The organism is Clostridium felsineum DSM 794, from assembly GCF_002006355.2.
Taxonomy (GTDB): domain Bacteria; phylum Bacillota; class Clostridia; order Clostridiales; family Clostridiaceae; genus Clostridium_S; species Clostridium_S felsineum.
On sequence record NZ_CP096980.1, the window covers coordinates 3806317 to 3863987 of the forward strand.

Consider the following 57671-nt stretch of genomic DNA (forward strand, 5'->3'; position numbering starts at 1 on the left):
CATTAGTAGCTATAACTTCTTTATACCAGTAGAAACTCTTTTTCTTATATCTTTCTAAGCTTCCACTTCCATCATCATGTCTATCAACATATATAAAGCCATATCTCTTTTTAAGTTCAGCAGTAGACGCGCTTACTAAGTCTATACATCCCCAAGTAGTGTATCCCATAAGTTCAACACCATCTTGTATTGCCTCTCCTACCTGAACTAAATGATCATTTAAATAATTAATTCTATAATCATCATTTACAGTTTTATTACCATTTTCATCTATTATTAACGCATCTACAGCACCCAAACCATTTTCAACTATAAATAAAGGTTTTTGATATCTATCATATAATAGGTTTAATATGTATCTTAAACCCTCTGGATCTATTTGCCATCCCCATTCTGAAGCCTTTAAATATGGATTTGGTACTCCAGAAATAATATTTCCTGCACCTTCTTTATTCTTTTCTGGATCAGACGTAGCACAAGAACTCATGTAATAGCTAAAAGAAATAAAGTCTACTGTATTTTTCAATATTTCCTCATCGCCTGGTTCCATTTTTATTTTCACATTATTTTCTTTAAATAATCTATCCATATACTTTGGATATTTTCCTCTTGCATGAACATCTGCAAAGAAAAGATTTTCTCTATCTTGATTCATTGCTTTAAGCACATCGCTTGGTTTTGAGGTTAAAGGATAGTTTGGTACTCCAAGAATCATACATCCTATTTTAAATTCCGGATTTATTTCATGACCTATCTTAACTGCAAGAGCACTAGCAACTAACTCGTGATGCATAGCTTGATATAAATCTTGTTTGCTTAACTTTTCTTTTGGTGTCCATATACCAGCACTCATATAAGGAGCGTGAAGTGCTGAATTTATTTCATTAAAAGTAAGCCAATATTTCACTTTGCCTTTGTATCTAGTGAATATTGTTCTAACATAATTTTCAAAAAAACCTATTAATCTTCTATCAGTCCATCCATCATAATTTTTAGCAAGTGCAAGCGGTGTTTCATAATGTGAAATTGTAACTAAAGGTTCAATACCATATTTAGCTAGTTCATCAAACACGTTATCATAAAATTGTAAGCCTTTTTCATTAGGTTCTTTATCATCACCATTTGGAAATATTCTAGACCACGCAATAGAAAGTCTAAAAGTCTTAAAACCCATTTCTGCAAATAATTTTATATCTTCTTTATATCTATGATAAAAATCTATACCTACAAGCTTCATATTATCTGATGTTGGCTCATCAGTTATAGGTCCTCTTATACCTTTGGGCATTATATCTTGAATAGATAAGCCTTTACCATCCTCATTATATGCTCCTTCAAATTGGTTAGCAGCTGTAGCTCCTCCCCACAAAAATCCTTCTGGAAATTTAACTCCCATGATTACTCCTCCTCTTTTTCGCATAATTTTATTATATCTAAAATTTTACATAGTATCCTCTGAATCTATGAAATTTTAAATCACCTTAATCAATTCATCTTTCACTTTTACATCTCTATCTACTAATGATAACACTTCTACATTTGAATCTGCGTTAGTAACAATAACTGGTGTTATTACGTCATATCCTTCTTTTTTAATTGCATCTATATCAAATTCAACTAGTAAATCTCCTACTCTTATTTTGTTACCTTTTTTTACGTGAGCTGAGAAATACTTGCCTCCCAAATTTACTGTATCCAAGCCTACATGTATTAATATCTCCAGTCCATCCTCTGATGTAATACCTATAGCATGTTTTGTTTCAAATAAAGCGGATACTACTCCATTAACTGGTGCTACTACTTTACCAACACTTGGTATTATAGCTACACCTTTTCCCATTATTTCCTCGGAAAAGGTTACATCATCCACTTGTGATAAAGCTACTGCTTTTCCCTCTATTGGTGCTACCACTAAAGCTTCTTTATTTTTTTTATCTAATTTATTTTCTATTTCCTGTATTTCTTCTTTATCTTCTTCATTTACTGGATCATCAAAGCCAATTATCCAAGTTAACACAAACGCTAAAACCATAGCAATAACTCCTGTTATTATGGCATTAATAAAATTAGAACCACCCTTTGGATTAACAAATTGGACTATTGCTGCAATTGATGGTGTAGCATAAACATAAACCTTTAATGATACAATTCCTGCATAAATACCAGCTATACCGCTAGCTATCATGCTTGCTATTAACGGTTTCTTATATTTTAAAGTAACTCCGTACATCGCTGGTTCTGTTACACCTGCTAGAAGCGCTGAAAAACTTGATGCACTCGCTACCTGTTTTAAGTCTCTATTTTTAGATTTAAGTGCCACTGCTAAAGTTGAAGCTCCTTGAGCTAAATTAGAAGGAAGCATTGCAACTAAAACTAAAGTTTCATATCCTGGATTTTGTAGGCTTACTAATACTATAGGTATAAATGCCCAATGCATTCCTGTCATAACTATAAGCGGCATAAATGCAGCCATTAGTGGGAGAGCAATCCAGCCTGCTTTAGCTTGAATTGCATACATAATTCCTGCTAAACCTTTACCCAATAAGTATCCTATTGGTCCAACAGCCAATATAGCGATTGGCATAGCTATAAGTACTATTAACATTGGTTTTAAAAAGTTCTTTGTGACAGATGGTGTAATTTTATCCACGAAACTTTCTATGTACTTCATTATCCACGCCATAATAATAACTGGAATAACCGAATAGGAATACGTTGCTGCTGTAACTGGTATACCTAAGAAGGCTACATGAGAACTAGACAGCAATTTTGTAAAATCCGGATATACCATAACAGCTACTACTGCACCTAAAGTATATGGATTAACATTAAACTTCTTAGATGTTGAAATCACAAGTAACATTGGTAAAAAGTAAAAAGCAGCGTCCCCTAATGCATATAATATTTTATATGTTTGACTTTGCGTTGATAAAATTCCCATAGTAGTAAGAAGAACAATTAAAACTTTTACCATACCTGCACCCATAAGAGCTGGTAGTGTTGCTGACATACTTCCCGAGATAACATCTAGTATACTTGAAAATATGTTTTTCTTTTCTTTAGGTATTTCTTCTTTAGAATCTTCATCAAATTTACCTAGTTTTAATAATTCTTTATAGCATTTTGAAACATCATTTCCTATAATTACTTGATATTGACCGCCTTTTCTCATAACGCCCATAACACCTTTTATTTTCTTAACTTCATCATCACTTATGTTATTTTCATTTTTTAATACAAATCTAAGTCTTGTCATACAGTGAGTAACGCTTATAACGTTATCTTCACCGCCTATTTTTTCTAATATTTCTTTTGATACTATCGAATAATCCATAATGCTAATCCTCCATTTAAAATTAATTTTAATGAAGTAAAGCCCATAGACACTTTGCCTACAGTAACAACCTTGCATTTTTTATCCCTTTACAAAAAATACCTAAGGGTATGTAAAATGATCTTTACACCTCTTAGGTATAGCCTGCATTACCAGTAACAATCCAAATTTTTATTCAGTTTGTTTTGTAATTCTGTTTATATGTACCGCTAAATACATCATTTCTTCATTAGTAAGCTCTGTTTTGAACTCTTTTTTTATATATTTTTTAATTTTTTCTGCACACAAATATGCCTCACGACATCTCTCTCTCATAATTTCATAGAGTTTCTTATCCTCATCTTGAATTTCACTTCCATTAAATATCCTCTGAGCAAAAAACTTTAAATGAGTAATAAATCTCTCATAATGAAGCGAATACTCGTCCAATTCTAAGTTATAATGAAATTTAACTATATTTAAAATACGTTGAATCATTTTAGTTATATCCATAGTTTCACTTACATTATTAAAATTCAATTGAGCATTCACTATGTGTAGTGCAATACTTGCCGCTTCATCCTCTGGCAAATCAATTTTAAGCTTCTTCTTTATTATTTGAAGAGCCTCTTTTCCTATCAAGAATTCATGATTATAAAATCTTTTAATTTCCCACAATAAGGCATTTTTGTATTGAAAGCCTTTGTTTACTCTCTCTATGGCAAAATTTATATGATCAGTTAAAAGTATGTATATGTTGTCGTTAAGTTTTTTACCAAGTGAATACTTAGCATATGAAACTATTTCATTAGTTGTTTGTATAACTTCTAACGGAATATCTGATAGCAACGCTATTAGCTTATTAGAATAATTTTTATCTTCAAGAGCGTAAACCTTTTCTATTTTGTCCTTATTAATTTCATCCCCAATTCTTCTTTTGAAACCAAGTCCACATCCCATTACAAGAACTTCTTTGCCCGTATTATCAAAAGATTGGATCAAATTATTATTTATTATCTTTACTATCTTCATGAGTATTCCCCTTTTTAGCGAACATCACTAATATAAAAATTAAATAATATCTAAAAAATATTTATGAAATAAAAAAAGACCATACCATAAATAATATTCTTAAATATCATCTATAAATCGGTAAAGCCTGCATTACCAGTAACAACCCTTTTTTCTTATGATAATGTTATCATACAATTTTTAATATGTCAATTTATTATATTAATAAAAAAACTACAGACAAAGCTGTAGTTTTATATAATTATCCCCTTTATTAAAACCCACTATATACAATTATTTATTTTCATTAAAATGTAATACAATTTCATTATTTTCATAAGCAACCTTTACTGAATATCCACTCTTAAGTCCCGTTGTTACTACAGATGTAAACTTATCAGTATATCCATTACAAGTTATAATAGTTTGTTCTTTTACTGGTACATATCCTTTCGAAAAATTAAGTTTTAAAGTTCCGTTAAATACTGCTCTTCCTTTTACTTTAATCATATCATTTTTATCTTTAAGATTTGCCTCAAGTATACCTTTATCACCTTGGGTATATGAACCATTAATTGATAATTTGTCTACTTCCTTGGTAACTGTACCACCATTATTGACAACATCTCCATGACCAAAAGCCTTCTTTGAATCTGCTTCTAAATCTCCTCCATCAATTTCCGTTCCACCCTTGTACTTATTATTTCCTTCTAATTTTAGTTTTCCCGTTCCTAATTTAATAAGTTTACCATTACCTGAAATATCATTACGCCAACTGTCTTCAGCATTAAAGCCACCTTTAGAAGCCTCCATATTAACTGTAACATTATTTACCAAGGCTCCATATCCGTCTGCAGCCTCATAAAGATTTAAGCGTCCCCAACCCTCAGCATCATCTAGCACTGGATAACCAGATGGAAGCCCTGTTGTATAAAGTACCCATCTACGATCATCTGAACTTAAATAAGGAAAACGTGTTTCTAGTAAAACTTCTGCCCCTTTTGGAACCACCATAGGCTTATTTTTATCTCCAATGCGAGGGAATCCATAAGTTAATCTTTCAATATAGTTTTTCTTATTCTCAGAGTAATTACTAAACCTATCCTTTGAAACAGCATTTTCTTTAACTATAAGTTTAGTTTGTGCCTCATTATAAGCAGCATTCTTAACCACTTCATTATTTTTATTATTAAGGGAAGAGGCTGCAATAGCTGTTGCCATAACTCGTCCACCCATTACATCTAATGGAGAATGCATTCCAGCAATTATCCTATCATTTCCAAGCTCAGAAGCTCGTGTTAACATTTCTTGATAGCGTTCTGGTGCTGCATATGCTAATGCCAATGCTGATATAGTTGCAGCATTGGTATGCCCACTTGGAAACCCTCCATCAGAACTTGGGTTAGAACTTTTCTCTGGGACAAGCGTTGGCAATACTTTTACCTCTGAACTCCAGCGCCATGGGCGCGGATATTGATAATAATTTTTTGCAGGAGTAGTTGATGCTGCACTATTGCGCATAGTATTCACTAGCTTAACCATGTTCCCTAAATTAGAAGTTGTTTCCGCCCAATTTCCATTTTCATCACCATTATCCGTATATTGAACACTCACAGCATCTAAAGGAATATTATTAGGTATTGTAGTTGCAGCCTTTGCCTCTCTTATAAAAGCATCTGTATATTCTCCAAGTCCATCTATAACACTATAATTTTGATTTCTTCTATCATCAAGATATGCCTGATTATTTTCCGCATCAGTTCTATCTGAAGTTATTTTTATTACTTTTTCAATATTTAAATTTAAAATATCCGAATTTAACTTTGTGCCATTATCCCAAGAAGAACCTGGCTTCCAAAGCTTTAAATATCCAGAAAGTATACCTATGGCTGGATTTGTATTGGTATTCATATTATTAGTATTGTTATTTTGCCATGTGTCTACAAAATATCCGTATTCATTAGGATGGGGTGAAATTTCACTATTACTTAAACTGCTAGCGAAAATTACACTTGAAGAACCTTGAGATATTAAAATAGTAAGAGCTATTGACAAAAAAGTCTTCTTAAACTTCAAGTAAATCATTCCCTTCAAAGAAAGTTTAATTTATAACCTCTTGTTTTTTACATTATAACTTTAAATTGCTTCATTATTGTTATTCTATAGTTAAAGTCTTGTTAATTATAAAAGCCTTAAGATTCCAATAAAATCTCAAGGCTTATTATCATATGTTTTTAGATTGACTTACAAGTGTTTCTGATGATTTAGTTATTTCATCTATTGTTGCATTTATTTCCTCTGTAGCAGAAGCATGATTTTCAGCAACTACGTTTACTTCATTAATCTGATTTATAATTGACTGAATAGAATTTCGCATTTCAATAAGCATTTCAGAAACTTTTTTTGCGGATTCACTACTATTTTGAGATAATTTTCTCATCTCTTGTGCTACTACTGAAAATCCTTTTCCCGATTCACCTGCTCTTGCTGCTTCTATAGCTGCATTTAATGCTAAAAGATTAGATTGAGAAGCTATATTCTTAATACTTCCTATTGTAGAATCTGTTTCATTAATTTTATTATTTGTATCATTTGCCTCTGATAAAACGTCTTCAATTACACTAGAAAGCTTTTGAGATCCTTGCGTTATTTCATCAATAGCTCCACTAGTTTGGCTTAAAGAGGAAAATAAGTTTTCTGCAATGTTCTCAATTTGAAATTGCGTTTCTATACTTTTCCCTACACCAATAGCTCCAATTACTTTTCCACTTTCGTTTTTTACAGGATACGCAATAGCTTTAAATGCAACTCCATATGCTTCCTTCGGAACTACTGCAGAAATTACCCTTCCTTTTTCCATTGCGATAACCAATGGATTATCATTAGGAACTAAATCTCCAACATTGAAGTTTATAGGCACTTTTTCATTTTTATATACTTCGATGGCAATTTTATCTTTATTAACTATACATGTAGCTATCTCTTCTTGTATCAAATCATTTAATAATGGCAATACATATTTAAAGGCTTGAAGAATGTCTTTCTCCATAATTTACCTCCTGAATTTTATCTTTAGTTATACTATTATTAAGTATTATTACTTATCGAATGAATTAAAGAGTTACTTTATAATAATACGAATCTTCTATTTACACATAATAAAAAAACTAGTGCATCCGGAACACTAGTTTTTTTTATTATATATTAATTTGCTTGTTTTGCATTATATGCTAAAGCTAATCTATTTGTATTTTTAAGTATAACATTAAATCCAACAAAGAATCCTATTCCACATATTAAACTTCCAAATATCATCCACATAAGTACTGTTGTACCATTTTCAGCAAAAGTTAAATTGTAACGTGGCGCATTCTCTTGTAGTCTATTACCAACTCCATAGTACCAAAACCATGCATAAATTCCACATGTAACTATTGATAATAAAATAAATTGTATAAGTCCGGCAGTATTTCTTCCATCACCATCACATATTACATTAACATCTTGAGATACCTTATATATAGTGTAATAACTGTATATTCCACATGTTATAATTCCTAACAATGCATATTTCCATATCGATTTGTTTGTATCAAGCATTATAAATTTCCTCCATCTTTTGTAAATCAAATTAGTTTAAAAATTTTATAAATGAAACCATTTTTAATATTTATACTAATAACAGTACCATCCGGATTTAAAACTCTAAATATGTATACCGTTATAAATAAAACAACTGCAATACCTATTAAAATTTTATATATTTTATTAGGAATTTTCTCTTTAAACAAAAATATAAAAATGTAAATTGCAGGCACAAAAAATAAAGGGTGATAATAAAATGCACCTTTAATATCCAAATGTAGTAACCGAATCCAAGCTCTAGTCATACCGCATCCCGGACATGAAATACCTGTTAAAAATTTAATAGGACATCCTATTCCAACTAAACTAAAAAATGCGTATAATACAACCATAGCAAGTCCAAATTTAATATATTCAATAACTTTTATATTTTTCATATCGTAATACCCATCTAAAATATATTTATGTATTTTTTCCCCTTTAATTATATCATAGTTTTAATCATTTTACAATATTTTATGTTTTTCTTTAATATCGTCATGTTCTAAGTTTATTTTATAGGATGTTTTTAAATATAACAATAAAAATCCCGCAATAATTAACAGGTAATTACTGTCAGTTGCTATATTAGCTACTTAACAATATCATCCTTTTCAATATCTATTATTTCTGCATCTGTATTTCTCTCTATAAAATCTATAATACTTTCCATGGTAGAATCTACTTTACCTATATCACCACATACTGCTGAAATACCTATAATTATGCTTTGATGAATATCCCTATTATCTACTTCCGCTACGGATATATTGAATTTGTTTTTTAATTTTTGAACTATACTTCTAACTACCATTCTTTTTTCCTTAAGTGAATGGGACCAGGATGCCCTTAAAGTAACTCGCATAATTAAAATCCTCATTTAAATCTCCTTTAACATAATATTTTTGTTCACTAAATTAGTATTATATTTATATTATTTTCTATCCAGCAAAAATTAACTTTATTAATAAAAGCCGTGAATTTTATTAATAATCACGGCTTTTATTATTTTATTTCTTATTTTAATTACTAGTATTTGTACTTCCGCTTGTAGCTGGTGAGGTTGATGATGAGTTTGTACTACTTGTACCCGATTCATTTTTCGTATCTTTACTTGTATCTGATGAACCACTACTAGATGTATTACCAGTATTAGATGTATTATTTTCACTCTTTTGTGTATTTGAAGAACCATCACTAGAAGTTGTTCCACTCTTTTGATTATTCGTATCTGAATTTGTATTGGTATTAGTAGTTGTACTTGGTGTTGATGTACCAGTATCTGAATTCTTTGTTGTACCTGAACCAGAACTTGTATTTGTGTTACTTTTTTCAGGATTCGTATTTGTATTACTTTTTGTATTGCTTTTTTGTGTAGTTGAACCTGTGCTTGTATTACTTTTATCTGTTGTTTTTGCCTTATCTGTTGGAGTTTTGTTAACATTAGTTTGTGCACTATTATCTTTAACATTATCAGTCGGTGCTTTAAATGATAATTTCACCAATATCACAGCAAGAACCACAAAAACAATAACCGAACCCAATATAATTGTTCTTTTAGCTTTGCTAAGTCTACCACCACTACCATTACTACCTAGTTCTGCATCCTTAGGCGTTGTATTTAGTACATATTCCTTAATACCTTTAGGTATACTTAATAAATAAGCTAGTACACCATTTTTGCTTTCAGAATCTATTTCCTTAAAATTTTCAGGTGATCTAAGTGCAATAAGTGGTGCACTAGGATTTTCCACATATATCGTGACTGAAAATTTATCTCCTTTACTTATAAAAGGCATAGAAATATCTACATTATTTTCTTTAATAGTTGAATTAAATTTCAAACCATTAGTTATTCTGGCATCAGCAATCTTTAAACCACTTCGTTTACTCTGTATGTTTAGTGTCAAATCATGAACCGTTTTCTTTGACATGTTACTTACATTAACTTTGTATGCATATACTTTTTTCCCATTCATTTGAAGTGGCACACATTTTTCTTTCTTTAAAAGTATCCTCGGCGCTACATTTTTAACGTAATCTAACAATAAACCAGATATAATTGATATCATTATAGTAACAATTGCAGTTTTAATAACATTTATCATATTATTTTCGCTTCCTCACTTTTTTCTGATTTTACTTAATAAATTATAAGATAGATATATATTTGTGTCAAACTAAAAAATTATGAACAATTAAATACAATATTTGTAACAATTTACTTTACCCACCATAGTTTATCTTATATATCTTCGTAAAAATTAAAAATATACCTATACTCCTAATATATTTACTAATATTCTGCTTTAAACATGATATAATTATTTTATAATATATAATTATTTTGAAAAATTACGCAATACTTACAATGGTATTGTTATAGGAGGTGATTTTTTGAGAAAAATAAATGCTATTTTAATTTCAGCACTAATTTTTCTTCTAATAGTACACAGTGGTATAGCTGTATTAAGTATGCTAAAAATAATACATTGTAAAGGAATCATTTATACACTAGGTAGTATTGCGGCTCTACTTCTAATTTTCCACATAATAATAAGTCTAATACTTATGATTAATAATATGAGAAAAAAACCATCTATTAAGTTTTATTCAAATATAAATAAAGATACTGTTCTCCAAAACTTAACAGGAATATTGATTATTATATTAATTCCAGTGCATATATTTTTTAGTGAATTACAGCAGTTTTCTATTACACCACCATTAAATTTACTTACTGCTATTCACGGAACTATAGAAATTATATTCATAACATTAATATGTATACATTTATGCATTGGTATACCTAAATTACTTATTACATATGGTAATCTTGCTGACTTGAAGAGTTATAGCCTATGTAAAAAATTTGTTTCAATAATTTCAATAGTAATATGGCTAATTTTTATATTCGGAATAATTATGTACTTTTTTATTCCACTATTATAAAACTTGGAGGTAATTATGAATAAAATATTGGTTATCGGCTCTGGACTTGCGGGCTTATCAGCTGCTGTAAAAAGTGCAGAACTAGAGCAAGAGGTTATACTTGCAGCTCCCTCTCCATCTGAACGTTCACAATCTGTTATGGCCATGGGAGGAATAAATGCTGCTTTAAATACAAAAGGGCAAAATGATTCAATAGAAGAACATTATAAGGACACAATTGCTGGAGGAAATGGATTAAATGATCCTAGTGCAGTAAAAAAACTTACTCTTGATGCTCCAAAAATTTTAAAATGGCTTGATTCTCTTGGCACTAGCTTTACAAGAGATGAGAATGGCAGTATTGATTTAAGATATTTTGGTGGACAAAAAAAAATGAGGACTGCATATGCCGGTGCCCGTACTGGAAAACAATTAGTAACTGCTTTAGTAACAGAATGTAGAAAATACGAGGCACAAAATAAAATAACTAGGATGAATGGCTGGAGAATGCTTTCATTAATTTTAACTGAAGCAAAAGAATGTGCCGGTGCAATTCTTTTAAATGAAATTACAAATGAAATTAAAGCTATTAACTCAGATGTTGTTATTATGGCGACAGGTGGTCCTAATAAAGTATTTGGTAAGACAACTGGTTCTTGTCAGTGCGATGGTAGCGCTACTGGTTCAGCATTCCTTCAAGGAGTTGAATTAGGCAACCCTGAAATGGTTCAATATCATCCCACAACAATTAGCACACCTATAAAGAGAATGCTCATCACTGAAGCAGCAAGAGGACAGGGAGGTAGACTTTTTACTTTTAAAAATGGCAAACCCTGGTACTTTATGGAAGAATGGTATCCTGAAATGGGTGCATTAATGCCACGTGATGTTGTTTCAAGAAGTATTTATAAAGTATGTAACGAAATGAAACTTGGAATAAATAATAAAAATGAAGTTTATCTTGATATAACACATCTTCCTAAAGATTTAATACTCACAAAATTAGATGAAGTAGTTGATGTTTGCATGAAATATTTAGAGCTTAATCCAACAAAAAAACCTATACCAGTATATCCTGGTGTACACTACTTTATGGGTGGAATAAGGACAAATGCAAACCACAATACGAATATACCGCGCCTATTTGCAGCTGGTGAATGTTCTTGTCAATATCACGGTGCAAACAGATTAGGCGGAAACTCAACCTTAGGTGCTATTCACGGTGGCATAATATCTGCTATAGAAGCTTCAAAACTCAATAAAATCTCCACCTCTGAACAAAATACAGCATCAAAAAAATGTCTTTTAAGTGAACTTGAAATTTATTCAAAATGGAAAAATGAAAAATATAATGATAAATTATCTCTAAAAAAAATACAAAACTCAATTCAAGAAATAATGGTAAAGAGTATGGGAATATATCGCAAGAAAGAAGATTTAGAAAAAGCTGATACTGAACTCTTGAAGCTTTATAAAGAATCCTTATCTGTAGGAAAACAAGGCACTTACTATGAATGTAGGAGTATTCCAAATACCATATTAGTCGCGCGCGCTATGATTAAAGGTGCCTTATCACGAAAAGAAAGTAGAGGTGCACATCAAAGATTAGATTATACATCAAAAGATGATAAAAACTTCAAAAAAACCACCTGTGTCACCTACGAAAATAAAAATATAATGGTCAAGTTCAAAAACTTAATATAGTAGAAAGGAGTATTATATGAAAAGCTTAAAAATAATTATACTAAGGCAAAAAACAAAAGTTAGTGAACCATATCTCCAAAGTTTTTATTATCAAGGAAATCTACATATACCTGTAACAACTTTGTTAGAAAAATTAAATAGTAACGAGCCACTAATCGATGCTGAAGGAAATGAAGCTGACTATATACATTTTGAATGTAGTTGTGAACAAGGTTTATGCGGAAGCTGTTCTATGGTTATTAATGGAACTCCTTCTCTAGCCTGTCAAGTATTTTGTGATAACATTATTGATGAAAATAATACTATTAAAATAGAACCTTTAAGTAAATTCCCCGTTATTTGTGACTTAATAGTTGATAGGCAGGAAATGTTTAACACAATGAAAGAAATGGAGCTTTGGTTGACTTCTTTAGCTAAAGTTAACCCTGATAAAGTCCCCTTTCAGTATGATGTATCACAATGCCTAATGTGTGGATTATGTTTAGAAGCATGTCCGAATTATGCCAAAGGTGATTTTTTTGCAGGCGCACCTGCTGCTGTAGCTTCAATAAAAATGATTGAACAAGAGCAAGATCTTAATCACAAAACTTTCATAAAAAAAATCTATAAGAAAAAAGTTTTCAATGGTTGTTCTAAAGCTCTTGCTTGCCAGAACATTTGTCCCATGAAGATACCAACTCAAATTGCTATGTCTAAAATGAATAAATTATCTGTATGGAAAATGTGGCAATTATTTAGTAAAGACAAATAACAGAGGGCTATTCCTCTGCTATTTGTTATCTTCAGGAAATACAATACCACTTTTATTTCTAGCAATTGTTTGAACTTCACTAACTGTAAGACTATGCTCTAACATTTTGTAGCAACTTTTAAAATCATTATTTTTAACCATATCTACAAATTCAATAAATTCATTAACCATACGATGGTCATAATTATTTTCATTTATTAAAGACTCCGTTCCATCATTCATCATTAACTGAAAGCCCTCACAGACATTTGCTGGAGTATCTTGATATATGCATCCCTTGTCTCCTTGAATATTATTTGCAATAGGTGCCCTGCAGTCCTTAGCTCCAATACACACACACTTAAAAGTTTCATATTCTAATATCAATACTCCTGATGTATCTATTCCTTTTTCAATATTTGGGTAATATTCAACATTTTTAGGTTTTCCAAATAGTCCAACTACATAGTGAATGTTGTAAATATTCAAATCCATCAGTGCACCACCAGAAAATTTAGGATCGAAGGCTGGCAATACCTTACCTTCTTTAAAACCATTGTACCTACTAGAATATTGAGAATAATTGCATTGAACAATCTTTATATTCCCTAGTTTTTTAACAAGCTCTTTAATTTTTCTATAGTTTGGAAGATATTGATTAGTAATTGCCTCAAATATAAACAATTTTTTTTCTTTAGCTAAATTAGCCAATTCTACGGCTTCTTTATAATTTGTAGTAATAGGCTTTTCTATAATAATATTTTTATTTGCATAAAGTGCTTTCCTTGCAAATTCGAAGTGCAAATTATTAGGAAGCGCAATATATAGGGTATCCGCTTCACTACTTAATACCTCTTGATAATCGTAATAGATATTTTTTATTCCATATTCTCTTTTTAACTCCTCCATGTTTTCCCTATTGCTTTCTCTACCGAAAATAGAATCCAAATCTAAATCTTTTATATGTGATTTAATACTTAAAAAATCCTTTACAATCATTCCAGCACCTATTATAGCTAATTTCACTTTACATCACCTCTACTTATAACTTTTACTCCATCATAAGCTGCCAAAATCAACTTAGTAACCTCTGTTGTAAATATAGATGTTTCGATAACTCCTGTAATATTTTTCAAATCAAAATTTAACTTTTTAAAATCATCTATATTTTCAAATTTTACGTCTAACAATAGGTTTCCATCCTCAGTAATTAAATATCCATCCTTATTATTACTAGTTCTAACTGAAAATTCACCACCTAATTCACTTACACTCCTACATACATATTTCAGTGAATCTTTTACTATTTCCAATGCTACAGGGAATTTAAAGGTCAATTTCTTTTTTAATTTGCTTTTATCTATAAGAAGTATATATTCCTTAGCCATAGCACCAACTATTTTTTCTTTTGTAAAAACACCACCGGCACCTTTTGATGCATAAAAATCCTCATCTACTTCACAGCAGCCATCAAAAGCAACATCTACTTTATCTACTAAACATGCTTCAACCACTTCTATTCCATATTTAAAACAAAGCTTTCTTGTGTTATCAGATGGTGTTACCACTTTAATTTTTAAATTTTCCTTACTTATAAGTTCAATTAAACAAGCAATATTTCTTCCTGCCCCTAACCCAACTATAAAATTGTTTTTAATATATTCCACAGCCTTTTTAGCACATAACTTTCTTAAAATTTCTTCATCCACCGTCATTCCCTCACATTTTCTATTTTAAATCCTTTATCCCTGTTTCTAATATTTCCATCTGTAGTAATATCTCATCATCAGTTATAGTTTTATTTTTACCATTTATAATAGCTTCATATAAATCATCATATACTCTTCCGTAGTCACCATTTACAGACTTAACTTTTTCTTCATGCATATCTCCAGCATCATCTATATATGTGAGAACTCCATAATGCTCAAAGTTATCAACACCAAAGTCTTTATTATTGGGCATATAAAATAACTTTAAATGCTCTTCTTGCCTATCCTTTTTCTCTTTAATAAATGAACCCTTTTTACCATAAACAACAAAACTAGGTCTTTCTTTAATTCTAAAATAGCTTGATTTAACAGATATTTTTAATACTCCATAATATAAATCTAAATCAAAGTAATCATTCATTCTTCCAGTCCCTAAAAGCTGTCTTACATCATAATGTATATTATCTGGCTTTCCAAAATAACTAATAACCTGATCTAAAGTATGACACGCGTGACCATATAAATACGATGAATGTGGATTAAAATTATTAATAGACTCTGGAACTTCTGGTCTGTAATAATCAAAATGCATTTCTATTTCTAATAATTCTCCTAATTTTCCAGACTCAATAACCTTTTGAACCGTTAAAAAATCACTATCAAAACGTCTATTTTGATAAGGCTGTACAATCAAGCCTTTTTCCTTTGCTAATTTAAATACTTCTTTTGCCTGACTTAAATTTTCCATAAAAGGTTTTTCTACTAAACAATGTTTGCCATGTTCTAATACTTTTTTTGCATACTCATAATGACTGTTATGCAGCGTGCATACAACTATTAATTGTATTTCATCATCGTTTAGTAATTCATCTATATTTGATGTATACTTTACACCTTCTATTCTCTTCCATTTTTCATGGTCTGGATTTCTCTGATAAATAGTTTTAACCTTAATATTATTTCTTTGAAGCACAAATGGTAGATGATATCTATTAGTACTCTTTCCATTTCCTATATAACCAATTGTAAGCATAATTCTCCTCCATATTTAAATTATTTATTATTTCTTATTCTATCTATAATTTCCATTATATCTATGGAATCCTTAAAGCTCATAATTTCGCTTTGAAGCTTTCCTTCTTCTATACACTTTACTACCTCTTTAATCTGATATTCAAATCCATTTATTTCAAATGGCAGTTCTAATTTTTCTTCTTTTCCATCAATACAAATATAAGCTTCAGTTGCATTTGAAAATCTAACTACACGAATTCTACCCTTTGTTCCAATAATGTCAGCTTCACGAGTAGTATCAAGGTTTATAGCTGCATAAAGTTGTGCTTGTATTCCATTTTTATATCCTAAATTTATTGAAACACATTCATCTACTCCTGTTTTTCCTATATAAAAGTTACTTTTAATACTTTCAGGATAATTACCCAAAATAAATGCACTATAGGATACTGTATAAATCCCTACATCAAGGAGTGCACCTCCACCTAAGTCCTTATCAAACAATCTACTTTCTCTGTCAAAAGGAGCCGTAAATCCGAAGTCTGCTTTAAGTAAACGTACTTCTCCTATTCTACCTTCTGAAATAATTTCTTTAACTTTTTTATTAATTGGTAAAAATCTAGTTTTCATAGCCTCCATAAAAAACACTTTTTCTTCTTTAGCCACATCTATTATTTCACTAATTTCATTTTTATTTATGGTAACAGGTTTTTCACACAATACTGCTTTACCACTTCTAAGACATAATATAGATACCTTTTTATGTAATGTATTTGGTAGAGCAATATATACTGCATCAACTTTTTTATCTTCAATAAGCTTTTCATAGCTTTCATAACATTTTTCTGGTGGTACCCCATAGACTTTTCCAAATGCTTCAGATTTTTCTTTACTTCTTGCTGCAACCGCTTCAATTTCTACTGAATCCATAGCCCTAATTGTCTTTGCAAACTTGCCTGCAATATTTCCTAGTCCTATTATTCCCCACTTTATCTTTCCCATATTACCCCTCCTTGACTATATTATAATAACTTTACTTCTATAATCTCAAATCAAAATATTTCACCATAAAAAGTGAAAACAATTAATCCTATATTAAAAAGCTATAGAATTAATTGTTTATGTTCCTTAAAATATTCTGCTATAGTGTTTATATCATTATCATAGAATTCAGGATTTATTCTAATAAAGGGGATATCTGTTAAATCTGCTATAGTTGAAGTTGTAATTATAAGTTCCACATTTTTAAGTTTTTCTTTATCTTCATACATAAATTCTTGATAATCATAACATCTAGCTATGTTTATTTTTTCTCCAAAATTATTTTTAATTTTATACTTTATGAAATCCACTATACTTTCATCATAATCACATACTATTATTGTTTTTAAACTATGACTTTTAAATCCACACATAACTACTAACTGAATAGTTATATATGCTAGATCAATTGATTTCACCTCTAGATTAAATTTCCTTTTGATTATAGCTTTAATTTCAGCTGCCATTTTAAATTCTGCTTTATAATTTTTAGCTATATTTTTATCTATCTTATTTGATATACAATGCCTATATTTTAACCTGTTTATCATTGGAGCTATATATAATAGAAGCTTACACTTATTATCCTTGTTATTTCTTAAATCCATTCTAAATTTATCATATAAAACCTTTAAAAATTCATTTACTACATATATAGCTTCTTTGGTCTCTATATTTTTAATATCTGTTCCTGATATAAATTGCTTAGATTTAAAACAATTTTGCAAGTTAATCCATTCTGATTTAGATAGCTTATATCCAAATTTTTTCTCAATTTTATTTCTTATGCTAGCTATAACTCCAGTAAGCTCTCCCTCTATTTCCTTTAGCTCAACCCCCTGCTTTTGCCTATTAATTGCAACTAATAGCTCGTAACAAAATAGCTGATAACTGTGACCTGATAAATAATATCCCCACTTTTTTGTCTCATAATTTACTATATGATAAAGCTTTCTCGACTCTTCAATTACATTCTTACCATCAAATATGTAACTCCAGTACTTTGAAACAGTACTTATTTTAATTCTTATAGCTAAAATCCAACTAATAATATTTCTTTTTTCTATTTCATTAGCTTTAAGTGTTATCTCACCATTTAAAGGATAACTTATTGATAACCTAAAATTTTCTTTCATCCATTTATTGATAGCTGTAATATCATTGTTTAAGGTAGCCTCAGATATATGAAGCCCTTCTAATAACTCTTCTTTTAAAATGTACTTTTTATCAATAAGATTGAACAATATATACACCTTACGTTCTATTGGATCACTAGGGTTTTCACGTATATACTCGTAATCTATTACCGACCTAATAACATTATTTTTCTTTAAAGTATCCTTATCCACCTTATTCAAAAAGTATCCTTTTTTTATACTAGACTCTACCTTGACATTATATTTTTCTAATAAATTATTAATGTTTTTAATATCACTTCTTATTGTCCTTACTGTTACATTACAAATTCTAGCTAATTCCCCTCCTACAATTCCTTCTTCAGCATTAAAAATTAAGTTCAAAATGTCCCTATGCCTTCGATTCAAATTTATACACCTACTTTACTCTAAATTTAAATCCTCATATAATATCCAAAAATTCTTCTTCATTCAAAAATTTTATACTCTGTCCCTTTTCTTTTAAAATTACAGCTTTTCTAAACTTATTACTCATTTCTTCTAATCTTAAACCCTTTATATTTTTCATATTAGAAACTAACATTGTAGTTTTTCTTGTAACTGAACTTCCTGTACTTCCACTGCATTTTCTAACTAATATCATAGCTTCATCTCTAGACATGGATTGTAATCTTCCAGTAAATACTACTACCTCTTTTTCTAATGCATTATATCTTAAATTTTCAAAAATGCTTTTTTTCTTATGAGAATATATTCTATTAGAGGTTTTCTTCACAATACCTTTTGTCTGTGATGGTGTGTATCCTTCTTTATCCACACTTCCAAGTGTTACTCCGACTAAACTAGCTAGTTTGTTTATATCATCACACTTTAACTCTTCTTCTATATTAATTAGTATATTGCTACAAGCAAGAGCATCATATAAAGCATCATGGTGCTTAAACTCATACCCTAGAAAATTATTTACTGTATTTAATTTTACATTTTCTATGCCTTTATAAAAGTTCTTAGCAAGTTTCATAGTACAAATGTAACTAAACTTAGGTAACTCTATATTATAAAGCTCAGCACTCCTTCTTAAAACTGATATATCAAATGCTGCATTGTGTGCTACTATTAAACTCTCATTAAAATAGTGCTTAATCTTATTCCACACCTCATCAAACTCTGGTTCATTTTCAACCATTGCAGGTCTTATTCCATGAATTCCAATATTAATGGGCATAAATCTCATTTCCTTAGGTCTTATCAAATAATGAATTTTTTCTACTACTTTATTATCCTTAACAACAACAATACCAATAGAACATGGACTATTTCTCTTTTCATTTGCAGTTTCAAAATCTATAGCTATAAAATTCATTTTATCCTCCATACATATAAATTTCATATGAAAATATAATAATATTTTACCATACAACTTATTTCAAGACTTTATCAATATTTTATTTATGATAAAATATCTTTAGAGTATTAAAATATTATCATCTTTCTTAACAATTATACATAATGTATTCATTCTACTAGGGGGAACCTAATGAAGAAAAAAATTATTATTGCCCTGATACTTTTCTTAACAATTATTTTAATCCCACTAACAAATTTAAAGAGGTCGGAGGAAAATCGAAATACTATGTCATATGGAGTTTTTACTGGTTTACCATCAAAGGATATAAATAAATTACTTTCTTATAAAGAAGTTGTAATTGATGCTTCCTTTTATAGTAAGTCACAAATTGATTTTTTACACAAACATGGAATAAAGGTTTATAGTTACTTAAATATTGGTTCACTTGAAACCTTTAGATCCTACTACAGCAATTTTAAGAACTTGACATTAGACAACTATGAACATTGGTCAGACGAAAAATGGTTAGACGTGAGTAATCCTCTCTGGATTGATTATGCAGTTAATACCTTAGGTAGTGAATTAAAACATAAAGATATTGACGGTTTCTTCTTAGATAACTTAGATGTATATTCAAAATACAGAAATGATAACACTTTTAATGGTTTAATATCCATAATAAAGGGATTAAACGCTAAATATAGTCTCCCTGTTATAGCTAATGGTGGATTTGATTTCTTTAAAGCCGCCGAAAATAAAGGTATATCCATAAAAAGTCTAGTATGTGGTATTACTATGGAAAGTGTCTACACTTCAATCGACTTCAATAATAACAACAAATTCACTATTAATTCTATAAGTAACAGAGACGCTTATATTAACTATCTAAAATCCTTAAAAGCTAAAGGTATTGACATTTATATAATAGAATATTCTAAAGATAATTCTTTAAATAAAACTATTGAAAGCTACTACAGTAATTTAGGTTTTAAAGTATATATTTCAAGTAGTATCAATTTAAACTAATACTTTAATATAATTTATTAACTATTGCAGTAAAAATCCCTGTTTTCTCTTTATAGATTATAGGTTGAGAACAGAAGGTTATATAGTCTATATCATTTAAAAAACCATTCAAATTAATTAAGGCAACTATTAATGATATAAAAGCTGCTAAAAAATATCCTACTCCATAATAATTTTGACCTAACTTCAAACTTACTAAAGTAAAAATTGTATTTAAAATTAAAAATGTACTAGTAGATATAACTGCACCTTTTCTATTTTCAAAATATAAATCTATTAATATAACTGTAAACATGCTTATAGAGCAATATGCCCCTAGCGTTAAGATTTTAAATATATCTATTGAGATTTGTGATAATCCAATAAAAGGAAGTAAATAATGTCCTAATGCCAGAAAAACAATACTAAAAAAGAGCTGTATTTCCATTAGTCTAAATATTTCTTGATATAGTACTAAAATCATATCCTCTCTAGCATTTTTTATATCTTTTAAACTTCCTCCCAATATAATTTGTGAATAATATTCTTTATACTCTCCATAGAACGAAGTCTCAAGTGATATTGAGAATATTATAGAAGCAGGAAAGGTAGTAAGTAATGCATAAAAGGTGGGCACATCATATACAGTTGCAAAGGTATAAGTATGAAGTACTACTTCTTTTAAATCTCCGCCCCAAAAAATAAAATTATGGATATAAAGAGCTAAAGTATAAAAAACACATATTATAAATAATGAATAGTATCTATCGATATATTTTAAAAAATCAAAATATTCACCCTCATTGCTTTTAAAGAATATCCTTATATAAAACATTAACAAGGTTACTATTATAAATATTCCAATATCAAAAGAAAAAAGCGATATCTGTATAGGATTTATTTTACTTGCTTTCAAAATTACAGTTCCTATAATAGCAGCTGTTACAAGACCTATTAAAAAGCTTTTTACTATTTTTGTATAATCCTTAAGTGCACTTAAATACGAGGTTTCCAACCACATTATTACTAATTCTATAAAAAGAATATATGTAAAAAATTTAGTATAAGCATTAATAGGTGACCTTAAAAAAAATAGTGCACCTATAATACCACTTATAAACACACAAATAGTTATAACGCCATATAACGAAGGCAGGATTTTACCATATTCCTTAGCAAAAAGTTTGTCTGATATATATCTTGTAACTATCATAGAAAATCCACTTGTTATGATTTGCGAAAATATAAAACAATATAAGGTAGAAGCTAAAAATAGTCGTCTATCAGCAAAAGAAACCTTTGACAAAAGCATAATGGTTTGAAAAAAGGCAATTGCTGCTATGCAAAGTACCTGTGGTCCAACTATTATTACAGATGAATACATTAAAGTTCTAAAATCAAGAAAAATACTTTTATGATTGTATAATTTTTTTAATTGAAATCCTATTCCAGCCATTATAATCTCCTTTCATAGCCTTTATATATAGCTTTATATTCATTTATAAACTTTTCACGTGTATATCTTTTAGAAATTCTCTTAAATCCATTTTCCCCCATTTTTAACCTTAATTCTTCATCTTTACACAACTTTATAAGCGCATTTCCCATTTTCATGTAATTCATAACAGGAACCACAATTCCAGCACTTCCAAAACCATCATCTGATCCATAAATGAGTTCACTGCAACTACCTACATTTGTTGTTACAAAAGGCTTTTTACATGCCATTCCTTCAAGTATTGCAAGTGGCTGACCCTCACTTATGCTGCTTAGAACCATTATATCCATTTTACCTATATAGTCCTTTACATTTACTCTTCCTGTAAAAAACACATTATCTAATTTTAATTCATGTGTAAGTTCTACACACTCTCTGTAGTAATCCTCGTCTTCATCTATAGGACCTATCAAATAGAAATTACAATTTTTTATTTCATAAGCTACAATTGCAAAACTTTCAATCATTGTTTTAATATCTTTTATCGGTACAACTCTTAAAACCGAACCTATATTTATAATATTTTTATCTTCCTTTTCAGTATCTACATCAGAAAAGTCTTCTACTGATATTCCATTCTCAACTATTCCAATCTTATTAGGATTACATCCAAGTTCAATTTCGATTTCTTTATTTTTATTAAACAAAGTTATAACCTTATCAGCCGAAATATAAGAACATCTTGAAAGCGTATAGAAAAACTCAATCCACATATCCTTTAAGTAGCTTTTTATCCACTTTGATTTTATTATTTCTTCTTCTCTTTCCCTCGTATATATTCCATGTTCAGTTATTATAAATGGTTTTTTATATAAAATGCTAGCTAAACTTCCTGCTGCTCCTGCATATCCTGTAGATACACTATGATACAAATCTGCTTTTGGCATCTCATTACTTATAATATAGAATAGAGGAAGCAGCATAGCACGAACTCCCCAAAAAAATTCATTGAAGGGTATGTCTGGATACTTCTCTTCATAAGCTGAAACTACTATATTAAAAAAGTTCTTACTCATAAAAAAATCAGTTGTTTTTTTTAATTTTTCACTTCTCAAAAAATCATATAAAAAATTAAACTCTACCTTTCCTCCAATAATAAGATTTCTTATGGATGCTTCTTCCCTTTCACTTATATCATAACTTTTTCTCAAGGATGATTTTTGTTTCAATATATAATCTAAAAATATTTCTTTTACCTCTACAACATTTTTAGGCAGCTCATATTTATACTTCCCTTTTAACTTTTCCTCTGCAACAATGCAGTATAATACAAATTGATGCTCTGGCATTTGTCTTATAAGCATATGAACCCAACTAGAGACTCCACCTGTAATATGAGGATAACTGCCTTCACAAATCAAACAAATCTTCATAAATAATCACCTACTTAAAATTAATAGAAAACTTATCTTTATTTGCAGTTACAAGATATGTTCCAGTATCTATTTTTTCAATTGCACAGTTATCATCAGTATAAATTTTCTTATTAGTTCTTAATATAAATTTATCTCCTTTTTGAAAATTTCTACAATACACATCTATAGCGTTTGATTTATATTTCATAAAAGGTTCTATTTTGGTATAACTTTTCAACAAATTAGCTCCTTCTGATGCTGTTACTGGAGATAACCATGTGAATTTTTTATACACATCTTTCATAAAATCACCGTATCCTTTAGAAAGTTCTTGCCAACCCTTACCTCCACTTCTTTTTATATCGAGGACATCATCTGGATGAATAAAATGTGAAAATACTCCTACAGAGGTTATACCATTATAAGCTGCCCAAATATTTTCTTCATTATCTTCATACCCTGATGTTAATCTAGGGAGCTCATAAATCCCATCTTTTATTTCAAATTCTTGAACATAACTATCCTTGTAATAATCATCATTATATACTGAAGAAATAATTTTAAGGTCTGGCATAGCTTTTAAAAGTGCCTTCCTTCCTAAAGGACTTAAAATATTTGATGGTGGTACATAAACTCTAAGCTTATATTTTTTTAATAATGAGCTAGAATACCTAATTGCCTCTTCAATTGATCTCTCCATATTCTTTTCATTTGCCCAAGAATTATATCCTAGGGGCTGCTTTATATAATTTTTAGGTGCCAAAGATTGATGATTATAACCATGTAAACCCAATTCACCATTATTTTTTAAAAGTTCTGTGGCATACAATAAAAAATCATTGCTATTGCTTGTTTTTGTTATAAATGGTGGAGTTGTTCTATTATTATAATCTTCAATTATTAATCCTGTATACTTCAAATTATAGAGTTTTGAAATCTTTAATACATCGGGCCACCAAACCTTACGATAAAAATCCGCTGTACTAATCCCATATTCCTTATACAAAGTACTATTAGTCCCACCAGGTATAGGTGCCGGAAAATCATCTATGTAAGTTAATTTTGCATCTATAACTGGATAAATATAATCTGGGATTAGCATTCCTATAGCACCTGCTATAATTCCTCTAGCATTCTTTTTAGCTAAAATAGTTCCATTATACATCATTATTTTTCCAGTTCCATAATTAGTCTGCCATAACATTGGAATTTTATTGTCCGAAACTAATAACATCTGTGACGTATCTTTTAGTTCCACTTTAAGTGATGAATCTGTCAATATTTTTTTACTAAAATTACTGCCCTTACCTTTTATCAAAACATTAGATGTAAGTTCAATTCCCTCAGCTGCTTCAATATCATATACATTTTTCACACCAATTTGACTTAATATACTAGGCAAAACATCACCAATTATAGGTCTTTCAGCAAATAGTACATAGCCACCATTTTTAGCATAATCCATTAATGATGATATTCCTTTAAAGCCGTCAATATTTTCAAAGGTCAAAACAACTCCCCTATAGGATGCATCAACATTTTGAATATCATTTCTTTCCTGTACTACAACCCTTTTTTTCATATATTTTAGAACTTCTTTGATATTTTGGGTTATATCACTACTGTTTTGTTCAGTTTTATCGAACAATATTAAAAACTTCTCTTGTTCAACATTAGCAGGTATTTTAGATGAACTATAAACGTTTTTATTCTTGATATTATTGTTATTTTCCAAAAAATTCATTACAAAATTAAGACGTACCACTTGAAAAAATACAGCTATGCCTAGTACTAAAGCAATTATGATTTTAATATTTCTTTTAACGTTCATTTTTCTCACCTGCTATCCAAAATCTCACCATATTCAAAGCCTCATTACTAAATCGTATATTTGAATTCATTAAATTATCTAGTGCCCTACTAAAACTTACCTGATCCCTAAGTATATAAAAAATTTTCATAAACATAATATATGGCTCTTCATCATCTTTATAATTCTCATAAAAAATTTTGCAATATCTTCTTGCTGAATTGAAATCCTCCAGTTTAATATCCAAATTTATTTTCTCTATAAAATATCTAGCTTCTACTTTGTACTTAGCTAACAATTCCTCAAGTTTATCTGAATATAGTTGTTCATATTTTTTTAATTGACGTCCTTCTAAAAATCCACTATCTATATACTGCTTAATAGTATTTAAATAAGATATAAGAACTTCTATATTCTCTTTATCTTTTTCATATTTTACAGTTTCTTTTTGAATATTTTCCATAAAATAACTTTTTAATTCTGTTATTGCACTTGCTGCATAATGTGAGACTTCAGTATCCTCGTTTTCTAATGCTTTTTCTAAAATATCAATATGCTTTAACGGATTGGATTTAACTATATTAATTATTAGTTCCCTTTTAACACTATTACTGTTTAAAATAAAAGCTTCACTTATTGGTACCAAATTTCTTTCTTTTTTTAAATTATTAATTTTTAAGTTTGCTGAAGATATGGTATTTTTTATATACTCCTCATAATCTGATAACACATTCTCATCTTTATATTTTCTTTTGTCTAAAATATATATAATTCCAAAATACGCAAAACCAAAAATAGGAATGAGCAAAACCATTACAATCTTATATATAACTTTTTCCAGAGAATTCTTATTTTTACGTAGGTATATATAGAATATTAGACAAATTAAAAGATGAACTATCAATAATTTATACATGTTAACTCAAATCCTCCATTACTTCAGCATTTAATCCACTGGCAGCAATTCTACCTAATACCTTCTGTGACTTAGACTTATCTGTATTTGATAATATTACATAAACACAATTATCCTCTCCTATTCCAACTGAATCATTATCCCTTATATTTACCGAAAGTTTATTAAAAATATCTTCATAAGAAAGATTATTTTTTCTTATCTTTAAAAGGGTGAAGTTTATGTCTGAAGTTTTTAAATCTCTATTTTTATCGGCCAATACTTTTTTAAATTCCTTACTAATTAAAATTTCTGTATTAGGTATATATTTATCTTTACTAGCTACTTCATCATACTTTAATGCCTTTCCTATAGCATTTGAAATTAAGTCTACTAAAACTTTAAATAAATTTTCATAATATAGATTTAATTTTTCAAACTTAACATCATATATGGAAATAACAGCCTTTACGTTGTCATTAATTATTACAGGCGCTGCCATCGTAGGCAATTTAGGTTTTAGATCCTTATTAACAAAAATCTTTTTACTATCTATAGCCTTTTTTATTTCCTGTGTTTCGTTTAAGCTAATAGAATAGGGTAACCTCAAATCTACATTGCTAGATTTAGCTTTTAATCTAAGATATTTACTATCCCTATTTAATATATATATTGATGATTTTGATGTATCTAAAAGCTTATCAATTATCTTAATAGCTCCAAAATATATATCATTTACCTCTAAACTATCCAATGTTTTTGTTGTATTATAAATATTTACAAAGCTATTCTCTGAACTTATAATTTGTTCTTGTAACTCTTCTTTTATATCTACTGTTTCATTGTAAATTAACTCTAAAAATTTATATTTTTCATTAAGCTTATCTATTTCTAGTTTATTCATATATAATTTTCTCTTATATACTTCTGAAACATATCCAGAAACCAATCCAATAATAATATAGCTTATTACCTGAGGTAAATTTAATGGATCATATAAAATTGTAACCGCACTATAACCTGAATTTATTAGCAGATAAAAGTAAAGTGCACAAGAAAAAATTATAGCTATTCCCGCTTGCCTCATTCCATACATAATTGCCATAACTATTATGTATATATAACAAAGCTGTGCAAAACTACTTGAATACGGATTACTTATCTTAAAAATATCTAACACTAATAAAGCAATTACTAACATAAAAATAATATTTTCAATATAAGGCAAAGCTTTAAAAAATAAATTTTTTTTATCATATTCTTCATTTTTAGTTGTGTAATTCACTGATTCATCAAAGCTGTAATTTTCTTTGTACCATTTATAAGTTTTTTGTATTCCCTCTTTGAAAGAATATTTTACATTAAATCCCAATTGTGTTTTTGCCTTTGAATTATTAAGTGAAGATTTTTCTACATCTCCAGAACGATTTGATTTATTATTTATCTTTTTTATAGGCTGAATTTCTTCTATAATATTAATCAATTCATTTATTGAATGTTCCGTATTAGTAGAAATATTAAAAACTCCTGTGTGTTCACTTTTTAATGCTCTATATATAGCATCAACTGCATCTTCAACATATATAAAATCCCTTGTCTGCGTACCATCACCGAATACATCTATTTCTTCATCCTTTAATGTTTTAGTTATAAAATTTGCAACTACACTACTCTCACCTTTTACATTCTGCCTTGGTCCAAATACATTTGAAAATCTCAAACATATTGTTTTTAATCCATATAAATCAAACCATTTTTGACAATAGTATTCACCCACATATTTATTTATTGCATAAACAGACAAAGGTTTTAATTCCTCATCCTCTGAGGTTGGAATTTTGTTACTATCTCCATAAACCGCTGCCGAAGACGCAAATATAAATCTTTTAACACCATATTTTCTTGAAAGTTCAAGTAAGTTAACAACTCCTGGAAAAGTCGATATTGCTTGATTAGAATCTTTCTTAGCAAATGAATTTATATCTATCTGTGATGATAAATCAATAACAGCCTCAAATTTATTTGATTTAAATATTTCCTCGCATCGCTTACTTTCAACAGATAAATCATAAAATTTGTGTGGAACCTTTACGTTTTCCATGCTTCCTGTTAAAAGGTTATCTATTATGTATATCTTATGACCTTCTTTATAGAGCCTATCAGCAACATAGGAACCTATAAATCCACAACCTCCTACTATTAGTATCCTCATAATTCCTCCTTAAATTTGAGCAAAGAGTATACTTCTAGTATGTTCATTTAAAGAAATTATATAATGCTTATATAGAATTTCTTTATTATTTGATTTATTATATGTAAAAAAACTCTATATTCGCCTATCATTAGGTGAATATAGAGCTTAACTGTATTGTTATGTATAGTCTAATTATAAAAATCAAATAATTATCCTATTCTATCTTCAAAGATTTTTTTTCTAATCTAATATATACCTCTCTGCGAATTAGTACATATGCTACCGAAAACAGAGGAATTGACATAATCATCCCTGCAACACCAAAAACCTTTCCTCCTAAGGTTATTGCAACTAATACTAGTATAGCTGGAAGTCCTACAGAGTTTCCTACAATTCTTGGATAGATTAAATTATCTTCTAATTGCTTAATTGCTATGAAAACAAATATGAAAATACCCGCTTTTATAGGACTAAACAGTAATAGCAGTAATACACTTAAAACAAAGCCAATAACTGAACCTATCATAGGTATAACCGAGAAAAAAGCTATTATTATACTAACTTCAATAGCATATGGTAATCTTAAAATAGTCATCACAATAAAAAATATTGCTCCCAATATTACAGACACGGTACATTGACCAGTTATAAAACTAGAAAAAGTACTACTAGTTAATTTCGTCATCTCTAATATTGAATCTACACTTTTCTTTTTCAAAAAAGCATATAATATCTTTTTTACTTGCAGCCCTAACTTTTCCTTTTGCGCAAGTACGTATATTGAGAATATAAATGCTAATATGAATTCTATAGTTGTACTAGCAAAGCTTGTTGCTGCTCCTAAGCTTGACATAAGAACTGAACTAGCTCCCCTTAGAACAATTACCTTTATTTTATTTAAAATACCATTCCAATCTATGTTCATGCTGTTTATTATACTCATAACATTCTTAGATAACCAGTTGTTTTCATTAATGAATTTTTGAAATGCAGTAGATGAATTGTCAAAAGCACTAGGTATTTTTTGTACCGTCTGAATGATATTCGGTATAATTATAGCTAATACAAGTGCAAATACACCTAATATCAAAATACATGAAACCAATATACTAATACTTATGTTATATTTTCTAATTATCTTTCCAATTCCCTTGGCCCTACACTTTAATAATAGTCTTGAAAAAAAGCTAACAGGTATATTAAGAATAAATGCAATACAGCCGCCTAATATGAATGGAAAAAACATGCTGTACACACTATTTATTATTCCTTTGAAATCACTTCCATAATTAAGCAGAAAATACATCAAAATTGCTATAAATATTAAAAGAGTAACTTTGCTTTTAATTTTTTCCTCTATTTTCACTATGGTATTCCGTCTCCTTTGAACTATTATTTTTTATCATACTAATAACTATATCATTATTTAAGTTCTAAACCAATAATAAAAAAATTAAACATATGTACTTGCAGAGCTTTCCATTGAACACTATACTATATTAAGTAATATATTCTCATGAATGTGGGGTTTGAATATGAATAAAAAAGAGATATTAGAATTAAAAAGACGTTTTAAAAAGGATGAGTGTACCTTTACCAGAATGTGCGGTTGTTACGTAGACGCTCAAAAAAATATTGTATTAAAACTTAAAGAAACTTTTCTAAATCTACAGGATGAAGAATTTTTCAAATACTTAGAAATAGCAAAAAAAACCTTATCAGGTACAGTAGGAAATAACCTTTTGGAGCTTGAATTTCCTCTTACAGAAGAAGCTGATAATAATAGACAGCTTTCTCTTTTAGGTCTTAAAAAAAGTGCATTAAAAGATGATGGACTACTTGATAGCTTTTATAACTTAATTATAGATAGCTATGATTATGCTGGTAATTTTTTAATACTTATTTTTCATGATGCTTATAATGTTATGACAAAAACTACAGATAATGCAAAATTAGATGAGTCTGAAGAAATATACGAATATATATTATGTGCAGTATGTCCAGTATCTCTTTCAAAAGCAGCACTTGGATATCTTGAGGATGAAAATAGAATTGGAGCGCGAAATCGTGACTGGATTGTTGGACCTCCTGATGTTGGATTTGTATTTCCAGCCTTTACAGACAGAAGTAGTGATATACACTCTATTATGTACTACACTAAAAATGCCAAAGATACTCACCCTGAATTAATGGAGGGAGCTTTAGGCTGCTCTTCTAAACAAAGTGCTACTCAAGAGAAGGAAAAATTCAATACTATTATTCGTAAGGCTATTGGCAGCGATGATAAGAAATCAGAGCTTTTATTTATGGATATTCAAGAAACTCTCAGTAACGTCATAGATGATAATTCTACTATTAACGGTGATGATGCTGAACCTGTAATTTTAACTAAAGACAATATTCAAGATATTTTAGTTGAAAGCGGACTCTCTGAAGAGATTACTGAAAAAATACAGAAATCTTATGAAGAAGAATTTTCTGATACACCACCTGTAGTAGAAAATTTAATAGATAAAAAAGCACTAAAAGTAAACGAACAACGAAAAAAAGAAAGAAGACTTGAAGAAAAGGTTCAAATGTTAGAGGAAAGACTTGACCAAACAAATAAAGAGACAATAAAGGATTCAGAAGAGGCAGCTTTAGAAACTGATACTACTGCATCTTTAGGACAAGAAAATAATATTGAACTAGAAATTGAAACGCCTTCTGAAACTGATATTGATACTAACACTGATATCGATACTAAAGCTTCTTCAAATTATGATATAGTACTTCAAGTAAAACCTGAAAAAGTACCGGAAATAAAATCGCAAATCATTGACGGTAAAAAATGCATTGTTATACCAATAGAAGATAATGAACAAGCTAATGTTAATGGTGTAGATACTTCACTTTAATGATAAGAGCTCGTTTTTGTGGACGAGCTCTAGTTTTAATTACTCTTTTCTAAGAATGTCTACTGTATGCGCACTTGCTCCAAGTAGCTCCTGTCTTTCACAAGTTGATAAATGATACTTGATAAAAATCTTAAAGGTCTCTTCGTCCATGGCATTTAGAACAGGTCTCATATAGTCTGCTGGTCCATCTGCAGCGATTATTTTTATTCTTTTTAATTTCACTTCATCTTTTAGACTATTAATATCTTCAAGCCTTACATAATCATACAAATCCTTTGGTTCAGCTACAACATGAAAATCCTCATTAAGCTTTCCATCCTGTATACACTGACGAATATTGTTTTCTTTAAATCCATAAGTTATTATGCTATATTCATTCATACAATAAGCTACTAATATAACTCCATTTACTTTTGTTACTCTTTTCGCCTCTTCTAATGCCTTAACTTTATCCTCAAAAGTATATAAATGATACATTGGTCCAAACACTAAAGTCATATCGAAAGTATTATCTGAAAATCTTGATAAATCTAATGCTGTTCCTTGATAGGCTTTTACAGCACTCTTCTTAGATTTTAAAACTCCTAAATTATGCTTCACAAGTTCAACTGCTGTAACATCATAACCTTCGTTTGAAAGCTCTACAGAATATCTACCTGTCCCCGCACCTACATCTAAAATTTTTGCATCATTCTTATCCTTTAAATATTTATGTATATATTTCATTGAGGTAATGTATTCAACTTGTCCATGCCTTCTTGTTAATCTTTTATCTTCACAAAACTTATTGTAGTATTTTTCTAATTCCATTGACATACTTTTATCTTCTCCATCTATTAAAAAATTAGTTCAAATTTATAGTTTAATAATGTATATAAATAAAATTTGATTTCTGTTTTCATTTACTTATTAATTTTAATATTATTCAATTCATAAATCAATGAGAAAGACATAAACTATCTAAATACCAAACTTATTTACAATAAATATCATATATGATATACTGCATTTATATAAAAGCTGTGAAGAGAAGAGTAATTTTATCGATAGTTTTCAGAGAGTCTGCGTTGGTGTAAGCAGATAACTTCTTTAAAATGAAGCAAGTCTTGGAGCTACATATTGGATTGCTTTGCTTTTTAAGTATGATACTATGTCGTTTGTCTGCGTTATTAGACTTTTTAGAGTATTTAATGTACTTACTGAGGCTTTTATGGTGACGTAAAAGTGAATTAGGGTGGTACCGCGATTTTAATCGCCCCTTGGAATATTATTATTTCAAGGGGTGTTTTTATGATTTCGAAAAGATTAATGCCAGGAGAACGTCCTACCTTTCCAAAAAAAGCAGTAGTTACTGCTGGTATGCCTTATGGTAATAAAAATCTTCACTTTGGGCATGTTGGAGGTATGTTTGTTCACGCTGACGTTTATGCAAGATTTTTAAGAGATAGAATTGGAAAAGAAAACGTAATCTTCGTTTCTGGAACAGATTGTTACGGTTCGCCAATTTTAGAAAGCTACAAAAAACTTAAAGAAGAAGGTTTTCAAGGAACTATTGAAGATTATGTAACAAAAAATCACAATAGTCAGAAGGAAACTTTAGATAAATATGATATTAGTCCAAATCTTTTTGGAACTTCTGCTCTAGGAAGATGTGGAGAAATTCATCAAGAAGTCTCTACTGAAATTTTTGAAGAACTTTATAAAATGGGCTACATAAAAAAGATTTCTACTCCCCAATTTTATGACGAAGAATTTGGCGTTTTCTTAAACGGACGTCAGGTACTTGGAAAATGTCCAATTGCAGGTTGTACTTCAGAACATGCCTATGCAGATGAATGTTCACTAGGACACCAATATATGCCAAGCGACTTATTACATCCTGTCTCCGCATTATCAGGAAAAACTCCAGCCTTTAGAGATGTTACAAACTGGTATTTTGTTCTTGATGATTGCATAGATGAACTCGCCGAAAGAGTTAGTTATCTAAGAAAAAACAGTAATACTCGTAAATATCAACTGAATATAATTGATGAGTTCTTGAAAAAACCAATGCTTCATGTACCAAGAAAGTATTTTTCAGATTTAGCAGATTTAGAATCAAAATTGCCAAAGCACACAACAATAGATGATGAAAAGAAAAAATCTGTAACTTTTGAATTCGAATCACTTGAAGTAAGAGATGAAGCAAGAAAAGCCTTAGAAGGTTTAGGTATTTTTTATACTGCAGGTAAAACTTTAGTTCCATTTAGATTATCAGGTAATGTTGAATGGGGAGTAAAAGTTCCTGAAAAAGAAGATTTAAAGAATTTAACTTTTTGGGTATGGCCAGAATCCTTATGGGCTCCTATTTCATTTACTAAAGCATACTTAGAATCAATAGGTAAAGATAAAGATGCTTGGACTAAATGGTGGTGTGATGATGAAGCATTAGTTTATCAATTTATTGGAGAAGATAATATATATTTCTACTCAATTGCTGAAATGGGAATGTTTCAGGCTCTAGCCAAAGGTGATACAAAAATCAATTTACCTCATATAATACCAAATCGCCATATTTTATTTATGGATACAAAAGCTAGTAGCAGTTCTGCAATTAAGCCACCTATGGCAGATGAACTTCTTAACTACTATACTGCCGAACAACTAAGAATGCACTTTCTTGGTCTTGGTCTTTCTAACAAAAGTACAGGATTTAAACCACAAGTATTCATGAAAGAAGAAGATAGAGTTGGAGTTGACATGGTTCTTAAGGATGGTAATTTATTAACTAATGTATACAATAGATTAATACGTTCTTGTTTCTATTCTGCTCAAAGTTATTTTGATGGAAAACTTTTAGTAGGAACTGTAAGTGACCATATTAAGGATTTAATAGAGAAAAAAGTTCTTGAATACGAAAAGCATATGTATAATCATGACTTCCATAGAATTGCATATGTGATGGATGAATTAATAAGAGAAGTAAATAAATACTGGTCTAGCAAAAGCCGCAGCGCAAATGATAATGATGATGAAGCTTTGAAAAAACAAACTTTAGTAGATTGTTTTTATGCTTGTAAGGTAATAGCCATATTGCTTCATCCGATAGCTCCAAAAGGCTGTGAAATGTTCGCTGATTATTTAAATATTGGTGAAGAGCTTTGGAACTGGGATACTATATTTGATCCAATAGAAAACTACAATAATTTCAACTCCGATCATAAATTAAAGTTCTTAGAACCAAGAGTAGATTTTTTTGCAAAACATGAAAATCAATTTAATTAGTCTTTAATGATTTAATAAAATGTCAAGCTAAGTGTATTTTAGCTTGACATTTCTTTATGACAACTAAACTATTGTAAGTTTATTACCACGATATGCTATAATATTCTTATTAATGTATATAAGGAGGCTTTAAACATGAAAGTTAATGCAGCATTTATTTTTGTAGCACCAGAGGTTGATTATAAAAAACATAGAACCGCTATTGATACTCCTGTTGTTCATTTAAATGTAGTAGGAGTAAAGAATTATAGTGAAGCAGTTGAAGTAGCTAAAGAATTAGTAGCTGACGGCGTTAAGGCTATTGAACTTTGTGCAGGTTTTGGAAATGAAGGAATAGCACTTGTTTCTAAAGCAGTAAAGGGACAAGCTTCTGTTGGTGCAGTTAAATTTGATCATCATCCTGGGTTTGATTTTAAAAGTGGTGATGAATTATTTAATAACTAGAATTTTCTTTCTGCACATAATAGCGAATTTTTATTATGTGCAGAAAATTTTATTCTTTTATTTTTATAAATTCTTTAATAGCTTTATCAAAACTCAAATCTTCTAGGTTGTCTAACCAATCATTTAAAATAACCATATACTTTCCTACACTATCTTTACTTTTTAAATAATTATATATTATATGAATCTCATCTATGTCATTCTTATCAATATTGATAATTTGTTTTAAAGAATTATTAAAATACTTTTTAATCTTTAATTTTACTTCATAAACATTCAGCTTACTAATTTCATATTTCTCTGTAAATATAACTTTATTATATCTTATCAAAAATAATTTAATTTCTTTATCATTTAAAATTTCTATAAAAGCAATATTTATATTATTTTTTATAAAATTAATAATCTTTGTACCATCAATTAAATACTTTATTGCCTTTATATCATCTCTACACTTAACCGCTGCTTCAAAATCAAGATTTTCAGATGCCTTCTCCATTCTCTCTTCAATTTCTTTAAGTATAGTTAAATCTGTTCCATTAAGCATTTTTATAACTTTACTAATCACACCATCATAATATTCTTTAAAAGCCTCATTCTCACACATACCTATACACAAATTCATAGAATATTTAAGGCAACCAGAAATCTTTCTAGCAGCATTTGTACATAAAATTTTATTATGCTCTTTTATCCCTAAGATTGCTTTTTCTACAGTATTTTTGCTTGTATATGGTCCAAAATAAAGATTATTATCATCATTATTAGTTTCAATACACATATCAATACTTGGATATTTTTCATTCATTTTTATTCTTATATAGCAATAACCTTTTGGAGTTTTCATTTGCCTATTATATCTCGGTTTAATTTCTTTAATTAATCTGCATTCAAGAAGTAATGCTTCAAATTCTGTATCTGTTAGTATATACTCAAAATCCTTAAGATTTTTCAATAATTTTATAACCTTTGGAGAACGTGTCTTGGAATTCATAAAATATGATCCAACTCTACTTTTTAAATTCTTAGATTTTCCTACATAAATAGTTGTACCTAATGAATCTTTCATTATATACACTCCTGATGATAAAGGTAACTTTTTCACTTTTTCTCTTATATCCAAAGCTTTCCCTCCTAAGGACTATTAATTCTATAAAAGCACCATCATAAGCTAATACTCATGATGGTGCTTTTGAAATTTTTAATCTTCAAGTTCTCTTTCTTTCGGAATCTTTCCCTTATTTATACCAAAAGCAAAATAAGCTATGATAACTATAATGCAGAACACAGCACCGATAAGAAGTGGCATCTGTGTTGAAGAATTAAAGCACATACCCCCTAAAACTAAGCAAAGATATGCTACTACAATATAATTTGCATATGGAAAAAGCTTTGATTTAAATGGATGTGTTTTCATTTGCTCTGCATGTTCTTTTCTGAATTTTATTTGACTAATACATAATACAAACCATGGAGCCATTCCTGGAAGTACACTTGCACTATAAATATAAACAAACAGCTTTGAATTTGGGTATATATAATTTAAGACTACACCTATTAGTAAACAAACTAAAGTTGTCCTTATACCATTAGCTGGAACCCCTTCTTTATTTAATTTACCTAAGAATTTAGGTGCTTGACCATTTCTAGCCAATGTATACAGCATACGTCCACAGCTATAAATTCCACTATTACAACCAGACATAGCTGCTGTAAGAACTACAAAATTTATTATTCCTGCTGCTGCCGTAATTCCAATCTTGGCAAAAGTCAAAACAAAAGGACTGCCAAGTGAACTGATCTTATCCCATGGATAAATAGTCACAATTACGAATATAGCACCAACATAGAAAATGAGTATACGCCAAATTATATTTTTAGTTGCTTTTCTTAATGTATTTTTAGGATCCTCAGCTTCTCCTGCTGTGATTCCAATAAGCTCTACGCCTTGATATGATGCTGTTACCATACATAAAGCAAATAACCAGCCTTTTAAGCCACCAGCAAAAAATCCGCCATGGGCTGTAAGATTTTTAAGCCCTATAGGCACACCATGATTACCAACACCAAAGAAAATCAAAGAAACTCCAACTATAAGCATAACTACAATAGTAACTACCTTAATTAGTGAAAACCAAAATTCAAATTCACCATAAAACTTAACTGAAGCCATATTGGCTGCTGCTAAAATAGCTACACCAATTAGTGCTGGAATCCAAGCCGGCACAGACGGAAACCAAAACTTTACGTAGATTCCAATGGCTGTAATCTCAGACATACCAACTGCTATCCACATAAACCAATAGCACCATGCTGTAATATATCCTGCTAAGGGAGATATATACTTATTTGCATAATTTGCAAAGGAACCAGCTAAAGGTTCTACATAAAGCATTTCTCCCATAATTCTCATAATAATATACATAGCAATACCGGCTACGCCATAAGCTAGAAGTACTGATGGTCCTGCCCATTTAATAGTACTTGCTGATCCCATGAACAAGCCTACCCCAATTGTACCACCTAAAGCTATTAACTCAATATGACGAGCTTTTAGCCCTCGTGATAACTCTTTTTTTTCCACCTGAAATGTCCCCCTTCAGAAATGTCCATCTAAAAATGTTTTTTTTATGCAGACACTTGTTTGTTATTCTAATATTATATTATCACAATTTTTTGTTTTTTTCATTTTTTTCTACAAACTTTTCTGCATTTTTTTATATACACTTGAGTTAAATTTTATATTTTATATCAGCACAAATACACTTAAAATCTATACTTTATCCATTTTGTAGTGTTAATTATAAAACATTTTAATTTTATAATTAACTAATAAATTTAATTCAATTTTCTTATACTATATTTAAAAAATAAAGGGGGAAATACTAAATGAAAATTGTTATTGCTAGCGATCATGCTGGTTTTTCTTTAAAGGAAGAAGTAAAACAATTTCTCCAAAGTAAAAATCATGAAATTTTAGACCTTGGAACACACAATAGTGATGCCTGTGATTTATCTGATTATATTTATCCTGCGGCATTAGCTGTAGCTGAAGGAAAAGCAGAACGTGGAATTTTTATAGATGGTGTCGGTTATGGTAGTGCTTTAATTGCAAATAAAATATATGGAGTGTATGCAGCTGTTTGTCAAGATCCTTTTTGTGCTAAACTAGCTCGTTCACATTCTAACACCAACGTTCTTTGCATTGGTGCAAAAATAATAGGTTCTGCAATAGCACTTGAAACTATAGATAGCTGGATGAATACCGACTTTTTAAGTAATACACCAAAATACAAATTGCGTGTGGATAAGGTAACTAATATATCTGAAAAACATTTAAAAAAATTATCTGAAATTTAAATGTACAAAAGGCTGTAAATTAATTTAAAAATTTACAGCCTTTTAACTAATCCCATCTATCTAACTTATATACTACTGCTCCAGTACTGTTTGTAACACGAAATATAGCATCAAAGTTATTTCCATATTCTAATTTTATACCACAGGCTGAAGAATTATCATAATCCTCTATTAATGCACTTTTTGAATAAGCTTCAATTGTTGAACGTATTTCTCTTAATTCACTTTTAAGATTAGCTGGAAATATTGCATTTCCTGCATCCATATATTCAGTATCTTTAGCTCCTTCTAAAATAAAAAATACACTTTTACTTTGATTAGGATAATCGCCAAACCACATAGAAGGCTGCATACAAACTGTATTTACTGTGCAATAACCTAAAGAAAGATTCCATTTTTTATATTCTGATCCCCCTTGATAAACATACCATGAAAAAGGATTTCGTTTTTCTTCTCTATCCCACTGAAGAATAGGTGGTGCATCGCTATAAGAAGCTGTTAATATTGCTGAATAATTTCTTTTTTTATTTTCAACAAGATATTCAATTTTTTCTGCTAATGGAAGAACTGTTTCAGAAAATTTCCTAAATGTAATTGTAATTGGTAGCATTTCTATATTCTTCTCTTGGCTACTTTTAGTTTTTATATGTGCAAATACTCCACCTTTTTTAGCCTGTTCATTTTTAATCTTAGGTACCCAAACTTTTTCAAGTTCCTCTACTCTTGCAAATCTACGGACCAAAGATTTTTCAATTCCTAACTCTTTTACTATTTTTTCAGCTCTAGCTATATTTCCTTCTGTTGGTAACGCCTTAGGACGTTGATAGTTTAATGGGTCCATTTTTTGATTAAATCTATTTCTAATTGTCTCAAATGGCAGATTTAGAACAATGTCATCCAATAAAGTTCCAATCATAGAGCTTTTAATATGACAATATCCATTAGGAGCAGTAGCTACTGTCTTCCATAGAATATTATCACTGTTTTTATTATTAGCACATTTATTATGCACATCCATTAGCCATTCTGCAATTGATAAACACTTTTCAAATCCATAAAGTGATTCACTTTTTAAAAGCGTAACAGCTTGTTTTACAGTTTCAATTTTATACTCTTTTAAGCCTTCCTTTAGTATTCTAAAATCTTCTAATTTCTCTGCACTAACTTGCTTTGCACTAAATAACCTTTTATGATAAACCATTTTAGATGGTATATTTACAGATAAATGCTTCCATTTTCCTGTAGCGGGTTGTCCTAGAATTTCTATCTCTGATATAAAAACGCCTTCAACTTTTGAATTTAATACAATATTTTTCATAGCTTTAACTGATTCTTTTAAAAAATCCGGTGCAAAACTTTCATTCCAAATAGCAGATTTTATTTTTCCAGCGTCACAAATAGTCACTAAAGCTCCATATTTTTCAATAAAACTTTTGCACGTTTTACAATTATAATGCTGACGTGATTTTTCTGGTAAATTGCTTAAATACGCATCAAATAATCCTTCAGCATTAGTTACAAATAACTTCTTTTCTTCTTTAACGATAGACTCAAATTGTTTTTTAACAGCTTCTAAAAAATATTTATACTCATAACTGTTTTCCCTCATCATTAGTTTTTCGCACATTACTATCTCCCCAATCTAATTGCTAGCTTTAAAGTTATAAATAGGTTTTAAAATTTTATATACTTCTACTGAATCTTTAATATTTTCTATAATTTCTTCTATTGGTTTATATGCCATAGGTGCTTCATCCAATGTAGAATAATTAATCGATGTAGTATAAATTCCTTCCATTGATTTTTTAAATTCCTCTAAACTTAATTCTGCTTTTGCCCTATTTCTACTCATAAGTCTGCCAGCACCATGTGGCGCAGAGTAATTCCAATCAGCGTTACCTTTTCCAAAAGCTAATATACTTCCATCTCTCATATTTATAGGAATTAAAAGTTTTTCATCCTTATATGCTGAAATACTTCCTTTTCTTATTATGTTATCCTTGAAATTTATGTAATTATGCACTGTATTAAAATAACTAAAGTCTTTAAGACTTTTTCCCATTAACTTTTTTAATATTATATCTGCCATAGTTTCTCTATTTAATGCAGCGTATTCTTGACATATATTCATATCATTTAAATATTTTTCTCTATATTTTCCTGTCAAAAAACATAACTCTTTTGGGTATGATGGCTTCATATCATCATACTCTTTTTTTAGTTCTTTTAATTTAGCTTCTATAAGTTTTCTTTTCCCTTGTCTTTTGTATTCTTCTATAAGCTTATCTTTTTCCTTGAAATAATCTTCTTTACCAGAACATAAATCAATGGCAATATTTTGATATATCTCTGCAACTTGCTTACCTAAATTTCTACTTCCTGAATGAATTACAAGATATATATTATCTTCATCATCCTTATTAAGTTCAATAAAGTGATTTCCTCCGCCTAAAGTACCAATACTTTTTTCAATTCTTTTTGTATTCTTTAAATCCCTGTAACAGTATAATTCTTTAAGTTCATTAAACTTAACACTTCTCCCCTCATGTACTGACATTCCTGAAGGTACATATTTTCTAATAATCTCGTCTAGCTTTTCTAAATCTATATTAATTTTTCCAAGCTCAATTGTTGTCATTCCACAACCTATATCTACTCCTACTATGTTAGGAATAACCTTATCACCTAAATCAGCAGTAAAACCTATAACGCAGCCTTTACCTGCATGAGTATCTGGCATTATCACAATTTTACTATTCTTACAAAAGTCTTGATTACATAGTTCAACGATCTGTGCCACTACTTCTGGCTCTAATTTACTTGTATAAACTCTAGCTGTATTATATTTTCCTTTTACTTCTATCATCTTGTTATCATCCTTTCTACAAACATTAAATCCATTTATATCGAGAGCAACCCTTATTCTCCTTATTATTTCGTTTCTTATTTTTTCAGGTTCTAATACCTTAACATACGGTCCTAAAGCTAATATTTTTCTTATTATTTCTTCTTCCTCAAAAGTGTAATAAAAAAGTTTCAATTCATATTTATCTTTTGAAATGCACCTTGAATACCTCTCCAATTCTGAAAAGCTCATGAAACATCTTTCCATAGCAAATTTTTTATCAATAACTTCCATAATAATAGGTTCTTTAGAATATTTTTGAGATCGCAATTTCTTTAAAATATCTTCTCTTTTTATATTAGAATTGATATTTTCATATATTTTAATATCACTCATACTAAAAATATCAGACATTACAAATCTATTTTCATCTGTAGAATACATTGAAACTCTGAACCTTTCATCCCTAAGTGAATACTCTAGTCTTATAGGAAAAGCACTTTTATCAAAATATCCATTCCCATATTTATTCATGCCCCTGTACCTTACACTTTTTTCTTCTGAAATTGCCTTTAAAAGTTTCCTGAAATTTTCTTCAAATTCTTCAGTGCTTTTAACACTATATGCCTTAGATTGGTTAGTTATATGGACAATTTCATTTATTATAGGTGCATCAACATCACAAATAGCATTTTTAAGCTTTTCTATTGTAGAACTTCTTAAAATATTTTTTATATCTTTATGCTCTAGCATATTTTTAAGCCACGCCTTTTCTAAATTTGTAAATCTAACAGGTATAGCTTTATCTATTTTTATATTGGGATAATAAACACCGTTTTTTTCTTTAAGCAGATTAAAATTCTCACTATTAGAATATTTATTAAGGAGAAGCCCTTCAAAACTCTTTTGATCATTTCCTATAACTTTTTCTTCAAATTCTTCTTCATCAATTATTTTAATTATATCTTGTTTAAATATTCCTCTTTTACACTCATTAAGTACTTTAAATACAATATGCATGTATCTATTTTTTCTTTCATCAAAGAGCTCCATAACTATATAGCATCTCCTTCCAATCTTCTGTAAGCTTATTTATTATGTCTCTTCCTTTAATAACCTTAATGTATCCTAAATATCCTCTTATCCAAGGAACCATCTCAATACTGTCATTTACAATCATATCTAAATGATATATTCCCTCTTCTATTTTAGTAATTTTTCCATTAGGTACTTCACTTTTTATTTTTTCGATAATATATATCTCTCTAGTTTCATCAATTTTTATCTCTAATTTAATTTCTTCTTTAACTTTACCTCCACTCAAATTTACACTTGACCAACTATATTTAAATTGTTTATCATAAAGCTTTTTAAAATTATTATCTTTATAAACTTCTTTTGAAATTTTAATCTCTGCTATTCTATCAAGTCTTAAAGTAACACAACTATTATTGTCTGAAAATGCTACTAAATAGAACCTTCCACAGGATGAATCATATCGAATTTTATAAGGTTTTAATTGCTCTTTTGAAGTTTTATTAGTACCTTTACCACTCCTATATTCAAGCTTAATATATCTTTTTCTATGTATAGCTCTTAAAATTTTCCAAAGTATATCTTCTTCAATTACTGGATGAAAATATAAACCTTTATACTGAAAATAGTCTTTTTCCTTTACTTCTATTCCTCTTTCATACAAAGCGTAATCTTTTAAATTTTTCTCAAAATAATACCCAGCAGTTACAGGTAGTATAATATTTTTAAACAAAGCTACTGAATCAATTAAATTTTCTATTTCTTCTAAGCTAAGTTCTTTTAAAATATCATCTTCTATACTATAATTCTTCGTTCTTTTTATTGTGTCACACTTTACTATACCAAGCTTTTTTACCATTTCATTAAGCTTTCTTTCTACTGTTTTGCTACTTATATCATCATAAGATATAATACCTTCATTAATTAAACCATCTTCTATTTCTCTAAAAGAACATGGTTTATTTTTTGCATTCAAAAACATCAAAAGATTAAAATATAAAATCAAATCTGCCTTTGTAAAACTTTTTGTCATATATGTATTAACCAGAAAATTCTCCGTGTTTGTTATGGAATCATATGTTAAAGCTAATAGCTTATTTCTTCCGTCTCTATCTATTCTAATAAACTCAGATTCTATGTACTGTTGTATTCTTCTCATTTCATAGCTTATCTTTCTAGAACTCATATTTCTTTTTTCTTCAAGATCTTCTCTTGAAAAGCATCCATATAGAAAAACATCTCTTAGTATATCTCTAATTATATTGTAGTGCTTTATAAAATCGTTGAACATTGAATGCTCTCCTTTTCTGTTTTAGATTACATTAAGTATAACTTATGAAGAACATATTTCACAGACAAAAAGCTTGCAAGAATATTTAAAAGGCCGTAAATCCATTTAAGAACTAACGACCTTTTACTAAACTATATATTTTAAAACTTAAGCAAATTCCAATTTAACACACTAAAAACAAAGGCATATAGTACCAAAATCTTAAGTATTGCTATAAGGTTATAATAAATTTTACTTTTTTCTTTTATAATAACTATTAAAGACAATATACTATAAAACACAGTAAGAATAATTGAAATTATTAAAAATAATGATGCTGTTTTTATATACCAGGTTATACCATAATACATCTCATAGGATACTATCCAGTATAAAATTCCAAATAAAGACACTATATTTAATAAACCTATGAAAAATATTGTACGTTTAAGAACTTTTTTAATTATATTTTTTTCTTCTTTTCTTTTAAAAATACTAATAAACCCTTTTAATATTTCCATTACAAAAACTAATAATGAAACTATAAAAATAATTAAACTTAATGCATAGTTATCCTTAACTCCTACCTTTTCAAAGCTATCATAAGGCGTATTATTAAAGAAAACATATTTTATCTTTGCATTATTTTCTCTAAAAGCCACCAATTCATTATTATCAGCTCTTCTAAAAAGATTATTAGAAACCTTTATAAGCCTTGCTGTTTCCTTTTGTTTTAAATGACTTACACCATGATAAACTAAATTATTATCATCATATGTAATTTTCACATCCTCATTTTCATCAATCGCCCCTAAAAAACTGATAAACTTTAAAATATTACTTTTTGCATTATCATGGTAAGACCTATAAGTACCAACATACCTTAAAGCCTCTTTTGAACTTATAACTTTAGTAGACTCAACTTTTTTATTACTATTTTTATCAATATATTTATTAAAGAAACTATTTTCTATATTGTTTATAGCAGGTGCGGCTCCAGTTAGATTATTTGATACTATATAAATTCCAAGATTATCTTCAGTATCTAACAGCATATCATCAAAATATCCTATAGCCAGTGCTCCCTCATGTCCGATAAGTCTTTTGCCCTTAATATTTTTTTCAAAAAATCCATACCCAATTCCAGATAAATTTTTATCATTTGAAAAGTGATGCTGCTGCATTAATTTTATTGTCTTTTCATTTAAAATTTTATTATTTTTATAGGTTCCCTTCTGTAATTGTGCTATCATAAATTTCCCCATATCCTTTGGCGAAGCATTTATACCTCCAGCAGGATTATCATTATAATAATAGTAGTCCTCTTTAAATAATGAATTATAGTTTTTTGCCAAATTATTTATTGGTAAGCCCACAGTACTATTTTTCATATTTAAAACATCAAAAATATTTTTTTGTATATAATCTTCATATTTCATTCCAGATACGTTTTCTATAATTCTTCCCAATAAGTCTATACCAATATTACTATATAAACATACCTTACCTGGCTCATTTACAACTACTGGTGGATGCTCTTTTAGAAATTCCTCTAAAGACATTACCTCCTTTTTATTTCTTGCTGAATCATATGACATTGTAGCTTCATCGATTCCAGAAGTATGAGTAAGCAAATCTTCTATTATTACTTTTCTTTTGAAATCATTTTGAATCTTAATATCCTTTAAATACTTATTAGCATCGTCTTTTAAATCAATTTTTCCCTCTTCATAAAGCTGCATAATTGCTGTTTCAGTAAATAATTTTGATGTAGAACCTATTCTGTAGACACTAGTATTTGTATCTGCTTTAATTTTATTTTTAATATCCTGATATCCTAAACTATTTTCATAAACTACATTACCATCCTTAACAACCACAACACATAGACTTGGCAACTTATATTTATCAAAGTTTTTTTTAGTTACATCATCTAAAAATGGCTTAATATCCTTTGCCTTTGTATTATAAGAATTAAATAAATTTAAAAATGTAAAAATGCAAATTAAAAAAAATAAGAACTTACTAATAGTTTTCATATATTATTCCTCCCAAACTTAACTTTAAAATAAGCTTATAAGAAACAACTTACAAAACCTTAAATAAATTCTTACGAAAATCTTACAATTTTATATTTTCTTTAGGTAACAACACTTGAAACACCGTTTCATTATCATCACTAGCTACTTTCAGTTCTCCCCTATGAACCTCCACAATACTTTTGGCAATAGCAAGTCCCATACCTTTACCACCAGTATTTTTATTTCTAGATTTTTCACTCCTATAAAACCTTTCAAAAATATATGGCTGCTCTTCTATTGGTATCTTATTTCCATAATTTATTATCTTCACAGAGACTCTATCCTTTATTATGCCAATTTCAATACTAATTTTCTTACCTTCTTTACCATAAAAAATGTTATTATTAATAATATTTTCAAAGAGCCTTACTATTAAATTTATGTCTCCAACAATAAATGGCTTTTCATTTTGGCAGTTAATATTAAAGGTCATGTGAAACTTTTCAAGTGTTGGAATAAATCCAACCATTATCTGTTCAATTAAATCCTTTATACTTATAGCTTCTTTTTTTATATCAATACCTTTAAAATTTATACTTGTATATTCTAATAAATCCTCTACCAAATTCTTCAATTCATCACATTTTTTTAATACTACATTAATACAATTATTACATAAAGACTTGTGTTCACATTCTACTTTTTTAATTATCTCCATGTATCCTATAACGGAAGTTAATGGCGTTCTTAAATCATGAGAAATATTGCTTATCATATCATTTTTTAATTTTTCACTTTCGCGATCCTTTTTAATCAAATCTTCAAGCTTTTGTGACATAGTATTAATGTTTTTGGCTATTTGCCCAATTTCATCATCTGTATTTACCTTTATATTGATATTAAAATTACCCTTAGAAATTTCATTTATGTTTTTATTTATATCATTGATATTATAAATTGTTTTTCTTGTAAATATGTAAAAAAATACAGTGGTAATACAAATAAAAATTAAGAAAGCTATCATCAAAATACATGCATTTAAATTTAAATGTTTATTACACCAGTCACTCCAGTTAGCATATGTAACATCATACATTACTTTTAAAAATTGAAATAATAGAAAAGTGGTTAAAATAACTGATAATGTAATACTTCCTGCAAATGCTCTTAATAACTTAAATCTAATTCCTTTAGTTATACTAGTCTTCAATTTTGTAACCAACTCCCCAAACAGTTTTTATTATCTTAGGCTCTCTAGGGTTGTCCTCTATTTTTTCTCTAATCCTTGCAATATGAACCATAACCGTATTATTTCCCTGAAAATATTTTTCCTTCCACACTCTTTCAAAAATTTCTTCTAGTGGAAACACCCTATTGGGGTTTTCAGCCATAAGTAATACAATTTCATATTCCGTTTTTGTTAAATTAATTTCTTTTTCATATACTTTAACCTTTAAAGTTTCCTTATTAATTTCAAGACCACTTACTTTTATTAAAGAATCCAAAGAATTTTGCTTACAATTATCATTTAAATAAATATATCTTCGAAGCTGCGCTTTAATTCGTGCTATAAATTCCATGTTGCTAAAGGGCTTTACTATATAGTCGTCTGCACCGGTACTTAAAGCAACAACTTTATCTACTTCAGAAGCTTTAGCACTTAAAATTATAATTGGTATATTTTTAGTCATCCTTACTCTTCTACAGACCTCCATGCCGTCAAGCTCCGGCATCATTATATCTAAAACTATTAGATGAACCTCATTTTTTTCTACAAGCTGAAGTGCTTCTTTTCCATTATAAGCTTTTAATACACTGTATCCCTCGCTTTTTAAATTAAATTCCATAAAATCAATTATTTCTTTATCATCATCTACTATTAGAATTTTTTCACTACTCATTAACAAAATACCTCATTATAAATTATTCATTAAGCATCTATTATAGCATAATTTAATCTGTATATAATTGGAGTATCTTTGATTACCAATAAAAAAACTCACGAAAATCCAAAATCAGGTTTTCGTGAGTTTCAAAGTAGAGTTGAGATTATCCTTTAAAAACACAAACACATCTCAAGATATTGCATATTAATATCTTCATTAACTATACTTTAATTAACTAAAAATTATTTTAAACTCCAGTTTCTCTCCAAACACTTTCATATTTATATCCAGTAAGATTTTCAACAATTGCTCTTGTTTCTGGAGTTACATCTTGTTTTATCCCATTATTTTTTAGACGTTCTACTTCATCTACTAATATACCATGTGTTTTCTTGTTAAGTTTGAAAGTTATAGCACAAATTAAAGCTATACCAAGCAATGCTATACATCCAATGGTTAATAAACCTGCTATAGTTGATACTACTTGTGGTGATTGAGTTGCTTGTCCTTTTACAAATCCGCTTTCTTGTAATACAACACCTGTAACAAATGTAGCTAAAGCAACACTGCTCTTTCTAGTGAAGGTCATAACTGCTGCATAAAGACCTTCTCTTCTTTGCCTTGTAACCATTTCATCAACATCAGGGATGAATGGAAATACATTCCATGGAGTAAATTCTAATAAACTTCTTCCAACCTGATAAATGGTACCAATTACAAATAATAAAACAATGCTTGATCCTAATTTGCCTACATAAAGCCCATAAAATGCTAATATACATACAATCATTATTGAGTAAGACATCTTATACAAATTACTTGGTCCAACTTTAATCATTAAAAATCCACCTAAGATTGTTACAGGTATACCAATTATACTAAGTGAAAGTACATTAGCTGCAACAGTAGATGAAACACCCAAATTAAACACACAGAAATATACGAATACTGAATTAAATAAATCTTTAGCAGTAAATGAACATATATAAATTGCCAAATGCTTTCTAAAAGCTTTAATTTTTAAGGTAGATACATAATCTCCTGCTACTTTTATAATTCCTACTATTCGCTCACCTAGCCCCTTACTTTGAGAGCCTTTTAATAATTCTTCTTCCATTTCAGGTGTAATATCTCTTTCCCAAGTTACTCTATGTGATATTAATATACAAATTGCATATATAATAGCAAAAATTAATCCATTAATGAAGTATGCTTGTGCACTCTTTTCTCCAAAGAAAGCTATTAATCTTCCTGGAACAAAGGTAGCTAAAAATGTTCCTGTTGCTGATATAAACATTCTTGATGCTGATAACTTAGTTCTATTATTAAAATCTTTTGTCATTTCAGCAGGCAATGTTTCCCATGGAATCAATACCATTGCTGCAATTATTTCAAATAGTAAATAAGTAACTAAATAGAATATATAACTTCTTCCTGTTACCCATAATAACGCATAATCTGCCATTAAAGGTGCTCCAATTAATAAGAAGAAACGACGTCTTCCAAAAAATTTTCCAAGCTTAGTTTTATAAAAATTATCGGATATACTTCCTATAAATAAACTGGCAACTGCATCTACAACACGGGCAATAGCAATAATGGAGGCACCTTGAATTGGTGTTAATCCTGCAAATGTTGTATAGAAAAAGAGTAAAAAGGCTCCTATAATGGTGAAAGCACCACCACCCATTAAATCAACTAATCCATAACCAACGCCTCTGGCAATTGTAATCTTTCTATTCTTATTTGACATATATTTATCCTCACTTTCTCCTTTTAGAGATATACCATGCGAAACTTCAAAATTAATTTGTATCAAAACGCTATCTTCAAAGCATTATGATGCAAATTGATTTTGGTCGTTGAGCCGGTATATCCATAATCATGTCCATACTTATCTTTCATTAAATTGAAAATATGTTTTTGAATTTTCGTAACATATATCTTGAACAATCTTTAGATATTTATCCATATATATATCTTTACTAGTAATTAAATTGAAATTAATTCTTCTAAAATATTTGTGTCTTATATATGAACAGAACTACAAGTAAACCTTTACATTGAGATTAATAACTTCTTTAGCTTTATGTGATATTCTAATATAACTATAAACTCATCATTTTCTACATTTTATTTTAAAATCACATCTCTTATCGTAAATGCATCATCCATAGGTATTTATAATTTTAAAAATACAGCTAATTTACCTTCCTTAACTTAATCATGTTCCAAACCTCTCTTATTGTTTTAATACTCTAATGGAAGTTGTAAATTAGCATGTTTTGTGTTATAATTTGCTTCATGTTATTTTTCTTAAACATTTCTATCATTATTTGTTTATATTATTTGGCAGAGTAAATACATGAATAATGATAAAATGTTTATTTTTTATATATCTAATTATCCTAAATTATTTACCCTCTAAATACTTTTCTAAAGTTGACCTTACAGCACCTACTCCTGAAATCATTTCATTGAAATAACCAACGATTTTTTCTCCTAAACCTACATTATAAAGATTCACACCAAAAATTTCTTCATTTATTAGTATAGGTTTTAAATCATCTTCAACTAATTCTTTAGTACATAATTTTATATTACTTACATATTTCTTTAGTTCATCTAATAAAGGATCTGGACTTAACTCCATTGTATTACCATTATCATCTATTCCCATTAAATATCTACACCAACCTGCAAGAACAAGAGGAACATATTTAAGTTCTCTAGGATTCAAATCTTCTCTCTCACTGTAAGCTTTAATTGTTTCTCCAAATCTTATACCAACTTTTTGAGATGTATCTGAAGCAATTCTTTGAGGGGTATCAGGTATATATGGATTTGGAAGTCTAACTTCAACTACCTCTTTAATAAAATCTTCAGGATCTATTATTCCAGGATTTACAACAACAGGCATCCCTTCTTCGTATCCAATCTTTTCAACTAATTTCTTTAAGGCTGGATCTTTCATTTCGTCTGCGATTAAATTAAATCCAAGAAGACATCCAAATACTGCTAAAGAAGTATGTAATGGATTTAGACAAGTACAAACCTTCATTGTTTCAATTCTTTTTACAGTCTCTCTGCTTGTTAGAAATACACCTGCATCTTCTAGAGGCATACGACCATTGGGGAAGTTATCTTCTATTACGAGATATTGTGGTCCTTCTGCATTAACAAAAGGTGCTATATAAGTATTTTTATTAGTTGTTATAATCTTAGTACTGTCAAAGCCATCTTTTTCTAATGTATTCTTAACGCTTCGAGATGGTCTAGGTGTAATTTTATCTATCATACTCCAAGGGAATGATACCTTTTCATTATTATTGATATACTTAAGAAAATCTTCTTCTACAAGTCCATTTTCAATCCATTTCTTTATCATTGTTTCCATTGCATTATGAAGCTTCTCACCATTTTTTGAACAGTTATCCATACTTACAAAAGCTATTGGAAGTTGTCCGTTTTGATATCTTACATATGCTAAGGATGCAACTTTAGCAATAATACTTACAGGATGTTCTAGTCCATCTGTTATATCTTCTTCTAATAAGTTCTTCACACTATAACCTTTTTCTGTTATTGTAAAGCTTGCTATTTGCAAAGATGGATTTAAAAATATTTCTTTTAATCTATTCCAGTCTTTTTCTCTTGAGTAATCACCAGCCAAACTTTCCCCTATACTTCCTACTACTTTTTTTTCCAAGTTTCCATCTGGTTTCATAATTACTAACAAACTTAAATCATCACAAGGAGAATAAATTTTATCTATAATTTCATAATCATATCCTTCTACAGCAATAATGCCCGTCTCTGTTTCTCCATTATTTAGAAGTTCTTGTTCTAGCATTGCTATAAAACCTCTAAATATATTTCCTGCTCCAAAATGAACCCATGTAGGATTTTTCTTTGTTAACGCTAACATTTTATCATAATCAAATTTGGGAAGCTCTATTCCAGCCTCTTCCCAAAGTTCCCTCTTTTTAATAGATTCTTTGCTTAGTACCAATCTGGCATTATTCATCCTTATTTTCACCTCTTCAAAATTCTATTTATTTTTTTCTAATGAATCCCATATTCCCCATAAGTACATAATTCCAAGTGCTCTATCATAAAGTCCATAACCTGGTCTACATTTTTCATTCCATATATGTCTTCCATGATCTGGTCTTACATATCCAGTAAATCCAATTTCATGATAAGCTTTTACTATTTCACATATATCTAAGGAACCATCACAAGTTCTATGGGATGTTTCCATGAAATCACCATTCTCATAAATCTTTACATTTCTAATATGAGCAAAAGCAATTCTATTTCCAAATTCTCTTATCATAGCTGGTACATCATTATTAGGATTTGAACCTATAGCTCCGCTGCAAAGGGTTAAGCAGTTATAAGGGCTATCAACAAGCTTTAATAATCTTGCTAAATCATTTCTATCCTTAACAATTCTTGGTAGTCCAAAGATTGACCAAGGTGGGTCATCCGGGTGTACTGCCATCTTGATATCATTTATTTCTGCAATGGGTATAATTTGTTCTAAAAAATACTTTAAATTATTCCATAAATCCTCTTCTGTTACATCCTTATATGCCTCAAAAAGCTGTGATAAATTTTGAAGTCTTTCCGGCTCCCAGCCTGGCATCGTAAGCTTTGGATTTGATGCTATTTTATTAACTAATTCCATTGGATCTATATCTTTAATCTTTGCTTTTTCATAGAAAAGAGCTGTAGATCCGTCTGCTGCCTTCTTATATAAATCTGTTCTAAGCCAATCAAATACAGGCATAAAGTTATAGCAAATAACCTTTACTCCAACTTTAGCTAACTTCTCTATTGTTCTTTTATAATTTTCAATATATTTATCTCTAGTTGGTAATCCTAGCTTAATGTCTTCATGTACATTAACACTTTCAACAACATCTATGTTAAAGCCATGTTTATCAGCTATTTTTCTTACTTCTAAGATTTTTTCCATAGGCCATTCTTCACCTGCTGCCATATCATGAAGAGCCCAAACAATTCCTTCTACTCCAGGAATCTGCTTAATTTGTTCAAGTGTGACGGTATCATTTCCTTCTCCATACCATCTAAAAACCATTCTCATAGTTGTATTCCTCCTGTCTTTTTTGTGTATTCTCTTAACTTTAGTTTAGCTATATAATTTCAATAAGAACATAAAAGTTCTAATTTCATATTTTATATAAGCCTCACCTCCCTTAATTACTTACTAATTAAATAATCTATAGTTAATTTATTATTTAAAATAATTCGGATAGATTTTTTTCACTTCGTTTTTATCAAAAGTAACCATATTTAAATGTTCCTTCATAACTTCTTCTGCTTTCTCTGAATCTCCATTTTTTATAGCATTAAATATTTCTTCATGCTGCATGTAGATATTATCCCAGTTAGGGTTAACTTCTAATCTGAGCATACGGATTCTTTGAAACTCTAAACTACCATCATTTATGCTCTCCCATACTCTTTTTTTATTACTTCCTTCAAAAATTATCTTATGAAATTCTTCATCTGCTTCAAACAATTTTTTATTATCATGATTTTTAATATACATTTTTTGCAGTTTCAAATTCATTTCTAGTGATAATATTTTTTCTGGAAAGAATTCCTTGCATGCTTCCTTTACTACAGCTCTTTCTACATGCTCACGTAAAAATCTACCATCCTCAACAGCACACAAATCAATTAAAGAAACAACTGTACCTTTTTGAGGATAAATATTAACTAATCCTTCTTGTGCTAAACGAACAAGCGCTTCTCTTACAGGAGTTCTACTTACACTATATTTTTCTGAAAGTTCTTTCTCCGAAATGCTAGTTCCAGGTTCAAGGTATAAATTGATAATTTCTTCTCTAATCTTATAATATATAGTTTTACTTGTAGTATTTTTTCTTATATCCAATGTCATTATCTTATTCTTCTTCACCTTTCTATTTACCATACTTGTATGGTAGTTTGATTTATATTACATATATCTTACTATTCTTATAATATAAAGTAAATAATTAACAACTAAATTTTTTCAACATATATTAAAATAGAAACTACTACCATACTTGTATGGTAGTAGTTTCTATTTTATCACAACCGTTTACAATGTCAAGTATACATTTTATTCTTATCTTTATAAAATTCAATATACTCAGTTAAAATAGTGAATTCAATAAAATCTCTATTTTTGTTTTGAAGCAAAACATGTAACTCATATTTATCATTTACTTTATATATTTCATCATAAATTCACCATGAATTTTCTAGTGACCCATCCTGTTTTATTATATTATAATTTTTAAAAATGACTTTCTCTATATTCGTAAATTTACTATTATTATCAAAAAATAATACTAAAAATTTATCTCCTTCATTTGATTTTACAATCATGGAAATTAATATTTCCAACTATATTTTTATAATATATTTCATATTCTTTAATGGCTTTTATTACATTTTTTTATTTTGCTCACAAAATTGAGTTACAAAATCTATTACCCTACACAATGCCTTGGCTAATACAAAAACTCTAATATCTGGTATCTCATTTAATATGTTTTGAGGTAATGTCTTCTTAATATAGTCTTGCTTTAAAATATATTGATTATGAAATTTTTCTTTCTGAATCAAGCCATATATAATTGTTGAAAATATTCTTCCGAAAAATTTTCCGCTTGTTTTTCTTCTTCTAAATCTAAATGAAAACCTATCTTTTGACACAACTCATGCCGTGCTTTTGTAAAATATTTAATTGTTTGTATTGCTTCTCTCTAGTTCATACAAATATATCGTTAAACTTCACTTAAATTTTCCAAGTTTAATATAAAAATATAGTTTAATTATCAAACCAAAATAATATTCTTATTTTCCTATCCCTCTCAACTACTTCTATATATTCCTCTTCTCAACCCCAACCTTTTAACCTTTTATATATGACCAATCATCTTCCCAATACCAATAGTCACTATTAATCCACTTTTTTTATCATTTAATTTTAAAGTAAACTTCTGTATTTTTAAAAGATTCTATATGCTTAGTTAATTCTCTCCAATTTTATCAGTACAATACCCTTGTTATAAAATAAATCAGGGTCTTGAGGGTTGCACTGTATTACTTGATGAAAATAATCTAATGCTTCAATACATTTATGCCTGCTTTACATATTCAAATATTACACCTTTATTGCCTTTTTCGGACAGACTTTAAGACATTCAAGACATAGAATACATTCTGTTCCATTTCTACGTTTTCTTTTTGGATTAAGCATATCTACGTTCATAGGACAAGTCTTTATACACCTTTTACAATTTACACATTTATCCTTATCAACTTTAATTCTTGTTAGTGAAAAATAACTTGCAGGCTTAATTAAAACCGTAACAGGACAAATATACTTACAGAAAGCACGATTATCTTTTAAAATAATTGCAAGCACTATCCCAACGAAATAATATACTACATTCCCTACGATAAACATTAGATTCATTATTTTTCCTAAATTACTTACATGAAAAATAGACAATGCAGCTACTAAAAAAAATGAACCAATAAATACTATGTAACGGACAAACTGCAACTTTTCTATTCGTGGCTTTTGTGGTACTTTATAAGGTAATAAATCAAGTATCATAGTAGTCCAACAAGCATATCCACACCATCCTCGTCCAAAAATAAGTGGCCCTGCTATCTTAGCAACAAGATAATGAATATATGCTGCCTGAAATACACCCAAAAATAAATAATAAAAGAACCCCTCTATCTGCATATTTTCTCCAAGTATAATTCCTAAATATATAAGCATATATAATCCAACTCCTACTTGAACAAACAGCCTGGCATACCTATATTGTCTAGTTAGTAATAGCAATCCAATAAATACAACACTACCAATATAAATAAAGTTAAAAAGATAAAAAGTCTTACATGTTGTAATCCATAGTGTAATTGCAATCACAATAAAAACAATAAACAGAATTATTGGGAAAAAGTTTTTATGTTTCATTTTCTCTCATTTCCCTTCAAAATAACTTTACTTAATAGTATTTCCATAATGCCTAATTAATTCATATATGAGCAATTTAAATTGAAGAATAATACAGAACATTTCCAGAATATCTTTATATAAAAAAAGTACCAACCATTTCGATTGGTACTTCCATGAAATTTTTATTATTTCTACTTTATACTTAAAATATATTAAATTATACAAAACAATTTAATGTGGCTTCCAGATACTTTACAAGAATCATAGATAAACCTTACTTATCCAAAAATGCATATATTTTTTCTTTTAATTCCGTTGGTAAATTCAAAATCATACCTTTTTCTTGAGTTGTTATTGCATGAGACGTTTTCCCTATTGCCAACAACATATAATTTTGTTTTCTATATATTTCATACTCAAACATCAACTTCGCCATAGTAGGCTTATGCAACCTAGTGCATATTACAATTTCATCATCGAATAATGCTGATTGTTTATAAGTACACTCTGCCTTAATAACAGGAAAGTAGATTTTTTCTTCATTCAACTTTTTAAAGTCTACCCCTACCTGCCTCATTATCTCAAATCTTCCCATCTCAAACCAAGAAAAATAATTTGAATTGTGAACAACTCCCATGGGATCACACTCACTATAACGAACCCTAGTTTCCACTTTAACAACCTTCATATCACCACTCCCACTAGCTTCTGGAATTCAACATAATTGAGCTGATATTCAAAATCATCTTCACTCATACAGATAGCAAAATTAAAATTTTCCTCTATTTTGCTTTGCTTTATTACGTATTGAACTCCATTTAAGATAATTCCCTTAGAATTGTTTTCGTAGTTTGGAATCTTCTTAGCCCAACCAACACCTAGGCACTTTAAAAAGGCTTCTTTTTGATTCCAAATTAGATTTGAAGTGTTTTTTTTATCACCAGATTCCAATATCATTTTATATTCATTATCTGAAATAAACCTTCTCAATATATCAATAGGAAGGTTTTTTACTGCCTGAATATCCAATCCAATCTCTCTGTCCTCCGCTACAGCACATCCAACTATATTTAGACTATGTGAAATGCTTAATTCAAGAGGTATATTTTTAAAAAAGGATTTACCATATTCATTGTACTCCCTACAAATAATCTGATGTTTTTTAAGCAAATTTCTTTCTAAAAGAATATATCTAAGCAGAAGTTCTTCAGCGATAAGAATATTTTTCTTCATTTTATTCATACATGACTTGATACGGTCATCTCTTTCCGGTGGTATCAGCCCAGCAATTAAATCGCTAGAAATATCAGAACCTTCAATAATTTTTGTGTAATAAACTATTGCTTTCATATAATACACTCCATTTTTATCGTGAAAAATAACTTATATTTTTATTCTCCTTGTATTTCTCTAAAAACTCAATAATTCCGTCAGTTCCCCGCTCTCCCGGAGAAACCTTCAAATTATCAAGATATTCATTGATTTGGTTACCTACTTTTACAGCATTTTGTTTATAATTTGGATTATCAAGTACTTCTTTAACTGCATACATTATTTCATCAAAAGAACTATCTTTTTGTAATACCTTTCCACATCCTGCCCTAGCGAAGGTTTCAAGATTGTATTGTTGTTCACAAAATGAAGGAATTCCTATAAAAGGCAGCCCCTTCATTATAATTGAGTACAAAGTCCCTTGTCCTCCATGTGTAATGGCAACATCGGAAAGAGCTGCAACAACCGGAATAGGAAACATTTTTTCAATTATAACATTAGGAGGAACTTCTCCAAGCTCTTCTCTGGTTGCAAGGCTAGAGATTGCAATGAATATATCATACTTAGTCTGTTTGCATAACTTATTAACCATTTCTTTAAACAACACTGGATTACCTGATGAACCCATGCTGAAAAATATAGTTTTTTTGTCTCTCTTTTTATAATTCAAAACACTCTTAGGTATTTCATTTTTATAATCAAGTAGGAGTGGACCACAAAAACTATAATAAGGCATAATTTGTCCAAATTCAGGGAACAAAAAAGGGCAATCGGCCATTATATTATAATCTCCACGGAATATTTCCATATCATTCTTAAATGGCTTAATTCCAATATTCTTTGCATATTTACTCCAATTTTTAGACTTCAAGTTGGTATTAATTATCTTTTTACAGAAGAACTCATTTATCTGTTTCTCATTTAGAGATTTTAAAAGTTGAGATTGAATTTTACATCCATGAGGCATTGTAGCAAGTCTCTTTTCAAAATACATGTCAGAAAGTACTGCCGACAAAAGCCAAACAAATGGTATTTTCAATACTCTAGCTGTAAG

Annotated in this window: 49 protein-coding genes, 1 pseudogene and 1 other annotated feature (2 of these 51 only partly in view); of the genes and pseudogenes, 8 read left to right on the plus strand and 42 right to left on the minus strand. The window is 29.1% G+C overall.

The features are described from left to right. The 9 genes from CLFE_RS17840 to CLFE_RS17880 all read right to left on the minus strand — a co-directional run. On the minus strand, positions 1-1396 hold the 5' portion of the coding sequence (locus tag CLFE_RS17840) for a glycoside hydrolase family 1 protein (RefSeq protein WP_077894368.1). Its footprint begins 20 nt before the window's first position; the window shows 1396 of its 1416 coding nt (coding positions 1-1396); its start codon is at positions 1394-1396; its stop codon lies off the left edge, out of view. Positions 1397-1471: 75 nt separating this feature from the next. After that, the gene (locus tag CLFE_RS17845; RefSeq protein WP_077894367.1) at positions 1472-3334 is read right to left on the minus strand and encodes a beta-glucoside-specific PTS transporter subunit IIABC; all 1863 of its coding nucleotides are present in this window, start codon (positions 3332-3334) and stop codon (positions 1472-1474) included. A 171-nt stretch (positions 3335-3505) separates the two neighbouring features. Further along, on the minus strand, positions 3506-4345 hold the full coding sequence (gene licT, locus CLFE_RS17850; protein ID WP_077834083.1) for a BglG family transcription antiterminator LicT: 840 nt from the start codon (positions 4343-4345) through the stop codon (positions 3506-3508). A 273-nt stretch (positions 4346-4618) separates the two neighbouring features. After that, positions 4619-6400, minus strand: coding sequence for an acid phosphatase (locus tag CLFE_RS17855; protein WP_077894366.1), 1782 nt, complete (start codon positions 6398-6400; stop codon positions 4619-4621). A 148-nt stretch (positions 6401-6548) separates the two neighbouring features. Continuing rightward, positions 6549-7373, minus strand: coding sequence for a methyl-accepting chemotaxis protein (locus tag CLFE_RS17860; RefSeq protein WP_077834085.1), 825 nt, complete (start codon positions 7371-7373; stop codon positions 6549-6551). A gap of 155 nt (positions 7374-7528) precedes the next feature. Continuing rightward, the gene (locus CLFE_RS17865) at positions 7529-7924 is read right to left on the minus strand and encodes a DUF4234 domain-containing protein (RefSeq protein WP_077834086.1); all 396 of its coding nucleotides are present in this window, start codon (positions 7922-7924) and stop codon (positions 7529-7531) included. 26 nt (positions 7925-7950) lie between these two features. Continuing rightward, a complete protein-coding gene (locus CLFE_RS17870) occupies positions 7951-8346 on the minus strand; it encodes a DUF2752 domain-containing protein (protein WP_077894365.1) in 396 nt (131 codons plus the stop codon). Between the two features lie 194 nt (positions 8347-8540). Further along, a complete protein-coding gene (locus tag CLFE_RS17875) occupies positions 8541-8828 on the minus strand; it encodes a DUF503 domain-containing protein (protein WP_077894364.1) in 288 nt (95 codons plus the stop codon). 142 nt (positions 8829-8970) lie between these two features. Next, positions 8971-10056: a hypothetical protein gene (locus tag CLFE_RS17880; protein ID WP_077894363.1), complete on the minus strand. Its 1086-nt coding sequence runs from the start codon at positions 10054-10056 to the stop codon at positions 8971-8973. A gap of 289 nt (positions 10057-10345) precedes the next feature. Here CLFE_RS17880 and CLFE_RS17885 point away from each other — a divergent pair, with 289 nt between their 5' ends. The 3 genes from CLFE_RS17885 to CLFE_RS17895 are packed head-to-tail and all read left to right on the plus strand — an operon-like array spanning position 10346 to position 13334. Next, positions 10346-10900, plus strand: a complete 555-nt coding sequence (locus CLFE_RS17885) for a hypothetical protein (RefSeq protein ID WP_077834090.1) — start codon at positions 10346-10348, stop codon at positions 10898-10900. 15 nt (positions 10901-10915) lie between these two features. Next, a complete protein-coding gene (locus tag CLFE_RS17890) occupies positions 10916-12583 on the plus strand; it encodes an FAD-binding protein (RefSeq protein ID WP_077894362.1) in 1668 nt (555 codons plus the stop codon). 16 nt (positions 12584-12599) lie between these two features. After that, positions 12600-13334 carry a 2Fe-2S iron-sulfur cluster-binding protein gene (locus CLFE_RS17895; RefSeq protein WP_077894361.1) on the plus strand — a complete coding sequence of 245 codons (735 nt, stop codon included), beginning with the start codon at positions 12600-12602 and terminating at the stop codon, positions 13332-13334. Between the two features lie 18 nt (positions 13335-13352). Here CLFE_RS17895 and CLFE_RS17900 read toward each other — a convergent pair whose 3' ends face one another. The 6 genes from CLFE_RS17900 to CLFE_RS17925 form a co-directional block, all read right to left on the minus strand. Continuing rightward, complete coding sequence (locus CLFE_RS17900; RefSeq protein WP_077894360.1) at positions 13353-14339, minus strand: Gfo/Idh/MocA family protein; 987 nt, start codon at positions 14337-14339, stop codon at positions 13353-13355. Continuing rightward, the gene (gene rpiA / locus CLFE_RS17905) at positions 14336-15022 is read right to left on the minus strand and encodes a ribose 5-phosphate isomerase A (protein ID WP_077894359.1); all 687 of its coding nucleotides are present in this window, start codon (positions 15020-15022) and stop codon (positions 14336-14338) included. The genes CLFE_RS17900 and rpiA overlap by 4 nt, the downstream gene beginning before the upstream one ends. A 19-nt stretch (positions 15023-15041) precedes the next feature. Beyond that, a complete protein-coding gene (locus CLFE_RS17910) occupies positions 15042-16058 on the minus strand; it encodes an oxidoreductase (RefSeq protein ID WP_077894358.1) in 1017 nt (338 codons plus the stop codon). A gap of 20 nt (positions 16059-16078) precedes the next feature. Next, a complete protein-coding gene (locus tag CLFE_RS17915) occupies positions 16079-17041 on the minus strand; it encodes a Gfo/Idh/MocA family protein (protein ID WP_077894357.1) in 963 nt (320 codons plus the stop codon). A gap of 101 nt (positions 17042-17142) precedes the next feature. Next, positions 17143-18624, minus strand: coding sequence for a BglG family transcription antiterminator (locus CLFE_RS17920; protein WP_077894356.1), 1482 nt, complete (start codon positions 18622-18624; stop codon positions 17143-17145). Positions 18625-18658: 34 nt separating this feature from the next. Then, positions 18659-19579, minus strand: coding sequence for an exonuclease domain-containing protein (locus tag CLFE_RS17925; protein WP_077894355.1), 921 nt, complete (start codon positions 19577-19579; stop codon positions 18659-18661). Between the two features lie 174 nt (positions 19580-19753). Between CLFE_RS17925 and CLFE_RS17930 the strand changes: the two genes are divergently transcribed. Then, positions 19754-20590 carry an endo alpha-1,4 polygalactosaminidase gene (locus tag CLFE_RS17930; protein ID WP_077894354.1) on the plus strand — a complete coding sequence of 279 codons (837 nt, stop codon included), beginning with the start codon at positions 19754-19756 and terminating at the stop codon, positions 20588-20590. Positions 20591-20594: 4 nt separating this feature from the next. Here CLFE_RS17930 and pelG read toward each other — a convergent pair whose 3' ends face one another. The 6 genes from pelG to CLFE_RS17960 all read right to left on the minus strand — a co-directional run bounded on the left by pelG (position 20595) and on the right by CLFE_RS17960 (position 29687). Further along, the gene (gene pelG / locus CLFE_RS17935) at positions 20595-22025 is read right to left on the minus strand and encodes an exopolysaccharide Pel transporter PelG (RefSeq protein ID WP_077894353.1); all 1431 of its coding nucleotides are present in this window, start codon (positions 22023-22025) and stop codon (positions 20595-20597) included. Next, complete coding sequence (gene pelF, locus CLFE_RS17940; protein WP_077853429.1) at positions 22025-23440, minus strand: GT4 family glycosyltransferase PelF; 1416 nt, start codon at positions 23438-23440, stop codon at positions 22025-22027. Before pelF ends, pelG begins: the two co-directional genes overlap by 1 nt. 10 nt (positions 23441-23450) lie before the next feature. After that, positions 23451-25253 (minus strand): DUF2194 domain-containing protein, encoded by a 1803-nt coding sequence (locus tag CLFE_RS17945; protein ID WP_077894352.1) that lies wholly within the window; start codon positions 25251-25253, stop codon positions 23451-23453. Beyond that, positions 25243-26148: a hypothetical protein gene (locus CLFE_RS17950; protein WP_077894351.1), complete on the minus strand. Its 906-nt coding sequence runs from the start codon at positions 26146-26148 to the stop codon at positions 25243-25245. Before CLFE_RS17950 ends, CLFE_RS17945 begins: the two co-directional genes overlap by 11 nt. Position 26149: 1 nt before the next feature. After that, entirely contained in the window at positions 26150-28339 is a 2190-nt protein-coding gene (locus CLFE_RS17955; RefSeq protein ID WP_077894350.1) for an NAD-dependent epimerase/dehydratase family protein, read from the minus strand. Between the two features lie 196 nt (positions 28340-28535). Next, entirely contained in the window at positions 28536-29687 is a 1152-nt protein-coding gene (locus CLFE_RS17960) for an AI-2E family transporter (RefSeq protein WP_077853426.1), read from the minus strand. Positions 29688-29856: 169 nt separating this feature from the next. Between CLFE_RS17960 and CLFE_RS17965 the strand changes: the two genes are divergently transcribed. Next, a complete protein-coding gene (locus CLFE_RS17965) occupies positions 29857-31218 on the plus strand; it encodes a DUF4317 domain-containing protein (RefSeq protein ID WP_077894349.1) in 1362 nt (453 codons plus the stop codon). Between the two features lie 39 nt (positions 31219-31257). Here the strand turns inward: CLFE_RS17965 and CLFE_RS17970 are convergent, their stop codons facing one another. Next, positions 31258-32034, minus strand: a complete 777-nt coding sequence (locus tag CLFE_RS17970; RefSeq protein ID WP_077894348.1) for a class I SAM-dependent methyltransferase — start codon at positions 32032-32034, stop codon at positions 31258-31260. Positions 32035-32231: 197 nt separating this feature from the next. Beyond that, positions 32232-32481, plus strand: a binding site (T-box leader). A gap of 27 nt (positions 32482-32508) precedes the next feature. On the opposite strand from CLFE_RS17970, the gene CLFE_RS17975 reads away from it, so the two are divergent. Then, entirely contained in the window at positions 32509-34482 is a 1974-nt protein-coding gene (locus tag CLFE_RS17975; protein ID WP_077834108.1) for a class I tRNA ligase family protein, read from the plus strand. 135 nt (positions 34483-34617) lie between these two features. Beyond that, positions 34618-34926: a DUF6506 family protein gene (locus CLFE_RS17980; protein ID WP_077834109.1), complete on the plus strand. Its 309-nt coding sequence runs from the start codon at positions 34618-34620 to the stop codon at positions 34924-34926. Between the two features lie 49 nt (positions 34927-34975). On the opposite strand, the gene CLFE_RS17985 is transcribed toward CLFE_RS17980, so the two are convergent. After that, positions 34976-36049 carry a UvrB/UvrC motif-containing protein gene (locus CLFE_RS17985; RefSeq protein ID WP_077894347.1) on the minus strand — a complete coding sequence of 358 codons (1074 nt, stop codon included), beginning with the start codon at positions 36047-36049 and terminating at the stop codon, positions 34976-34978. 78 nt (positions 36050-36127) lie between these two features. Continuing rightward, positions 36128-37510: an amino acid permease gene (locus CLFE_RS17990; RefSeq protein WP_077894346.1), complete on the minus strand. Its 1383-nt coding sequence runs from the start codon at positions 37508-37510 to the stop codon at positions 36128-36130. Positions 37511-37815: 305 nt separating this feature from the next. On the opposite strand from CLFE_RS17990, the gene CLFE_RS17995 reads away from it, so the two are divergent. Further along, positions 37816-38286 (plus strand): RpiB/LacA/LacB family sugar-phosphate isomerase, encoded by a 471-nt coding sequence (locus CLFE_RS17995; RefSeq protein WP_077853419.1) that lies wholly within the window; start codon positions 37816-37818, stop codon positions 38284-38286. Between the two features lie 46 nt (positions 38287-38332). Here CLFE_RS17995 and CLFE_RS18000 read toward each other — a convergent pair whose 3' ends face one another. The 18 genes and pseudogenes from CLFE_RS18000 to CLFE_RS18085 all read right to left on the minus strand — a co-directional run. Beyond that, positions 38333-39913: a hypothetical protein gene (locus CLFE_RS18000; RefSeq protein ID WP_207651399.1), complete on the minus strand. Its 1581-nt coding sequence runs from the start codon at positions 39911-39913 to the stop codon at positions 38333-38335. A 15-nt stretch (positions 39914-39928) separates the two neighbouring features. Next, positions 39929-41152 carry an RtcB family protein gene (locus tag CLFE_RS18005; protein ID WP_169850980.1) on the minus strand — a complete coding sequence of 408 codons (1224 nt, stop codon included), beginning with the start codon at positions 41150-41152 and terminating at the stop codon, positions 39929-39931. Between the two features lie 93 nt (positions 41153-41245). Continuing rightward, positions 41246-42184, minus strand: a pseudogene (locus CLFE_RS24400) (WYL domain-containing protein); the annotation flags it as partial. Beyond that, positions 42171-43457, minus strand: a complete 1287-nt coding sequence (locus tag CLFE_RS18015) for a WYL domain-containing protein (protein WP_077894344.1) — start codon at positions 43455-43457, stop codon at positions 42171-42173. The gene CLFE_RS18015 and the pseudogene CLFE_RS24400, both read right to left, overlap by 14 nt. A 140-nt stretch (positions 43458-43597) precedes the next feature. Further along, positions 43598-45475 carry a serine hydrolase domain-containing protein gene (locus CLFE_RS18020; protein WP_077894343.1) on the minus strand — a complete coding sequence of 626 codons (1878 nt, stop codon included), beginning with the start codon at positions 45473-45475 and terminating at the stop codon, positions 43598-43600. Positions 45476-45557: 82 nt separating this feature from the next. Then, positions 45558-46667 carry a HAMP domain-containing sensor histidine kinase gene (locus tag CLFE_RS18025; protein ID WP_077894342.1) on the minus strand — a complete coding sequence of 370 codons (1110 nt, stop codon included), beginning with the start codon at positions 46665-46667 and terminating at the stop codon, positions 45558-45560. Beyond that, a complete protein-coding gene (locus CLFE_RS18030; RefSeq protein ID WP_077894341.1) occupies positions 46657-47358 on the minus strand; it encodes a response regulator transcription factor in 702 nt (233 codons plus the stop codon). The genes CLFE_RS18025 and CLFE_RS18030 overlap by 11 nt, the downstream gene beginning before the upstream one ends. Positions 47359-47590: 232 nt before the next feature. Then, positions 47591-49096 carry an MFS transporter gene (locus CLFE_RS18035; RefSeq protein WP_077894372.1) on the minus strand — a complete coding sequence of 502 codons (1506 nt, stop codon included), beginning with the start codon at positions 49094-49096 and terminating at the stop codon, positions 47591-47593. Between the two features lie 141 nt (positions 49097-49237). Continuing rightward, positions 49238-49375, minus strand: a complete 138-nt coding sequence (locus tag CLFE_RS18040; protein ID WP_139356193.1) for a glucuronate isomerase — start codon at positions 49373-49375, stop codon at positions 49238-49240. Between the two features lie 381 nt (positions 49376-49756). Then, entirely contained in the window at positions 49757-51370 is a 1614-nt protein-coding gene (locus CLFE_RS18045; RefSeq protein WP_077894340.1) for a mannitol dehydrogenase family protein, read from the minus strand. 24 nt (positions 51371-51394) lie between these two features. Further along, positions 51395-52456 (minus strand): mannonate dehydratase, encoded by a 1062-nt coding sequence (gene uxuA / locus CLFE_RS18050; protein WP_077894339.1) that lies wholly within the window; start codon positions 52454-52456, stop codon positions 51395-51397. A gap of 150 nt (positions 52457-52606) precedes the next feature. Continuing rightward, positions 52607-53278, minus strand: a complete 672-nt coding sequence (locus tag CLFE_RS18055) for a GntR family transcriptional regulator (RefSeq protein WP_077894338.1) — start codon at positions 53276-53278, stop codon at positions 52607-52609. Positions 53279-53610: 332 nt separating this feature from the next. Further along, complete coding sequence (locus tag CLFE_RS18060; RefSeq protein WP_250944656.1) at positions 53611-53769, minus strand: hypothetical protein; 159 nt, start codon at positions 53767-53769, stop codon at positions 53611-53613. A 42-nt stretch (positions 53770-53811) separates the two neighbouring features. Then, positions 53812-54081, minus strand: coding sequence for a hypothetical protein (locus CLFE_RS18065; RefSeq protein WP_207651398.1), 270 nt, complete (start codon positions 54079-54081; stop codon positions 53812-53814). A gap of 451 nt (positions 54082-54532) precedes the next feature. Beyond that, positions 54533-55162: a 4Fe-4S binding protein gene (locus CLFE_RS18070; RefSeq protein WP_349497225.1), complete on the minus strand. Its 630-nt coding sequence runs from the start codon at positions 55160-55162 to the stop codon at positions 54533-54535. Positions 55163-55619: 457 nt separating this feature from the next. Further along, entirely contained in the window at positions 55620-56033 is a 414-nt protein-coding gene (locus CLFE_RS18075; RefSeq protein ID WP_077851697.1) for an acyl-CoA thioesterase, read from the minus strand. Continuing rightward, on the minus strand, positions 56030-56695 hold the full coding sequence (locus CLFE_RS18080; RefSeq protein ID WP_077894336.1) for a 4'-phosphopantetheinyl transferase family protein: 666 nt from the start codon (positions 56693-56695) through the stop codon (positions 56030-56032). Before CLFE_RS18080 ends, CLFE_RS18075 begins: the two co-directional genes overlap by 4 nt. Before the next feature lie 16 nt (positions 56696-56711). Continuing rightward, positions 56712-57671, minus strand: the 3' portion of a protein-coding gene (locus CLFE_RS18085) for a glycosyltransferase (protein ID WP_077894335.1). 342 nt of this gene lie beyond the right edge of the window; the window shows 960 of its 1302 coding nt (coding positions 343-1302); its start codon lies beyond the right edge, outside the window; it ends in the stop codon at positions 56712-56714.

Bases quoted from the DNA above. Each gene is read 5' to 3' on its own strand.
- CLFE_RS17845 (WP_077894367.1), bottom strand. From the start codon at position 3,334: ATGGATTATTCGATAGTATCAAAAGAAATATTAGAAAAAATAGGCGGT.
- licT (WP_077834083.1), bottom strand. From the start codon at position 4,345: ATGAAGATAGTAAAGATAATAAATAATAATTTGATCCAATCTTTTGAT.
- CLFE_RS17860 (WP_077834085.1), bottom strand. From the start codon at position 7,373: ATGGAGAAAGACATTCTTCAAGCCTTTAAATATGTATTGCCATTATTA.
- CLFE_RS17865 (WP_077834086.1), bottom strand. From the start codon at position 7,924: ATGCTTGATACAAACAAATCGATATGGAAATATGCATTGTTAGGAATT.
- CLFE_RS17870 (WP_077894365.1), bottom strand. From the start codon at position 8,346: ATGAAAAATATAAAAGTTATTGAATATATTAAATTTGGACTTGCTATG.
- CLFE_RS17875 (WP_077894364.1), bottom strand. From the start codon at position 8,828: ATGAGGATTTTAATTATGCGAGTTACTTTAAGGGCATCCTGGTCCCAT.
- CLFE_RS17880 (WP_077894363.1), bottom strand. From the start codon at position 10,056: ATGATAAATGTTATTAAAACTGCAATTGTTACTATAATGATATCAATT.
- CLFE_RS17890 (WP_077894362.1), top strand. From the start codon at position 10,916: ATGAATAAAATATTGGTTATCGGCTCTGGACTTGCGGGCTTATCAGCT.
- CLFE_RS17895 (WP_077894361.1), top strand. From the start codon at position 12,600: ATGAAAAGCTTAAAAATAATTATACTAAGGCAAAAAACAAAAGTTAGT.
- CLFE_RS17910 (WP_077894358.1), bottom strand. From the start codon at position 16,058: ATGCTTACAATTGGTTATATAGGAAATGGAAAGAGTACTAATAGATAT.
- CLFE_RS17915 (WP_077894357.1), bottom strand. From the start codon at position 17,041: ATGGGAAAGATAAAGTGGGGAATAATAGGACTAGGAAATATTGCAGGC.
- CLFE_RS17925 (WP_077894355.1), bottom strand. From the start codon at position 19,579: ATGAATTTTATAGCTATAGATTTTGAAACTGCAAATGAAAAGAGAAAT.
- CLFE_RS17930 (WP_077894354.1), top strand. From the start codon at position 19,754: ATGAAGAAAAAAATTATTATTGCCCTGATACTTTTCTTAACAATTATT.
- pelG (WP_077894353.1), bottom strand. From the start codon at position 22,025: ATGGCTGGAATAGGATTTCAATTAAAAAAATTATACAATCATAAAAGT.
- pelF (WP_077853429.1), bottom strand. From the start codon at position 23,440: ATGAAGATTTGTTTGATTTGTGAAGGCAGTTATCCTCATATTACAGGT.
- CLFE_RS17945 (WP_077894352.1), bottom strand. From the start codon at position 25,253: ATGAACGTTAAAAGAAATATTAAAATCATAATTGCTTTAGTACTAGGC.
- CLFE_RS17950 (WP_077894351.1), bottom strand. From the start codon at position 26,148: ATGTATAAATTATTGATAGTTCATCTTTTAATTTGTCTAATATTCTAT.
- CLFE_RS17955 (WP_077894350.1), bottom strand. From the start codon at position 28,339: ATGAGGATACTAATAGTAGGAGGTTGTGGATTTATAGGTTCCTATGTT.
- CLFE_RS17965 (WP_077894349.1), top strand. From the start codon at position 29,857: ATGAATAAAAAAGAGATATTAGAATTAAAAAGACGTTTTAAAAAGGAT.
- CLFE_RS17970 (WP_077894348.1), bottom strand. From the start codon at position 32,034: ATGTCAATGGAATTAGAAAAATACTACAATAAGTTTTGTGAAGATAAA.
- CLFE_RS17975 (WP_077834108.1), top strand. From the start codon at position 32,509: ATGATTTCGAAAAGATTAATGCCAGGAGAACGTCCTACCTTTCCAAAA.
- CLFE_RS17980 (WP_077834109.1), top strand. From the start codon at position 34,618: ATGAAAGTTAATGCAGCATTTATTTTTGTAGCACCAGAGGTTGATTAT.
- CLFE_RS17995 (WP_077853419.1), top strand. From the start codon at position 37,816: ATGAAAATTGTTATTGCTAGCGATCATGCTGGTTTTTCTTTAAAGGAA.
- CLFE_RS18000 (WP_207651399.1), bottom strand. From the start codon at position 39,913: ATGTGCGAAAAACTAATGATGAGGGAAAACAGTTATGAGTATAAATAT.
- CLFE_RS18005 (WP_169850980.1), bottom strand. From the start codon at position 41,152: ATGATAGAAGTAAAAGGAAAATATAATACAGCTAGAGTTTATACAAGT.
- CLFE_RS18015 (WP_077894344.1), bottom strand. From the start codon at position 43,457: ATGTTCAACGATTTTATAAAGCACTACAATATAATTAGAGATATACTA.
- CLFE_RS18020 (WP_077894343.1), bottom strand. From the start codon at position 45,475: ATGAAAACTATTAGTAAGTTCTTATTTTTTTTAATTTGCATTTTTACA.
- CLFE_RS18030 (WP_077894341.1), bottom strand. From the start codon at position 47,358: ATGAGTAGTGAAAAAATTCTAATAGTAGATGATGATAAAGAAATAATT.
- CLFE_RS18035 (WP_077894372.1), bottom strand. From the start codon at position 49,096: ATGTCAAATAAGAATAGAAAGATTACAATTGCCAGAGGCGTTGGTTAT.
- CLFE_RS18045 (WP_077894340.1), bottom strand. From the start codon at position 51,370: ATGAATAATGCCAGATTGGTACTAAGCAAAGAATCTATTAAAAAGAGG.
- uxuA (WP_077894339.1), bottom strand. From the start codon at position 52,456: ATGAGAATGGTTTTTAGATGGTATGGAGAAGGAAATGATACCGTCACA.
- CLFE_RS18055 (WP_077894338.1), bottom strand. From the start codon at position 53,278: ATGACATTGGATATAAGAAAAAATACTACAAGTAAAACTATATATTAT.
- CLFE_RS18070 (WP_349497225.1), bottom strand. From the start codon at position 55,162: ATGCTTATATATTTAGGAATTATACTTGGAGAAAATATGCAGATAGAG.
- CLFE_RS18075 (WP_077851697.1), bottom strand. From the start codon at position 56,033: ATGAAGGTTGTTAAAGTGGAAACTAGGGTTCGTTATAGTGAGTGTGAT.
- CLFE_RS18080 (WP_077894336.1), bottom strand. From the start codon at position 56,695: ATGAAAGCAATAGTTTATTACACAAAAATTATTGAAGGTTCTGATATT.